At 69.9% G+C, this 54601-nt stretch carries 53 protein-coding genes and 8 pseudogenes (1 of these 61 cut by a window edge); 35 read left to right on the top strand and 26 right to left on the bottom strand.

What is annotated here, in order from left to right:
• Both ACFVXJ_RS00305 and ACFVXJ_RS00300 read left to right on the top strand, forming a co-directional pair.
• Positions 1-156, top strand: partial view of a peptidase inhibitor family I36 protein gene (locus tag ACFVXJ_RS00305; RefSeq protein WP_389656178.1) — the final stretch only. It extends 279 nt beyond the left edge of the window; 156 of the gene's 435 nt are visible here — the last part of the coding sequence; its start codon lies off the left edge, out of view; its stop codon occupies positions 154-156.
• Positions 157-343: 187 nt separating this feature from the next.
• Positions 344-721, top strand: a complete 378-nt coding sequence (locus ACFVXJ_RS00300) for a hypothetical protein (RefSeq protein ID WP_389656175.1) — start codon at positions 344-346, stop codon at positions 719-721.
• A 44-nt stretch (positions 722-765) separates the two neighbouring features.
• On the opposite strand, the gene ACFVXJ_RS00295 is transcribed toward ACFVXJ_RS00300, so the two are convergent.
• Entirely contained in the window at positions 766-1728 is a 963-nt protein-coding gene (locus tag ACFVXJ_RS00295) for a helix-turn-helix domain-containing protein (protein ID WP_389656173.1), read from the bottom strand.
• Between the two features lie 753 nt (positions 1729-2481).
• Here ACFVXJ_RS00295 and ACFVXJ_RS00290 point away from each other — a divergent pair.
• The 5 genes from ACFVXJ_RS00290 (at position 2482) to ACFVXJ_RS00270 (ending at position 7791) form a co-directional block, all read left to right on the top strand.
• Positions 2482-3273, top strand: coding sequence for an alpha/beta fold hydrolase (locus ACFVXJ_RS00290; protein ID WP_389656170.1), 792 nt, complete (start codon positions 2482-2484; stop codon positions 3271-3273).
• A 241-nt stretch (positions 3274-3514) separates the two neighbouring features.
• A complete protein-coding gene (locus ACFVXJ_RS00285; RefSeq protein WP_389656167.1) occupies positions 3515-4345 on the top strand; it encodes an alpha/beta fold hydrolase in 831 nt (276 codons plus the stop codon).
• Between the two features lie 284 nt (positions 4346-4629).
• Positions 4630-5484, top strand: coding sequence for a patatin-like phospholipase family protein (locus tag ACFVXJ_RS00280; RefSeq protein WP_389656164.1), 855 nt, complete (start codon positions 4630-4632; stop codon positions 5482-5484).
• A gap of 572 nt (positions 5485-6056) precedes the next feature.
• Positions 6057-6686 (top strand): HdeD family acid-resistance protein, encoded by a 630-nt coding sequence (locus ACFVXJ_RS00275; RefSeq protein ID WP_389656161.1) that lies wholly within the window; start codon positions 6057-6059, stop codon positions 6684-6686.
• A 379-nt stretch (positions 6687-7065) separates the two neighbouring features.
• A complete protein-coding gene (locus ACFVXJ_RS00270; protein ID WP_389656158.1) occupies positions 7066-7791 on the top strand; it encodes an SDR family NAD(P)-dependent oxidoreductase in 726 nt (241 codons plus the stop codon).
• Between the two features lie 421 nt (positions 7792-8212).
• On the opposite strand, the gene ACFVXJ_RS00265 is transcribed toward ACFVXJ_RS00270, so the two are convergent.
• Positions 8213-8653, bottom strand: coding sequence for a VOC family protein (locus ACFVXJ_RS00265; RefSeq protein WP_389656155.1), 441 nt, complete (start codon positions 8651-8653; stop codon positions 8213-8215).
• Positions 8654-9024: 371 nt separating this feature from the next.
• Between ACFVXJ_RS00265 and ACFVXJ_RS00260 the strand changes: the two genes are divergently transcribed.
• The 5 genes from ACFVXJ_RS00260 to ACFVXJ_RS00240 all read left to right on the top strand — a co-directional run bounded on the left by ACFVXJ_RS00260 (position 9025) and on the right by ACFVXJ_RS00240 (position 13474).
• The gene (locus tag ACFVXJ_RS00260; RefSeq protein ID WP_389656152.1) at positions 9025-9588 is read left to right on the top strand and encodes an SMI1/KNR4 family protein; all 564 of its coding nucleotides are present in this window, start codon (positions 9025-9027) and stop codon (positions 9586-9588) included.
• A gap of 381 nt (positions 9589-9969) precedes the next feature.
• Entirely contained in the window at positions 9970-10533 is a 564-nt protein-coding gene (locus tag ACFVXJ_RS00255) for a dihydrofolate reductase family protein (protein ID WP_389656149.1), read from the top strand.
• A 132-nt stretch (positions 10534-10665) separates the two neighbouring features.
• Positions 10666-11616, top strand: coding sequence for an SDR family NAD(P)-dependent oxidoreductase (locus tag ACFVXJ_RS00250; protein WP_389656145.1), 951 nt, complete (start codon positions 10666-10668; stop codon positions 11614-11616).
• Positions 11617-12213: 597 nt separating this feature from the next.
• The gene (locus ACFVXJ_RS00245) at positions 12214-12975 is read left to right on the top strand and encodes a MerR family transcriptional regulator (protein ID WP_389656142.1); all 762 of its coding nucleotides are present in this window, start codon (positions 12214-12216) and stop codon (positions 12973-12975) included.
• 304 nt (positions 12976-13279) lie between these two features.
• Complete coding sequence (locus ACFVXJ_RS00240) at positions 13280-13474, top strand: hypothetical protein (protein WP_389656139.1); 195 nt, start codon at positions 13280-13282, stop codon at positions 13472-13474.
• Between the two features lie 354 nt (positions 13475-13828).
• On the opposite strand, the gene ACFVXJ_RS00235 is transcribed toward ACFVXJ_RS00240, so the two are convergent.
• Positions 13829-14170, bottom strand: a complete 342-nt coding sequence (locus tag ACFVXJ_RS00235; RefSeq protein ID WP_389656136.1) for a HopJ type III effector protein — start codon at positions 14168-14170, stop codon at positions 13829-13831.
• A 355-nt stretch (positions 14171-14525) separates the two neighbouring features.
• On the opposite strand from ACFVXJ_RS00235, the gene ACFVXJ_RS00230 reads away from it, so the two are divergent.
• Both ACFVXJ_RS00230 and ACFVXJ_RS00225 read left to right on the top strand, forming a co-directional pair.
• Positions 14526-15020, top strand: a complete 495-nt coding sequence (locus ACFVXJ_RS00230; RefSeq protein ID WP_389656134.1) for a hypothetical protein — start codon at positions 14526-14528, stop codon at positions 15018-15020.
• A complete protein-coding gene (locus ACFVXJ_RS00225) occupies positions 14978-15322 on the top strand; it encodes a zinc ribbon domain-containing protein (RefSeq protein WP_389656131.1) in 345 nt (114 codons plus the stop codon). Before ACFVXJ_RS00230 ends, ACFVXJ_RS00225 begins: the two co-directional genes overlap by 43 nt.
• A 41-nt stretch (positions 15323-15363) precedes the next feature.
• Here the strand turns inward: ACFVXJ_RS00225 and ACFVXJ_RS00220 are convergent, their stop codons facing one another.
• The gene (locus tag ACFVXJ_RS00220; RefSeq protein ID WP_389656128.1) at positions 15364-16161 is read right to left on the bottom strand and encodes a maleylpyruvate isomerase family mycothiol-dependent enzyme; all 798 of its coding nucleotides are present in this window, start codon (positions 16159-16161) and stop codon (positions 15364-15366) included.
• A 71-nt stretch (positions 16162-16232) separates the two neighbouring features.
• Between ACFVXJ_RS00220 and ACFVXJ_RS00215 the strand changes: the two are divergent.
• Positions 16233-16569: pseudogene (locus ACFVXJ_RS00215) on the top strand (response regulator); the annotation flags it as partial.
• Positions 16570-16785: 216 nt separating this feature from the next.
• Here ACFVXJ_RS00215 and ACFVXJ_RS00210 read toward each other — a convergent pair.
• From ACFVXJ_RS00210 to ACFVXJ_RS00200, 3 genes are read right to left on the bottom strand one after another with little or no spacing between them, the layout of a single operon-like run.
• Positions 16786-19020: an FtsX-like permease family protein gene (locus ACFVXJ_RS00210; RefSeq protein WP_389656125.1), complete on the bottom strand. Its 2235-nt coding sequence runs from the start codon at positions 19018-19020 to the stop codon at positions 16786-16788.
• On the bottom strand, positions 19017-19709 hold the full coding sequence (locus tag ACFVXJ_RS00205; RefSeq protein ID WP_389656122.1) for an ABC transporter ATP-binding protein: 693 nt from the start codon (positions 19707-19709) through the stop codon (positions 19017-19019). Before ACFVXJ_RS00205 ends, ACFVXJ_RS00210 begins: the two co-directional genes overlap by 4 nt.
• Positions 19706-20230 carry a PadR family transcriptional regulator gene (locus tag ACFVXJ_RS00200; protein WP_389656119.1) on the bottom strand — a complete coding sequence of 175 codons (525 nt, stop codon included), beginning with the start codon at positions 20228-20230 and terminating at the stop codon, positions 19706-19708. Before ACFVXJ_RS00200 ends, ACFVXJ_RS00205 begins: the two co-directional genes overlap by 4 nt.
• A gap of 843 nt (positions 20231-21073) precedes the next feature.
• Between ACFVXJ_RS00200 and ACFVXJ_RS00195 the strand changes: the two genes are divergently transcribed.
• The 3 genes from ACFVXJ_RS00195 (at position 21074) to ACFVXJ_RS00185 (ending at position 23463) form a co-directional block, all read left to right on the top strand.
• On the top strand, positions 21074-22600 hold the full coding sequence (locus ACFVXJ_RS00195) for a serine/threonine-protein kinase (RefSeq protein WP_389656116.1): 1527 nt from the start codon (positions 21074-21076) through the stop codon (positions 22598-22600).
• Between the two features lie 238 nt (positions 22601-22838).
• Positions 22839-23087, top strand: a complete 249-nt coding sequence (locus ACFVXJ_RS00190) for a hypothetical protein (RefSeq protein WP_389656114.1) — start codon at positions 22839-22841, stop codon at positions 23085-23087.
• A 4-nt stretch (positions 23088-23091) separates the two neighbouring features.
• Positions 23092-23463, top strand: coding sequence for a toxin Doc (locus ACFVXJ_RS00185; RefSeq protein ID WP_389656111.1), 372 nt, complete (start codon positions 23092-23094; stop codon positions 23461-23463).
• A gap of 278 nt (positions 23464-23741) precedes the next feature.
• On the opposite strand, the gene ACFVXJ_RS00180 is transcribed toward ACFVXJ_RS00185, so the two are convergent.
• Both ACFVXJ_RS00180 and ACFVXJ_RS00175 read right to left on the bottom strand, forming a co-directional pair.
• Positions 23742-24137 carry a hypothetical protein gene (locus ACFVXJ_RS00180; protein ID WP_389656108.1) on the bottom strand — a complete coding sequence of 132 codons (396 nt, stop codon included), beginning with the start codon at positions 24135-24137 and terminating at the stop codon, positions 23742-23744.
• Between the two features lie 387 nt (positions 24138-24524).
• The gene (locus ACFVXJ_RS00175) at positions 24525-25157 is read right to left on the bottom strand and encodes a hypothetical protein (RefSeq protein ID WP_389658517.1); all 633 of its coding nucleotides are present in this window, start codon (positions 25155-25157) and stop codon (positions 24525-24527) included.
• A gap of 477 nt (positions 25158-25634) precedes the next feature.
• Here ACFVXJ_RS00175 and ACFVXJ_RS00170 point away from each other — a divergent pair.
• Together ACFVXJ_RS00170 and ACFVXJ_RS00165 are read left to right on the top strand one after the other, a co-directional pair.
• Positions 25635-25901 (top strand): annotated as a pseudogene (locus tag ACFVXJ_RS00170) (muconolactone Delta-isomerase family protein); the annotation flags it as partial.
• An 87-nt stretch (positions 25902-25988) separates the two neighbouring features.
• Positions 25989-26363 (top strand): YybH family protein, encoded by a 375-nt coding sequence (locus tag ACFVXJ_RS00165; protein ID WP_389658514.1) that lies wholly within the window; start codon positions 25989-25991, stop codon positions 26361-26363.
• Positions 26364-26775: 412 nt separating this feature from the next.
• Here ACFVXJ_RS00165 and ACFVXJ_RS00160 read toward each other — a convergent pair whose 3' ends face one another.
• A complete protein-coding gene (locus tag ACFVXJ_RS00160; protein ID WP_389656105.1) occupies positions 26776-27117 on the bottom strand; it encodes a transposase in 342 nt (113 codons plus the stop codon).
• A 492-nt stretch (positions 27118-27609) separates the two neighbouring features.
• On the opposite strand from ACFVXJ_RS00160, the gene ACFVXJ_RS00155 reads away from it, so the two are divergent.
• Complete coding sequence (locus ACFVXJ_RS00155) at positions 27610-27810, top strand: hypothetical protein (protein ID WP_389656102.1); 201 nt, start codon at positions 27610-27612, stop codon at positions 27808-27810.
• A 269-nt stretch (positions 27811-28079) separates the two neighbouring features.
• On the opposite strand, the gene ACFVXJ_RS00150 is transcribed toward ACFVXJ_RS00155, so the two are convergent.
• Positions 28080-28286, bottom strand: a complete 207-nt coding sequence (locus ACFVXJ_RS00150; protein ID WP_389656099.1) for a hypothetical protein — start codon at positions 28284-28286, stop codon at positions 28080-28082.
• 191 nt (positions 28287-28477) lie between these two features.
• Complete coding sequence (locus tag ACFVXJ_RS00145) at positions 28478-29005, bottom strand: 2'-5' RNA ligase family protein (RefSeq protein ID WP_389656096.1); 528 nt, start codon at positions 29003-29005, stop codon at positions 28478-28480.
• Positions 29006-30001: 996 nt separating this feature from the next.
• Here ACFVXJ_RS00145 and ACFVXJ_RS00140 point away from each other — a divergent pair.
• On the top strand, positions 30002-30736 hold the full coding sequence (locus ACFVXJ_RS00140) for an alpha/beta hydrolase (RefSeq protein ID WP_389656093.1): 735 nt from the start codon (positions 30002-30004) through the stop codon (positions 30734-30736).
• Between the two features lie 553 nt (positions 30737-31289).
• Here ACFVXJ_RS00140 and ACFVXJ_RS00135 read toward each other — a convergent pair.
• Together ACFVXJ_RS00135 and ACFVXJ_RS00130 are read right to left on the bottom strand one after the other, a co-directional pair.
• On the bottom strand, positions 31290-31424 hold the full coding sequence (locus ACFVXJ_RS00135) for a transposase (RefSeq protein WP_389658511.1): 135 nt from the start codon (positions 31422-31424) through the stop codon (positions 31290-31292).
• A 253-nt stretch (positions 31425-31677) separates the two neighbouring features.
• Positions 31678-32241: pseudogene (locus tag ACFVXJ_RS00130) on the bottom strand (zinc-binding dehydrogenase); the annotation flags it as partial.
• Between ACFVXJ_RS00130 and ACFVXJ_RS00125 the strand changes: the two are divergent.
• Positions 32242-32646 (top strand): annotated as a pseudogene (locus ACFVXJ_RS00125) (TetR/AcrR family transcriptional regulator); the annotation flags it as partial.
• A gap of 576 nt (positions 32647-33222) precedes the next feature.
• On the opposite strand, the gene ACFVXJ_RS00120 reads toward ACFVXJ_RS00125, so the two are convergent.
• Positions 33223-34182: a hypothetical protein gene (locus ACFVXJ_RS00120; protein WP_389656090.1), complete on the bottom strand. Its 960-nt coding sequence runs from the start codon at positions 34180-34182 to the stop codon at positions 33223-33225.
• Between the two features lie 318 nt (positions 34183-34500).
• Between ACFVXJ_RS00120 and ACFVXJ_RS00115 the strand changes: the two are divergent.
• Positions 34501-35476, top strand: a pseudogene (locus ACFVXJ_RS00115) (IS481 family transposase).
• Between the two features lie 243 nt (positions 35477-35719).
• Positions 35720-36001, top strand: a pseudogene (locus ACFVXJ_RS00110) (VOC family protein); the annotation flags it as partial.
• Positions 36002-36188: 187 nt separating this feature from the next.
• Here the strand turns inward: ACFVXJ_RS00110 and ACFVXJ_RS00105 are convergent.
• Both ACFVXJ_RS00105 and ACFVXJ_RS00100 read right to left on the bottom strand, forming a co-directional pair.
• Entirely contained in the window at positions 36189-36785 is a 597-nt protein-coding gene (locus tag ACFVXJ_RS00105) for a dihydrofolate reductase family protein (RefSeq protein ID WP_389656087.1), read from the bottom strand.
• 112 nt (positions 36786-36897) lie between these two features.
• Entirely contained in the window at positions 36898-37290 is a 393-nt protein-coding gene (locus ACFVXJ_RS00100; RefSeq protein WP_389656084.1) for a VOC family protein, read from the bottom strand.
• 141 nt (positions 37291-37431) lie between these two features.
• Between ACFVXJ_RS00100 and ACFVXJ_RS00095 the strand changes: the two genes are divergently transcribed.
• Positions 37432-38076, top strand: a complete 645-nt coding sequence (locus ACFVXJ_RS00095; RefSeq protein ID WP_389656082.1) for a TetR/AcrR family transcriptional regulator — start codon at positions 37432-37434, stop codon at positions 38074-38076.
• A 774-nt stretch (positions 38077-38850) separates the two neighbouring features.
• Here ACFVXJ_RS00095 and ACFVXJ_RS00090 read toward each other — a convergent pair.
• Positions 38851-39018 carry a hypothetical protein gene (locus tag ACFVXJ_RS00090; protein WP_389656079.1) on the bottom strand — a complete coding sequence of 56 codons (168 nt, stop codon included), beginning with the start codon at positions 39016-39018 and terminating at the stop codon, positions 38851-38853.
• A 418-nt stretch (positions 39019-39436) separates the two neighbouring features.
• Positions 39437-39943, bottom strand: coding sequence for an EF-hand domain-containing protein (locus ACFVXJ_RS00085; protein ID WP_389656076.1), 507 nt, complete (start codon positions 39941-39943; stop codon positions 39437-39439).
• A gap of 61 nt (positions 39944-40004) precedes the next feature.
• On the opposite strand from ACFVXJ_RS00085, the pseudogene ACFVXJ_RS00080 reads away from it, so the two are divergent.
• The 3 genes and pseudogenes from ACFVXJ_RS00080 to ACFVXJ_RS00070 form a co-directional block, all read left to right on the top strand.
• A pseudogene (locus ACFVXJ_RS00080) lies at positions 40005-40351 on the top strand (FtsX-like permease family protein); the annotation flags it as partial.
• A gap of 225 nt (positions 40352-40576) precedes the next feature.
• Positions 40577-40963: a hypothetical protein gene (locus ACFVXJ_RS00075; protein ID WP_389656073.1), complete on the top strand. Its 387-nt coding sequence runs from the start codon at positions 40577-40579 to the stop codon at positions 40961-40963.
• Positions 40950-42215, top strand: coding sequence for a hypothetical protein (locus tag ACFVXJ_RS00070; protein ID WP_389656070.1), 1266 nt, complete (start codon positions 40950-40952; stop codon positions 42213-42215). The genes ACFVXJ_RS00075 and ACFVXJ_RS00070 overlap by 14 nt, the downstream gene beginning before the upstream one ends.
• Positions 42216-42393: 178 nt before the next feature.
• On the opposite strand, the gene ACFVXJ_RS00065 is transcribed toward ACFVXJ_RS00070, so the two are convergent.
• Entirely contained in the window at positions 42394-43323 is a 930-nt protein-coding gene (locus ACFVXJ_RS00065) for a helix-turn-helix transcriptional regulator (RefSeq protein ID WP_389656067.1), read from the bottom strand.
• Positions 43324-43379: 56 nt separating this feature from the next.
• Here ACFVXJ_RS00065 and ACFVXJ_RS00060 point away from each other — a divergent pair, with 56 nt between their 5' ends.
• Together ACFVXJ_RS00060 and ACFVXJ_RS00055 are read left to right on the top strand one after the other, a co-directional pair.
• The gene (locus ACFVXJ_RS00060; RefSeq protein ID WP_389656064.1) at positions 43380-43847 is read left to right on the top strand and encodes a hypothetical protein; all 468 of its coding nucleotides are present in this window, start codon (positions 43380-43382) and stop codon (positions 43845-43847) included.
• Positions 43844-44392, top strand: a complete 549-nt coding sequence (locus tag ACFVXJ_RS00055) for an NIPSNAP family protein (RefSeq protein WP_389656061.1) — start codon at positions 43844-43846, stop codon at positions 44390-44392. The genes ACFVXJ_RS00060 and ACFVXJ_RS00055 overlap by 4 nt, the downstream gene beginning before the upstream one ends.
• A gap of 80 nt (positions 44393-44472) precedes the next feature.
• Here ACFVXJ_RS00055 and ACFVXJ_RS00050 read toward each other — a convergent pair whose 3' ends face one another.
• Positions 44473-45126 (bottom strand): DUF1326 domain-containing protein, encoded by a 654-nt coding sequence (locus ACFVXJ_RS00050; RefSeq protein ID WP_389656058.1) that lies wholly within the window; start codon positions 45124-45126, stop codon positions 44473-44475.
• Between the two features lie 200 nt (positions 45127-45326).
• Between ACFVXJ_RS00050 and ACFVXJ_RS00045 the strand changes: the two genes are divergently transcribed.
• Positions 45327-46154: a DUF2182 domain-containing protein gene (locus ACFVXJ_RS00045; protein ID WP_389656055.1), complete on the top strand. Its 828-nt coding sequence runs from the start codon at positions 45327-45329 to the stop codon at positions 46152-46154.
• Positions 46155-46350: 196 nt separating this feature from the next.
• Here the strand turns inward: ACFVXJ_RS00045 and dmpI are convergent, their stop codons facing one another.
• The 3 genes from dmpI to ACFVXJ_RS00030 all read right to left on the bottom strand — a co-directional run bounded on the left by dmpI (position 46351) and on the right by ACFVXJ_RS00030 (position 49946).
• A complete protein-coding gene (dmpI, locus tag ACFVXJ_RS00040; RefSeq protein WP_389656052.1) occupies positions 46351-46533 on the bottom strand; it encodes a 4-oxalocrotonate tautomerase DmpI in 183 nt (60 codons plus the stop codon).
• Positions 46534-46648: 115 nt separating this feature from the next.
• Positions 46649-47539 (bottom strand): LysR family transcriptional regulator, encoded by an 891-nt coding sequence (locus tag ACFVXJ_RS00035; RefSeq protein WP_389656049.1) that lies wholly within the window; start codon positions 47537-47539, stop codon positions 46649-46651.
• Positions 47540-47615: 76 nt separating this feature from the next.
• Complete coding sequence (locus ACFVXJ_RS00030; RefSeq protein WP_389656046.1) at positions 47616-49946, bottom strand: Orn/Lys/Arg decarboxylase N-terminal domain-containing protein; 2331 nt, start codon at positions 49944-49946, stop codon at positions 47616-47618.
• Positions 49947-50360: 414 nt separating this feature from the next.
• Between ACFVXJ_RS00030 and ACFVXJ_RS00025 the strand changes: the two genes are divergently transcribed.
• Positions 50361-50669 (top strand): hypothetical protein, encoded by a 309-nt coding sequence (locus ACFVXJ_RS00025; RefSeq protein ID WP_389656043.1) that lies wholly within the window; start codon positions 50361-50363, stop codon positions 50667-50669.
• Positions 50670-50825: 156 nt separating this feature from the next.
• Positions 50826-51002, top strand: coding sequence for a hypothetical protein (locus ACFVXJ_RS00020; protein WP_389094736.1), 177 nt, complete (start codon positions 50826-50828; stop codon positions 51000-51002).
• A 108-nt stretch (positions 51003-51110) separates the two neighbouring features.
• Here ACFVXJ_RS00020 and ACFVXJ_RS00015 read toward each other — a convergent pair whose 3' ends face one another.
• Both ACFVXJ_RS00015 and ACFVXJ_RS00010 read right to left on the bottom strand, forming a co-directional pair.
• The gene (locus tag ACFVXJ_RS00015; protein ID WP_389658508.1) at positions 51111-52529 is read right to left on the bottom strand and encodes an alpha/beta hydrolase family protein; all 1419 of its coding nucleotides are present in this window, start codon (positions 52527-52529) and stop codon (positions 51111-51113) included.
• 804 nt (positions 52530-53333) lie between these two features.
• Positions 53334-54239 (bottom strand): LysR family transcriptional regulator, encoded by a 906-nt coding sequence (locus ACFVXJ_RS00010; RefSeq protein WP_389656040.1) that lies wholly within the window; start codon positions 54237-54239, stop codon positions 53334-53336.
• A 138-nt stretch (positions 54240-54377) separates the two neighbouring features.
• Here ACFVXJ_RS00010 and ACFVXJ_RS00005 point away from each other — a divergent pair.
• Positions 54378-54601 (top strand): annotated as a pseudogene (locus ACFVXJ_RS00005) (3'(2'),5'-bisphosphate nucleotidase CysQ); the annotation flags it as partial.

Raw genomic sequence — 54601 nt, 5'->3', positions numbered from 1 at the left:
TACAACCGGGGCGCCAAGTACTGTGTCCGGCCGGGTTATTCGGTGTCGAAGCTGGGTGACTGGTTCGGCCTGCACGACCGGATCTCGGCGGTACAGAAGCTGGGCGGGGCGTCCTGCGGGACTACGACTCCGATCGGTTCCTACAAGGGCTCATAGGCGAAGCCGCCTCGCGACCGTGGCACGCCATCGCCGCCGACCAGGGCAAGCCGCCTCGCTCACAACCCCCCGGCTCCGTGGGCACCATCGTCGGCCACACCGGGGCACGACCCGCGCACAGGTGGCCTACGGCACCCGACCGCAGCGGGCAGCGTAGGAGTCCGTCCGGCCGCGTACGCTCGGACGCGTGCCCCGATCTTCGAAGAAGTCCCGTCGGCTCGTCGCGGACGGGCGTACCTACTTGTGGACGGTGCGCCACGGTCACTGCGTGCTGGAAGACGGCGGCTGCCGCAAGACTCTCACCCTGGTCTCTCGACCGTCGGGCAGCGGCGGTCTGCTGCGCTTCGTCTTCGATGAGGGCCCCGGTCGCTACGTCTCGGGTTTTACCACGGGGTCGGGAGAGGTGGGGGCCGTCGGCGTCGGCGCCCTGAACCTGCACGAGCCGGGCACCGTACGGTTCCTCCTCGATACGGCGCTGGCGCGCGGATGGGAACCGGGGGAGAGGCAGGAAGCGAAGGTCGATGGCTGGACCTTCCTCGAGGCGGCGGTCGCAGCTCGGGGCTGACGCCGCCATCGCGCGGCCATCGTCACCGTTCGGCGAAAGCAACGCTACGACGGGAGGGCCAACGGCACTGCTTGGGCGCGGAAGGTGCGGCGGTAGGTGTCGGGTGGGACCCCGACGCTGCGGTGGAAGTGGCGGCGCAGGGTGGTGGCAGTGCCCATACCGGTCGCCACGGCGATGGTGTCCACGGTGGCGTTGGTGGTCTCCAGCAGTTCCTGGGCATGGCGGATGCGCTGGGTGTGCAGCCACTGCAGCGGTGTGGTGCCGGTGAGGTGTTTGAAGTGCCGGGCGAGATGGCGTGAGCTCATGCGGGCCTGGCGGGCCAGGTCCTCGACGGTGAGCGGTTGGTCCAGCCGCTCCAACGCCCAAGGGAAGAGTTCACTCAGGGGGTGGTTGCCCGGGGTGGGGAGGGGGGTGGCTATGAACTGGGCTTGGCCGCCGTCGCGGTGGGGTGGAATGACCAGGCGTCGGGCGATCTTGTTGGCGTTGACCGAGCCGTGGTCGAGGCGGACCAGGTGCAGGCACAGGTCCATGGCGGCGGCCTTCCCGGCGGAGGTGAGGACGTCGCCGTTGTCGACGTAGAGGACGTCCGGATCGACGGTGGCCGCCGGGTTGCGACGCGCCAATTCCCGTGTGTGAGCCCAGTGCGTGGTGGCGCGCCTGCCGTCCAGCAGTCCTGCCGCGCCCAAGATGAAGGCGCCGGTGCACAGCGAGGCCACGCGGGCACCGGCCGCGTGCGCGGTGCGCACCGCCTCGACCAGTTCGGAGGGCGGTTCGCGATCCGTGTCGGCCCAGCCGGGGACGATCACCGTGTCCGCTCGCGCGAGGTGGGCGAGCCCGTGGTCGGGTTCAAGGCGGAAGCGGCCGACGTGCACCGGGCCGGTCCCGCAGAGGGAGAAGTCGTACCAGGGGTCCACGATGTGGGTCAGGTCGGACCCGAAGATCTCGAGCGCCACGGACAGTTCGTAGTGGAGCATGCCGTCGGTGACGGCCAGCGCGACAGTGGGCATGTCCGAAACTGTACGGGGCAGGTCGTTTCCGACGCTCGTGCGGGTACTGCCTCGAAGACAGGATGTGGGTGTCAGGCCGTAGCGGATCGACATCGCGGCGGACGTTCGTCGGATGCACGGGGGCGGCTCATGGGGTCAGGTCGGTTGGTGGCGTGTTCGGCGTGTTCGGCGCGTACGGTCACGCGGGGGCGGTTCGTGGTCGCAGAGCCGGCCAGGCGTGGGTGCGTCCCGGTGCCGTCCGGGCAGCTTCCCATGGAACTCCCGCAGTTGAGCGGGGACTCCACGATGGCGGACACGTCATCGCCGTTGCCCAGCACCTGTCCATCCCCGATGTGACGACCTCCATGACCACCGAGGCAGTCCGTGACGGCGCCGCCCACATCGCGGTCGACCTGGACCCGCAGAAGCAGATCGCCTGATCCGACCCATCCGCTCAGCCGTCGGAACGCTGCTGCCCTCGCTGTCGGCGCGCTGCTCGTGCCGCCCGTCCCCGCGGCGATTGCCGTCGGCCGGACGCCGGGGGGCCTCTACGGATGCCGCACGCTGCCCGCTTCTGCGCGGTGCTCGGTTCGTCTTCATGACGGGGTTGGTCTGCCTGCTACGCGCCAATGCACCGTCGCGGCCCCTGGCTCCAGCCCACCGAACTCGGCTATACGAACGTATTGAACAATTGAGTTATACGCTTGTATAGTCGATCTCGGTAAGAACACCCCCTGCCCGCACCGCACCTCGAACCAAGGGAGCATCACCGCGATGACCACCCAGCCCACCCGTGCCACCATGACCTTCGACGGTCGCGCCCTGTCCTACCTGGACTACGGCGGCGCCGGTCGCCCCCTCGTGGCACTGCACGGCCACCTCTCCGAAGGTGCCTCCTTCGCCGCCCTGGCCTCCGCCCTCGGCCCGGAGTGGCGGGTGATCGCCCCCGACCAACGCGGCCACGGCGACTCCGACCGGGCCCCCGATTACACGCGCACCGGCTACCTCGCCGACCTCCTTGCCCTCCTGGACCACCTCGACATCGACCGGGCGGCCTTCCTCGGCCACTCCCTCGGCGCGATCAACGCCTACCACCTGGCCGCCGAACGCCCGGAACTGGTCGAGGCCCTGATCAACGTCGACACCGCCGTCGACCTCCCCGACCACGGAACCAGCCCCCTCGCCTTCGTACTCGACTTCCCCTACACCGCTGCCACCCGCGAGGAACTGGCCGCCGCCTGCGGACCCCTCGCCGCCGTTCTCGGCCCCGTCCTGCGCCCGCTGCCCGGCGGCGCCGGTTGGCGGCTGCCTTTCCACCCGCAGGACACCGTCGACTCCGAGAACCTCGTCCACGGCGACCACTGGAAACAGTGGCTCGCCACCGACTGCCCCGCGCTCCTGATCCACGGGCTGCGCAGCCAGGTCCTGCCCGCCGAACAGGCCCAGGCCATGTGCTCCACACGCCCCGGCACGGTCTACCGACCGCTGGACACCGACCACTTCGTCCAGCAGACCGACCCCGAGGGCTTCGCCACCGCGGTCCGGGAGTTCCTCGCGGGCATCTGACCCACCCTCATGACCGGTCCGCCGGCCCCGGCCGCCGAGGCTACGTGGACGAGTCGGAAGAACCTACCCAATCCCTGCGTCATCGTCGTCCCGCACATCCCGGCCAACCCGCCTCCGCCGGCGGTGGTCCCTGCGGCCCGGGAGCCGCCTCAACCATGACCTCGCAGGTAATGGCCCGGCGTGTGGCGCCGGGCGAGGATGGTGCCGCACCCCCAAGCCGCGTCACGAAAGGACCCCCCTCATGCCGTACTTCGAGTCCACGACCGATCACACCCGCCTGCACTTCGTCGACTACGGCCCGGCGAGCGGCCCCGTCATCGTCTTCGTCAACAGCTCCTACTTCAGCACCGAGATGTGGGAGTACCAGATGCTGCCGCTGGCGGCCGAGGGGTTCCGGTGCGTGGGGTTCGACCGCAGGGGACACGGCAGGTCCGAGGACGTCTGGGGCGGCTTCGACCTCGATACGCTGGCCGGGGATCTGGGTGCCCTGCTCGACCACCTGGACCTGCTCGACGTCACGCTGGTCGGACACTCTCTCGGCACCGCCGAGGTCGTCCGCCACCTGACTCTCGGCGGTGGTGAGCGGGTGGCCCGGGTCGTTCTCGTCAGCGGAGTGGTGCCTGGGCCGGCCCGGTCTTCGGATCACGCCGAGGGACTGGACCCAGAGCTCATCCGCGCGTTCAACGAGACCTTCCGGCAGGATCGGGCGAAGTTCTTCGCCGACGGGGCGGACGCCTTCTTCGCCCGCCATCTTCCGGGCCCCGCAGTGTCCGACGCGTACGTGGCGCACATGGTGAACCTCTGCCACGGAGCGTCGGCACGGGCCGGGACGGCCCTCAACGACCTTCTGCCCTCACTGAATCTCGTTCCGGAGCTGACCAAGATCGACCGCCCGGTTCTCGTCGTACACGGGTCCGCCGACGCCTCCGCCCCGCTCGACCTCACGGGCCGCCGTACAGCCGCCCTGATCCCGGGCGCGACACTCCACATGTACGAGAACGCGGGCCACGGGCTGTTCGCGACCCACGCGGACCGCCTGAACGACGACCTGCGCGCCTTCGCCCGTACCTGAGCAGGATTTCCTGAGCACGATGTTCGGAGCAGCGGAACCGTTCACCTATCGCGCCCGCCGACACGCGGGCGCGAACCCTGAGCCGGCAGAGGCCCGTTCACCGCACCCTACAAGTTGCTCGCCCATCGCATACCGGGCGACCGCGGCTTGGCGGCAATCCTGGCGTCTTTCATGACCACCCTGGAAGACCATGGTGCGCAGTGCGCGACCGAAGACCTGAGCCGGCTCGGCACGGTCGCCGTGGACCTTGCGACAGCCAGTTTCAATAATGGGAGGGGGCAGTCGTGCACTCACTTGACCGGGCACTCGCACTGGGCGCCGGAGGACTCGTCGGCACGGCCTGGATGGCTGGGCTTGCCGGCGGACTGCGCCGCCGCGGGGTGAATCTCGGCGAGGCCGATCTGATCGTCGGCACCTCAGCAGGCGCGATCCTCGCCGCACTGCTGGCCACCGGCCAAGACCCCAGCCGGCTCGCCACCCCCGTACGTCCTGCCGACTCCGACAGCGCCCCGCCCCAAGTGGACGGGCGCCGGCTGGGCGAGGTGTTTGGCATACTCGGCAATGCCGCCTCGAACCCGGCCGAAGCGTGGCATCGAGTGGGCCGGCTCGCGCTCGCCGCCGAGACCGGCCCCGAGCAGGCACATGTCGCCCGGATGTGCGCCATGACCCGCGCAAGCCAGTGGCCGGACCGGAAACTGCTCATCACCGCTATGGACGCCGGGACCGGCAAACCGGAAGTTCTCGACCATGCCAGTGGCGCACCACTACCCTCAGCCGTGGCGGCAAGCACGGCCTTTCCGGGCATCTACCCACCGATCACCATCAACGGCCGTCGATACATGGACGGCTCCCTGCGATCGGCGACCAACGCAGACCTCGCAGCCGGAGCCCGTACGCTCGTCGTGATCGACCCACAGGCGCACCTGTTCCCCCGCGAACTGCTCCACCAGGAGCTCGCGGTCGCCGGCGCCCACACAGTAGTGACCATCGAACCCGACCCGGACTCAATACGCGCATTCGGCTCGGACCTCAACGACCGCACGGCCTGGGAACCGGCCTACCAAGCGGGTCTTCACCAAGCCGCCGACGCCGCAGAGCAACTCCGCCTCGCGTGGAAAGCCGGATCCGACACGGACTGAACGCGGCCCGATCTCCGAAGTGACGCTGCGACTCGTCGGCCCCCCTCAGCCCCCGGTCCTACCGGCAACCACACGAACCGGCGTGGTCGGCGGCGTCGTTCGTGCGAGAGGCGGTCGGTGCCGATCTACGATGCGGTGGAGTGGCAGTGGCTCGCCGACGGCCGTGAAGTGCCCCGTCGTCTCGGCTTGTCTTGGAGCGGTGTGCGGCCGACGTTGGAGGGCGGTGGTCTGTTCCGCCGTGCGTGCAGGCGGCCCCTCGCGGACTGCTGCGCGATCGTCGGATCCCGCGAGCGCCCGCGCCGTGAGGGCTGGTCCCGGTAAACCCCTCCTGAGAGTTCGTGGAAGGGCCCCGCAGGCGGAACCTGCACTCTGTGTGCGAGGTCGAATCGGCGCATGGCCGTGGACACCGGGACGTGGGGGTCCGCCCCGCCCCCGGCCTTGGCGCATGGGCCCACTTGCCGGAGCGGCGAAGTACACCACTGCGGAATAAAATGGGCTCAAGGTGGACGAGGTATGTCCGGCGGCTTCGAGGTCCTCTACGGGCCGGCCGTCCGACCGGCCCGGGAGGCGTGATGACCGTATCCCCCGACGCGACACCGCCGCACACGCAGAACGACCCCGAGGACTTCCTCGAACAGGTCGGAAGCTCATGGCACTGGGCGCTCGGCTTCGCCCTCGCGAACCTGGTCCCGGGCATTCTGGTGTTGGTCTGGCCCGATGAGACGCTGCACATCCTGGCCGTGATCATCGGTCTGCAGCTCTTGGTGGCGGGTGGCTTCCGTTTCGTCACGGCCTTCTCGCACAGCAGCGATCGGGGCGGCAGCCGACTGGCGGCCATACTGATCGCCATGCTGGCGTTCCTGGCGGGCGTCCTGGTGCTGCGGCATCCGATGCAGACCATCGCCGCGCTGTCCTTGATCGTCGGAATGTTCTGGTTGCTGACCGGAGTGCTCACGGCGTACGTCGCGATCGCCAACCGCGCGTTCGTGCATCGCGGCCTGCTCTTCGGCCTGGGCGCCCTCGGCGCCGTCGCCGGAATCGTGGTGCTCTGCTTCCCGGTGGACTCGGCGGTCGCCCTGACGCGGCTGTTGGGCCTGTGGCTCGTCCTGCTCGGCGTGTTCGAAGTGGTGCTGGCCTTCGCATTGCGCTCCGCTACCCGCCGGAATCACGCCCCCGTCCCAGGGGTGAGCGCCGGGCATTGACGGTCTGTGGAGAACGCTCTACGAGACCGCCTCTCGGACGAGGTGCACGCGGAGGCCGCTGGATCAGGTTGCCGACGGCTATTGCGCCATGGACGAGCTCCGCGCCATCACGGCACCGTCAAAAGGCGGCCCTGCCGCAGCGCCCGGATCGGCGGTGCCTTTCACCCTTGAGCAGGCGACCACGAACGAAGGGAGGCGTCCCCGTGCGAGGAGTCACGCAGGCTCACGGCGCTACCGGCCCCGGCCCCGGCGAGCAGAACACGACGACCGTCCGAGCGCCTGACGGCGTTGCCGGGCCGCGAGCCGCGGCACGGACCGCGCCGATGTCTGTCTCCGGGCGCCAAGCTCCGACGGTGCGGGCCTCAGGGGCGGTGCGCTCGTGAGTCGGATCCTGGTCACCGGTTCCACGGACGGTCTCGGACGTGCCGCCGCGGATAAGCTGCTGTCCCAGGGCCATGACATCGTCGTGCACGCCCGCGACCAAGAACGTGCAGCGGGCCTGGCAGCACTGGTGACGCGCGGGGCGCACCTCGTCACAGGGGACTTCACGGAGCGGGATGCCGTTCAGCGCATCGCCGCCGAGCTGAACGCCACCAGCCCGTTGGACGCGGTCATCCACAACGCCGGCGTGTGGAGCGGGCCGGCGGTCATGCCGGTCAATATCGTCGCCCCGTACCTGCTCACTTCCCTGCTGCGCGGACCGCGACGGCTGGTCTACTTGAGCAGTGGCTCGCACTTCGGTGGACACCCCCGGCTCGACGGAGTCGACTGGCGGGGCGACAGCGCGGGCTCGTACTCCGACAGCAAGCTGTACGTCACGGCGCTCGCGGCCGCCGTGGCACGCCTGCGCCCCGGTGTGCTCAGCAACGCGGTCGATCCGGGCTGGGTGCCCACCAAAATGGGCGGTCCGGCCGCACCGGACGACTTGGAGCTCGGGCATCGCACACAGGAGTGGCTCGTCTCCAGCGATGAACCCCAGGCCCTCACCACCGGCGGGTACTGGTATCACGGCGAGCGCATGCAGCCGCACCGGGCAGTGCACGACGAAGCGTTCCAGGACCGCCTCCTGCAAACGTTGGCCGAAGAAACGGGCATCGACCTGTGAAGCCGGACGCCGACCGGTCATCCCGTCCGCGATCCGTGTGCAGGGGTGACGGCACGAGGGGCACAGGTGCGAGCCGCAGACGCAGGCCGCCGACAGGCGGATGATCGGATCGGTCGGAGCGATGATCTTCGGTGCTTCGATGTGGCCCCGACCGCCCAGGCATACCTCAACCTGTACGCGCGCAGCGCGGCCTTGCCGACGGACAGCGACGTGTACTGCGGACAGGGAACAGCGCGAGGCCGCGGCCGGTGAACAGCAGGCTCCCGCAGCTGGGGCAGGAAGGCGTCGGCCGCAACCCTGGCGCCGAGGACTTCGGCACTCACGCCGTCCGGCGTGCGACCAACGGCACAAGGCGCGGAGCACCACCCGGGTTCGGCGGATGGACTCCACCTGGGAGACCTTCGGGACTCGGGGAACGACGTCAGCGCAGTTGCTCGGCCAGTCCGATGATGATGCCCTCCGGGCCGCGGATGTAGCAGAGCCGGTAGCTGTCCTCGAATCGGGCGATCTCGCCGAGGAGTTCGGCGCCGTGAGGGCGTAGGCGGGCAACCGTGTCCTCGATGTCGTCAACGGCGAACATGACGCGGTGCGTGCCCGGAATGTTGTGCGGCCGGTTGCGCGGCCCGGCACTGATCACCGCGGGGCTGTGGTATTTCGCCAGCTCGAGCCGGCTGTGACCGTCCGGGGTGCGGACCATCGCGATGTCACAGCGGACGCCGTCGAGGCCGGTGCACTGGTCGGCGAAGACACCCGCAACCTCCGCCCGGCCCTCCAGCTCCATGCCGAGCTCCAAGAAAAACGCGATGGCGGCATCCATGTCCTCGACGACGATGCCGACGTTGTCCATCCGCTGAATCGCCATGCCGGTTTCTCCTTCATCCTCGTGCGGCCGGTGGTGGTCGCTGATGTCCCCGGGAGGGAGCCGGTGGCACGCTCTCGACACGCAGACCGCCGAACTTCGAAAAAAGTGCGGAGCGCGCCTCAGCACCGCTACAGCAGACCCGCGAGCCAGGCGCCACCACCGAGGGTAAGTGTGGCGCAGGTGGGCACTCCCATGAAGACGATCAGCCGCCGACGTCGCCGCTTTTCAATGCGTCCATCGCGCACGCCTTGTCTCCTCCCGCCCGAACTGCTCCCGGGTGAGGCGCTTGTCGACAGGAGCCGATACGGATCTTTGCGTGCCCTGGCGACCCGCCCGCGGGCACCGGCTGGGGTTCCAGTAGCGTCCGTTGCGTGACCGACCTCGATGCCCTCGTCCGCCTTTGCCCGCCGCCCGCCGATCCGCCGCCCGCGGTGGACTGGGCGCAGATCGAGCGTGCCGTGGGTGTAGCTCTGCCCGCCGATTACAAGCGGCTGGTCGAGACGTACGGCGGCGGCGTCTTCGACGAGACGATCCGGCTGCTCGTCCCCGACTCCGCCGACGACGACTGCAACCTGCACGCGCAGACGATGGAACGGGACGAGATCCTGGCCGGCCTTTGGGAGTTCGAGGCGAAGCCCGCCGGCCTGATGGAGGCAGGGGCGCGGGTCCTGCCGTGGGCATTCGAGGAGGGGACGGGGGCCTTCCTGTACTGGCTGGCGCGGCCCGGTCGGCATCCCGATGAGTGGACCGTGCTCTACAACGAGGGGCGGGGCCCGCTATGGGAGCACCACGACATGGGGTGCTTGGAGTTCCTGCTGGCGGTACTCGCCGGAACGGCGGAGACGGACTACTTCGGCCACCTCTACGACGTACTGAAGCCAACGGAGCACCGCTTCGCGACGGCCGACCAGACACGTGGAGCGTCCCGGCACTGACATCGTCCGGCGGCTCTCGACGCTTCGGTTCGCCGCCGGCGCACTTGCCTGAGCGCCGTACTCGGCCGACTGGAAGTGGAGACCGCATCGATGCGGCTCAGGCCCGGGCGAACGGCTACCACATCAATGACATGGGACGCATCCATGCCTCCATGTGCGAGGCGTACGAAGCGTCACTGCGATCGCCAGGATGAGCCGTTGCGGCCACCGCGCATGGCTGTGCATCCCCGATGGTCGGACGGGGCCGATAGCTGAGGCCAGTGAGGATTTCTACGAGGTGATCTCGTGAGGTGACTCTGCCCGCGGGGTGCGGCGAGTCGCGACGAGTCCTGAGGCGTCCGGCAGTCGTACCGTCGAACCCGTCAGCAAGGAGGACTTCCGATGCACAGCGTGACCTATTCGATGAGTGTCTCACTTGACGGCTACATCGTCGGGCCGGACGGCGGCTTCGAATGGACGGAGCCCGACGAGGAGGTCTTTCGCCTCGCCACGGACGAGGTGCGGGAGGTCGGCGTCCATCTGTTGGGACGACGTCTGTACGAGACGATGCTGTACTGGGAGACCGCCGATCAGAATCCATCGCTCGACTTCTCAACGCTCGAATTCGCCGCGATCTGGAAGCGGCTCCCCAAAGTGGTGTTCTCCACCACGCTCTCGGCGGTCCAGGGCAATGCCCGCCTGGCCTCCGGCGGCCTGGCGGAGGAGATCGAGCGGTGGCGGGCCGAGCCGGTAGAGGGTGACATCGCGATCGGCGGCGCGGCTCTCGCCGCCGAGGCGGCCGCCTTGGGTCTGATCGACGAGTACCGGGCCAGGGTCTACCCGGTGCTGCTTGGCGGTGGCGTTCCGTTCTTCCCCCGGCACGAGCGGCGGGTGGATCTCGCACTCGTCGAGACCCGCACCTTCGGCTCAGGAGTCGTCTACCTCCGCTACCGCGTGGCGCGCTAGCCGGGTCATCCGCCGAGTGCCTCGCGGTGTCGGTGATCTGTAGACGATGTGTCGGTGGCTGTTGGAACCATGGGTGTCGGGTCGCCCAACAGGGCGGCCGTACCAGCCTCGCCAGCAGGGGAGCCCCTCGCCATGTGGTCCACGCCTTCCACTCCGCCCTGGGATGTCCAACGACTGCCGCGTGCCGACGGCAGCGTGTTCCTGGTCACCGGGGGCAACGCCGGCATCGGGTACTTCGTCGCGGAGCAGTTGTCGGCAACCGGGGCCGTCGTGATATTGGGCAGCCGGAGTACCACGAAGGCCGAGGCTGCGATGGCTTCCATCCACACGCGTGTCCCGGGCGCCCGAGTGCGGTCCGTGCAACTGGACCTTGCCGATCTGTCCTCGCTCGCAACGACGGTGGAAGCACTTGAGGTGGAACGCCTCGACGCGGTGGTGCACAACGCCGGCGTCGCGCTCGACGACCCGCCGCGACGGGCGACCGCGGACGGTCATGAGCTCATGTTCGGTACGAACCACCTGGGGCACTTCGCGTTGACCGAGCGGCTCATGCCGCTGCTGTCCGCCGCGCCGACAGCCCGCATTGTGACCATGGGCAGCTTCGCGGCCAAGTCCGAGCGGCTCGATCCGGACGACCTGCAGTCCCGGAAGGACTACCGGCCCAAGCGCACCTACGGACGCTCCAAGCTGGCGCAGATGTACTTCGGCGTGGAACTCGACCGTCGGCTGCGCGTCGCGGGCAGCACGGTGGCCAGCGTGGTGGTCCATCCGGGCGGCGCGCTGGACTCTCTCACCCCCTCACGGCCACCACTCCATGCGCGAACTCTCGGCGCACGGCTGAGCGCGGCACCCGCGGCCCTCGTCGTCCAAGGCAAGGACGCCGGCGCATGGCCCGCAGTGCGGGCCGTGCTCGACCCGATCGTGCGGGGAGGCCAGTTGTGGGGGCCGCGCCTCTTCGGTCTGCGCGGCGAGCCCCGAAGCGAACCGGTGTGGGACCACCTCGCCGACACCTCGATCGCGGCGCGGTTGTGGGCGGCGAGTTGTGATCTGACCGGCCTCGACCTCGATGCCGTTATTGCATAGCGCCCGGCACAACCGGGTTGGGATCAGCTTGAACGCGCCCTCGCTCTGCACAGCGGCCGATCCATCCATGTGCTCTATCGCGATGGTCCCTTGCTGCGCCATGTGGTCCCCCGAACGGTCAGAACGGTACGCATATCCGCTCGCCGCGCACTCGCGGACCGCTGAAAAACCAGGCGCCGAGTGGTCTTCAGCCCGGTGAAGTGCGCCCTGCGGGAATGGGGAACGGGGACTGTAGGTGTAGCTCCGCATCTCCGTCACGTGAGTGTCTCGTCTGTGTTGATGGCGTACCGGGCGACGACGGGAAGCCCGCTTCACCCCTGCATGCGAACGGGGCGAATTTCTGCCCCTCGGACTGTCCGCACTACGAGTGCGCCACGCGTGCCACCCGTAAGTCCACGTGCGAGGCGGACAAGTAGGCGCTGCGCCCGGGAATACGCGCGTGGGCTTCCGGCGACAAGGTGTGGTCGAGTGTTGCTTGTTGCTGCGGAGGGACGTCGGTGTGGTGTCCCCGCGCGTGGTGGGAAGGTTGACTTTGCCGTTGCGTCAACTTCTACGGTCGTGTGTGGCCGGACAGTCCGGTCGGGATGGGAGACGGTGATGGCTTGGTCGATCGCGGAGGTGGCCCGGATGTCGGGAGTGACGTCGCGGACGCTGCGCCATTACGACGAGGTGGGCCTGTTGCCTCCGGCTTGGGTCGGCAGCAATGGCTACCGCTATTACGAGGAGGGGGAGTTGCTGCGGTTGCAGCAGATCCTCGTGATGCGGGAGCTGGGCCTTGGACTGGTGGAGATCGGTGCGGTGCTGGCGGAGCAGGTCGACCAGGTGGAGGCCCTACGGGCGCACCACCTGCGGCTGGTTGCCGAGCGGGACCGCCTGGCCACGCTGGCCCGCACCGTCGCCCGCACCATCGCCGAACTCGAGGAAGCAAGGGTCAAGGACGACATGAAGAAGATCAACAGGCCGGAGAACCTGTTCGAGGGATTCGACGGCACACGCCAGTCGGACGAGGCGCGCGAGCGGTGGCCGCAGGCGTGGGAGCAGTCCCGGCAGGTCATCGAGACGCTCACCGCCGAGGACATGGAGCAGTGGCAGCGTGAGGTGACGGCACAGATGATCCGCATCGCCGAGTTCATGGCGGCCGGCACCCAGGTGGCGGATCCTGCGGTGCAGGCGGAGATCGATGCCCACTACCGGGGTGTCTGCCGGTTCTGGACTCCGAACGCGACCGCTTACAAGGGACTGGCCCAGACCTACGTCGATGACCCGCAGTTCCGCCAGAACTTCGACAAGATCGCCGAGGGCCTTGCCACCTACCAGCGCGACGCGATGGCCGTATACGCCGACGCCCGCCTGAGCTGATCCGCGGGCTCCGCCAGGAGGCCACAGGCTTCCGGTACTAACTGGCGGAGTTCCTTGGCCGGGCGTTCTGCGCGGGTTCTTGGTGTTCCAACGGGTGATGGCATGTCTTCGGTGACGACCACTCCCACGTTGCGTCGGCAGCGGGAGGTTGCGGCAGTGCAGGGGACCGCCGCAACCTCTCGCCGTCAGCGACGCATCTTGAACGTGATCCGCGTGCCGCCGCTACCGTCGATGGCCGCGCTCCACGCTACTTACACCGCCTGCCTGCCTGCCCTGGCCACCGCAGCGGTAAAGGGGGAAATGCATGACTAATCTAGTCGTGGCGCTTATGGCGCCCGGGGGCTTCGTGCTGGGCTGGTGCATCTTCACCGGTCGAATCCCTCATCGGGAGCGCCCTGACGACCAGTTTGTCAACGACGTCTTGCCGAAACTGGTCGGCGGCATCTTCATGGTCGGCGCGCTCACCATGATGGCGATGGCCCTGCACCACCTCCTGTGACCGTCGACGGGCACAGGCCCCCACCATCCGAGCGCACGCATGCAGGAGGTACTGGCGGAACGGTATCCACGGAGTGCGAGGTGGTGCACATCATGGAGAAGACCCTCGATCGCAGTGCCTCGCGCCCCGGAGTGGGAGGTGCCCTCGTCGTGTTGGAACTCAGGCGTCTCCTCGCCGGCCCGGACTGTCGTCGGGGTAGCGCCGCCTACCTGATCGCAGTGAGCTTCCCTCAGGCTGCTTCAGGCACTCTGCATCTCCGCGCGGGGTCCCGGCCTTGGACGGAGAGGGTGCTGGGCGGCGGCTTGAGGACGGGGTGGTGGGCGTGACCTTTGGTGCTCGACCGGACGTCGCCGCTCAGCTCTTGCGGGCCAACGGTTGCCCGGCGAAGCTCACCCCTGCCAGGCCATGGGCCATGAGGTTGCGAATGTTGCCGTGATCGGTGTCGTTCGGCGTCGCCAGCACGCTGCGGTAGTGCTCACCGAATGCCAGCAGCGCTTCTTGGTCGCTCAGCCCTTCCAGCAGGGCCAGTCCCAGCGTCTTGCAGGACCCCTCGTTCTCGCCGGCGGCATTCTCCAGGTCGCCGTTGCGGAACGCCTGGGGCTGGTACTCGTAATGCGCGGCGATGAAGGCCAAGGTGTCGGCGAACTCGTGCTCACCTGACGCAAGGCTTGCCCGCAGCGAGTTCAGATCAGTCATGTCGATTCCCCGGGGTTGAACAGACGTCCGATTGCCGCCCGTGACCGGACGACAATACCCCTGTAAGCCCGGACGCTATGAATTGCGCCACCCGTCGGAACGAGCGGCATCTCCGCAGGGCGCCATCTGCGGCGGCACCCGCCGAGAGCCGTTCCGTCCGGGCGATCGACCGCGAGGACGGTGCCGATCAGCCGGCCGTTGCCGTTCCCGCCGTCCCGCAGGGTGAGTCGCTCGCGTGCCGCGGCAAGTCCAGGTCGGACTGGGCGTTGCCAATGCGGGGCAGGATGATGACCTTCGTGGCCGAAATCAGTGCCCTGCTCTCTTCTGCCGCCTACGTGGAGGTCGTGACACCGCCGTGGCGGCGTCGGCCGCGTACTACGGCGACAGGCCCTCCCCGCTCGGTGACGACGAGTACGACGGGCTGCTGCGCGCCATCGCGGCCTATGAGGATGCCTATCCGGACGACGTACTTGCCGAGTCGCCGACCGGGAAGGTGGCGGGTGGGGCCGTGCAGGGCGACGTGCCGCACTCGGTGCCGATGCTCTTCCTCGACAACGTCTTCGACGCCGACGAGCTCGCCGAGTGGGCCTCAGGGCTGGAACGGCGTCTCCGGCACCCGGTGGCCGGGTGGTGCATGGAGCCGAAGCGCGACGGCCTCGCGGTGGCCGCCCGGTACCGGGTTCGGCTCGTTCAGCTCCTCACCGGCGGCGACGGCCTGGCCGGCGAGGACATCACCCACGCCGCCGACGCCGTCCTCGGCCTGCCGCCGGCACTCACCAAGCGGTCAGGGGACTCGCTCGCACGCGCATGGCCAAGACGATTCACGACGCCGGGTGGTCGTCGTTCGTGAGGATGCTGGAGTACAAGGCCGCCCGGTACGGGCGCACCCTCGTACGCGTCGAACGGTTCGAGCCGACCTCTCAGGTGTGCTCGCGGTGCGGTGTCAAGGACGGCCCCAAGCCCCTCCACGTCCCGCCTCTGGCAGTGCCAGGCATGCGGGACGTGGCTGGACCGGGACATCAACGCGGCGGTCAAACGCCGCCAAAGCCGCATGACTTGCGGTATCGGCCTGTCGAGCGGGGGCAAGACCGGGACCTGTCCCTGCACAGCGCGAAGAAGCGGAAACCCACCGAGACGGTCAGCCGACCGTAGTAGGAATCCCCTCCCTTTAGGGAGGGAGCGGAAGTCGAGTCCTACTCCTCCGGCTCCCAGGCGCGGAGCAGATCGAGCAGCCCTGCGTCTCCGTCAACGTGCAAGGAGTCGGCCGGGATACGGTCGTACAAGTAGATGACCAAGTCACTGGCCGTGCCGTGGATGGAGACGCCGGCTGTGTCCGAGTCCTCGCCGGTCGCGGCAGTGGGTGCGGGGATGCGGGTGGAGCGTGCGCCGTCGCCGTCGACCGTGAGGCGCCACGAGCGGCCCTCGGCGGTGTGGAAGTCGAAGGCCGCGGGCTTGTGCGGCCAGGCGCTGGGCGTCGCGACGCAGGTGAACAGGAACTCCTCGACACCGTCGAGGGCGACCTCGGCCGGCAGCGGCTGCGGGGCGCCCGCGGCAAGCTGGGCGTCGTAGGTGTGCACCGCGGTCTCCTGGGCCCGGTGCCGGGCGACTCCGCCGGCGGTCCGCGGCGTCTGCAGGGCACTCCACCACGCCCAGCAGCCGGCGTCCGGGCCCGCCTCCCGCAGGGCGCTCAGCAGAAGCTGCGTCGACGCGGCCAGCCAGGCCAGCAGGGCCTCACGTTCCCGCGGCACTTCCAGAGCGGCGCGCGCAGCGGCGGCCTCGGCCGGGGGAGCGTCGGCAGGCCCCGCGCCGACGATGGCGGCCCAGAAACGGTCTCCCCCACCCAGGTGCTTCACCAGATCGAACAGCGTCCAGTCGGGGCAGGTCGGCACCTGTGCGTCGAGACTGGGCGCGGCGGCGACCGCGGCGCGGAAGGCGATCGACCGTTCATCGATCAGTCGAAGCAACTCAGAGAACTCAAGATTCTGTTCCACGCCGAATGTCTATCACCGTGCTCCGGTGATCGGACAGGGATTTTCACAGTCGCCGCCGGTTGGCCATTGCGGACGTCGTCCTCGCCTCCCACCGCATCCGGATGCCGGGCCTGGACGGCCTCGAAGTCACCCGGCGCCTCGCGGGCCCCGGCGTTCCCGACCCGATGCGCGTCTCGTCGTCACCACCTTCGACCACGAGGACTACGTACGCACGGCACTGCACGACGGCGCCTGCGGGTTCCTGCTCAAGCGCTCGGGCTCCGGACTGCTCATCCAGGGCGTCAGGGCGGCGATGGTCGGGGACATCCTCATCAGCCCCGGGTCACGGTCCCGATGCTCCAGACCCTCGCTTGCCCCGCCTTGCCACCGGACCGCCCGGCCGGCCCGGCCTCCCCGTCGTCTGCGCGGTGCCGTTCCTCCTGGCCTCCGGCCCCGGCCTGCTGATCGGCAACGCCAACGCCTTGGCCGTCAGCCGCACGGCCCCGCGCCGCCGGAGCCGCCTCCGCCCTCTTGGGTGCCTCACCATCACCGGCGGGCAGAAGCGACCCCGGATCGGCGGTGATCGGCGCACCGCCGTGGCGTGCGGCCACGAGCCCGCGGTGACCGCGGCGAAGCAGAGGTGCGTCAGCCGTTGCGGGCGGCTTCGGGGCCGGTGATGCGTCTGAGCAGCGGGAGGGTGGAGGCGATGATGCCGAGCGCGGCGGCCAGTCCGCCCGCGACCAGCGCGTAGTAGGCCACGTCGGGCGACACCAGGCCGTAGTGCATCTGCGATGTCAGGAACATCCCAGCCGCGGCGAAGGCGGTGCCGATCGCGATCGCCGATACCGCCAGCAGCGGCAGCGCGCTCTCCAGGCCGACCACGGCTTGCAGCAGCCGCAGCGGTGCTCCGGTGAGCCGCAGGATGGCGAACGGGCGCCTGCGGTCCGACAGGCCCGCGACGACGCTCACCGCCAGGCTGCAGCCCGCGATCGGCAACGTGGTCAGCAGTACCACGTTGGCCAGCTGCCGCCAACTGGCCAGCTGCTGCTGGAGGTCGGTGCCGAAGTCGCCGACGGTGCGGACCTCCTGGTGCGGGTAGGCGGTGGAGAGCAGGGTCCGCACGCGTTCCATGCCCGCGGTCGAGCCGTCGGTGGCTACGTAGAGCATCCGTACGGGCAGCCCGGCGATGGCGTCCGCGGTGACTTCGGCGGCGGGCCACTGCCGGTTCGGGCGCGACTGCAGGCCGAAGAAGGCGAAGTCGTCGACGGCTGCGACGCTCGCCCCGGCCGGGCAGCGGCCCACCATCGGCGTCCGGGCCAGGTCGGAGCAGGTCACCAGCGCCGGCGCCTCCGGGCGCGGATCGGCCGGGTCCTTGCCGATGCCGTCGGGGTTGGCATGGACGAGCGCCAGGCCCCGGACGCCCGGGACCCCTTGGATCCCGGTGAGCAGCCGTACGGGGACGGTCCCGGGCAGCGGCGTCCCGTTGGGGGCGCTGGCCTCCACGACCGTGCGGGTCTGCGGGTCCCCGTCGAGCGTGCCGCGGTTGTGGTTGATGGTGCCGATGATGCTGACGGTCGCGGTGGTCACGAAGAGGGCCAGTACCAAGCCGCTGACCGCACGGAAGCCGGCCTTGGGATCGTCGGCGAGCCGGCGTACCGCGATCAGCGCGGCCGGGCGGCGGGTGCGCCGGGCGACCGCCCGGGCGACGGTCATGGTCAGCCACGGCCCCGCGATCACCAGGCCCAGCATCACCACCAGGAAGCCGGGAAGGTAGGCCGCCGTCTGCCCGTTCCCGGTCGCCGGGCGGCGGCCGACGAAGTACGCCAGCTCGGCCAGTCCCGCCACCAGCGGAACGAGCCGCCAGGCGCGCGGCGGGCGCGGCGTCACCCGACGGGCCACGCCGAGCGGGGAGATGGTGACCCGGCGCAGCGCCAGCCGGGCCGCGATCGCCGCCGCCACCGGCACGCCGACGGCGACTGCGAGGGCCTGCGGAACGTCGAGCGTCAGGTCGGAGAGGAAGAACCGCCGGCCCGTGAGCGGGATGGTGGCGACCAGTGGCCGCAGCGCGGCGTAGAGCGCGAAGCCGAACACCGTCCCCGCGGCCGTCGCCAACGTGGACTCCACCGCCGAGATCAGCGACACCTGCCGGGGAGTGGCGCCGACCAGCCGCATCGCGGCGTAGCGCTGCTCGCGGGTGGCGGCGGAGAGGCGGGTCGCGGTGCCGATGAAGATCAGTACGGGGAAGATCAGCGCGCCGGCCACCACGGCCAGGACGAGCGTCATGGCGTCACCGCGCACGCTCCGGTCAAAGCACGCGTTGTCGCAAGTGGACGGCCGTGCGGTGGCGATGGTGGTGACGGTTCGGGCCAGGGGCGCGCCCTTGATCTCGTCGGGCGTACGGCCGATGACGGCGATCAGCGAGTCCGGGGAGGGCAGCGCGGCGTCGCCGATCGTGCCGGCGAGCCGGCCCGGGAAGCGGTCGCCCAGCTGGTCGGCCGGGGTGCCGCTGATCAGCTTGGCGAGCGCCGGGGAGGCGTAGTACTCGCCGGGTGCCGGGAGCTGCGCGAGGCCGGGCGGCACGGGTGAGGCCGGGCCCGTCGCGGCGACGTCCACCTCGGTGAGGGACTTGCCGTCGTAGTAGTCGCCGTGCGGCCACCACCACAGCGGGTCCCCCGACGCCTGCTCGGTACGGGTCGCAGCGCCGGTGTCCAGCCACACCTGCCGTTGGTTCGACCGGTCGACGGCGTTGATGGCGGCGAACGTCGAGAGCAGCAGCCCGACCCCGATGGCGACCGCGGCGGCGATCATGACCAGTCGGCCGATCGCCTGCCGGCCGCCGCTGAGCGCGAGGCGTACGGCGAAGGCGAGCACGGCGATCACGAGGCGATCCTTCCGGTCGACAGCGGGCTCGGGCTCGCCTTGCCGTCCCGTACGACGACCTCGCGGTCGGCGTACGCGGCGACCCGCGGCTCGTGGGTGACGAGGATGACGGTGGTGCCCTGCTCACGGGCCGAGCCCACCATCAGCTCCATCACCTGCTCGCCGGTCAGCGAGTCCAGCGCGCCGGTCGGCTCGTCGGCGAACAGCACCCGGGGGCGGGCCACCAGGCCGCGGGCCAGCGCCACCCGCTGCGCCTGACCGCCGGACAACTCGCCGGAGCGGCGCCCCTCCAGCCCGTCCAGGCCGAGCCGGGCGAACCACGGCCGGGCCTCGGCCAGCGCGGCCGCCCGGCGGGTGCCGGACAGCAGCAGCGGCAGGGCGACGTTCTCCTCGGCGGTCAACTCGGGGACGAGCTGGCCGAACTGGAAGACGAAGCCGAAGGTGTCGCGGCGCAGCGCGCTGCGCTCGGCCTCGTTCATGGTGTCGATGCGCCGTCCGTCGAAGCGCACCTCGCCCGAGTCGGGGGTGAGGATGCCGGCCAGGCAGTGCAGCAGGGTGGACTTGCCCGAGCCGCTCGGCCCCATGACGGCGAGCACCTCGCCGGCCTCGACGGCCAGGCCGGCGCCGCGCAGGGCGGGGGTCTCGCCGAAGGCGAGAGCGAGGTCACGGGCCTCGATGAGGGCGGTCACGGGCGCACCTCGTCGGCGAGGGCGTCCAGCCGAGCGGTCGTCAGGTCGATCCAGCGCAGGTCGGCCTCCAGGTGGAACAGCCCGTGGTCGGCGAGGAGGGCGTCCACGAGCGGGCCGGTGCGCCGCAGTTCGGTCAGTTCACGCATCCGCCGCATGTGGGCGGCGCGTTGGGTGTCGAGGTACTGCTGGGCGTCCCGGCCCAGCATCAGGGCGAGTACGACCTTCGTGAACAGCATGGTCTGCAGGTTGGGTTCGGGCGCCACCGGTTCGGTGAGCCAGGTCTCGAACTCCGTCGCGCCCGCCTCGGTGATGACGTAGCGCTTGCGCTCGGGCCCGTCGCCGGGCTCTGCCTCACCGGCCACCACCTTGCCGTCTCGCGCCAACCGGCCGAGGGTGGCGTAGACCTGACCGTACGGCAGCGGTTTGCCGCGGCCGAAGAAGGCGTCGTAGTCGCGTTTGAGGTCGTAGCCGTGGCTCGGTTCGCGCTCAAGTAGCCCCAGCAGCGTCAAAGGAACACTCATGGGAGGGACCATACACCAGAGGTATACCCTGAGTGCATAGTCGCCGCGAGTCGCGTCGTCGGCCGCGACGACCGCCGCGCCAGCCGGTGGTCGGCGAGGTCGGTGAGCCGAGGGCCGTAGGCCTTCCGGTGGCTGGTTGGTCGACGGGCTGCCGCGGTTCGGCGGGTCTGGTGTCGGCCGAGGCGTTTGTGCCAGGCGGTGCGGAGGTCGATGGGTGCTGGAGTGCGGGGTCAAGCAGGTGGATCCCGTCGCCGAACTCCTGCAAGCCGATGGAATCCCTTACCTCGGCAATCTTGGCCCTCGGAGTGCGAGAGCGGGGTCAGGGCTTGAGCCGTCACCGTGTGGCGGTGAGTGCCTCAAGTGAGGAGCCCTCAGGACCGTCGGATGAACAGGTCGTCGAACGCGTCGCGCCGGTACGGCCGCGCGAGGGGGGCGTGCATGGTTTCCACAGCGTCCCGCGACGCGGAGCAGGACTGGCGGCACCAGCGTCTATTGGCTGAGGGCGCGTGGAAGTCGACCGATTGGCCGATGTGCCCGCGTCACGCCGAGGATCTGATCGCCCTTCGTCCAGAGAACCCGGCGCGCCGACCTCGCACGCCTGTCGGCAGGCAGCACGCCACGTCAGGACGGCAGGAGGGCCGGCTGCCCCGCCCTGAGGCGGTCGCGGTCATTGACGGGCCCATCGCACCGGCACCGGAACCGGAAACACACGCGGTCCCCAAATTCAGGCGACCGAAAGGGAACCACAGGCCGAGTCGAACCGAACGTGAACCGGCCGCCCGGCATCGCACATGGGCCGGGGGGCCGTTCTGCGACCAGGCGCTTTGGGTTAGGTTCCCGGGTGTGACTGACGATCGCGGACGACTGCTGGCCGGCCGGTACCGGTTGGCCGAACTGCTCGGCCAAGGCGGCATGGGGACCGTCTGGCGGGCCCACGACGAGCAACTCGACCGGGATGTAGCCCTCAAGGAGCTCCGCCTCCCCGACGACCTCGACGCCTCCCGGCGCAAGGCTTGGATCGGCCGCCTCGACCGTGAGGCGCGCGCGGCCGCCAGGCTGAAACACCCCGGGGTCATCACCGTCCACGACCGGATAGCCGGCGACGACGGCCGCCCGTGGATCGTGATGGAACTCGTCCACGGCCGTTCCCTGGACGACCTGATCAAGAAGGACGGCCCGCTTCCGCCGGCCCGGGTGGCCAGGATCGGCCGGCAAGTCCTGGACGCGCTGCGCGCCGTGCACGCCACGGGCGTCACCCACCGGGACATCAAGCCCGCCAACGTGCTGCTCGAAGGCGACCGGGTGGTGCTGACCGACTTCGGCATTGCCGCCGTGGAGGGCGAGCCCGGTCTGACCCGGTCGGGGGCCCTCATGGGGACCCCGGCCTATATGTCCCCTGAGCAGGTGCGCGGTTTACCGGCGACCGCAGAATCCGACTTGTGGTCCCTGGGCGCGACGCTGTTCACCGCCGTGGAGGGACACCCTCCGTTCAGCGGCTCCGGCTCCTGGGCCGTCTTCGTCGCCGTGGCCACCGAGGAACCTGCCACCGCCGTCCGCGCCGGGGAACTCGCGCCGGTGCTGACGGGCCTGCTCCGCAAGGACCCCGCGCAGCGCCTCACCGCCGAGGAGGCGTACGCCCTGCTCGCCGGACCGGCCGGTGAGGCGGAGCCGTCCCGGCCGGACCCCGCGCCGACATCCGCATCCACACTGCGGCTGGGTGCGGCGCCGGGCGCCGGTCCGGGAACCGGACGGCCGACCCCACCGGCGCCTGGCCCCGCCCGACCTCCTCGGCGGCGGCAGTATGTGCTGGGCGGCCTGGCGGCAGTCGTTGCGGCCGTCCTGCTCGCGATGCCCTGGTGGTTACCCGACTCCGGATCCCGCGACGCCGCCGCCGGCCGCACCCACGCGGCCGACACCACGGCGCCCACCCACCCCTCCCCGTCTCCTTCCCCTGCCGCACCCACCGCGGCCACCCCGTCCAGCCCCACTTTCAGCCCCACTTTCAGTCCCAGTACCGGCCCCACCCCCAAGCCCACACATTCCACCCTCGACCGCCAAGCCATCGAGCGCGTCTTCGCCCTCTACATGAACGGCCTGGCCGACCACGACATGACCTCCCTGCGCCGAGGCACCTGCCCGCGACTGCGCGCGGGCTTGCTCGGATTCGCCCTCAACGGCTACTTCGTGGACCGCTGGGAACTCCAGCCCTACGAGATCCCCCCGAACATGGACCAGCTCAGCGTCGAAGCGAAGATCACCCGGCGGGACCCCGAGACCGGGAAGCTTGCCGGCGACATCCTCAACCAATGGATCATCGAGCGGGACCCGGACCAGCAGTACTACGTATGCGGCTGGCTCAACGAGGAGTGACCCGGCGGCACCGCAGGGTGTGCCGGGGGATGCCAAACCATTCGGGAATGGGGTACGCACGCCATGCGGAACCCGCGCTGAGCTGCGTGCGCGAAGCAGTCGACCGGCGCCCCAGCTGATGGGCGTCGTGTGATGCGCGCCGGGTGTGCGTCATCCGAGCTGCCGGCCCCGCTTTCCGCCGGAAGCGGTTTTCCTGTTCCGCTGCGCTTGCTTTACGCGCTGCTGTACACTCGGAGGTATGTCGAAGACGGTGACGATCCGGGTCGAGGAGCGGCTGCACGCGCTGCTGAGGGAACGTGCGGAAGCCGAGGGCACCACGGTGACCGCGTTGATCACGCAGGCCGCGCAGGACGCGGTCCGTGACCCACGTCTGGCCCAGGCCGCGGACGTGTTCCGGTCCTTCCTCGCCGACCAGGCGGACGCGTTCGACGAAGCCTTCCCCGACGACGCCCCCTCCCGCCTGGACGCGCCCGGCCGGGCGGCCTGAACCTGTGGACCTGTACGTCGACATCCGCTGGCTCCTCGAGCGCCAGGCCGAGGTCCTGCCCAAGCAGCCCTCCATCCATGACTTCTCCGCCTTGGTCGCCGCCGTCGGCCGTCACCGCGTCAACACCCCCCAGATCGGCGCGACCGTCGACAACGCCTGGCGCGCCGCCGCCCTCATGCACACCGTCATCCGACTGCGCCCCCTCCCGGCCCGCAACGCCTTGTTCGGCGCGGGCCTGGCGGCGGCGTACATGCACGCCGCAGGTGAGGGCATCGACGCACCCTACGGGGCCTTGGTCGACCTGGCCCGCGACATCGACTCCGGACGCACGGACGCCTACGACGCGGCGGCCCGGATCCGGTCCTGGCGTATCTGAACCAGGGAAGCCGTTCGTCTACCAAGGCAGCCACCCGTGCCGTCATCGACCAGGCCCGTCGCGGCGTACTCCCCCAATACGGGGTGGCCTTGGTACGTCGATCAGGTCAGCCGGTGGCGGCGGTGGCGCTGGTGTCCGGTACCAAGTGCCGTGACCCTCGGCTTGTGGGGTCCGGCGATGGCGTCGTACGGCGCGCGGACCGAGAACTTGAGCTCCGCATTCGAGCTCCGCGGTGTCGTGTTCGCCTGTCTGGGCGGCGGCCAACGACTGATCCCTGGTCAGAGTTCGTACGGGTAGAGAGCGATCTTCTCGCGCTCGACGAAGAGTTCGACCCACGTGCCTGCAACACCTTCGGGCAGCGGATCGGCAAGGTCCAGCGGTATCTGCGTGCCGCCGAAGTCCAACACGGCTGCGCCGTCCACGGTGAGGTTCAGCCGTCCACGCAGGACAACGCAGTGCCCGCCGGGTCGGACTCCCGGTCCGACGCCGACAGCCGGTTTCGCGTTCCGCCCCCAGGCGATGTCCTCGTCGACGGTCCACTCAACGTGGAATTCGCTCGGCAGCGCGGTCTGGTCACCACACCAGCGGACCATGGTCTCTCCGAACGGGGTCCGGATGTGGGCCAGCCAGGGGCTCCAGGGAAACTTCGCGACCTTCTTCAGTTCGACCAGCATCGTTCGATCATGCGGCATCCGAGTTCCTGCCGGAAACCGTAAAGGCTCGGTGCTGCCTGGCACAGGTCCGCTCCCGGGCTCACTCTGGTGGACCCGTGGCTCACCGCCAGCCCGGGCAGTCGGTCGATCCTTCGCGCCGCCGGCGCGGGGTGGCGGTCCCGGTCCGCACGGGGAGATGCCATACAGGAAGGGAAGGCCGACGGCCACCGCCAGGCCCCGCCCCGGCCTCCTCGCGGCGGACGGTAGCGGGACGGGCCCGATGAGCGGTGCCGAGACGATCCCCTGTCCGGCTCGGACACCAGTCGTCGGCGTACACGTCGAAGTGCTCAGGCAGGTAGACACGAACATGCTCGCCGTGTCACACACGATGACAATCCAGTGGCCCGCCTACGGCTCCGGAGACATGGAGGGCGCGGGGAGGTCGAGCACGCGGGCGAGGGCGGCCGCTACGGGAGCGCAGTGATCAGGCAGGTGCCTGGAGGCCCAATCGGTCGCCAGCGTGAGGAAGTCCGCCAGGTCGCGCTCGGCACCGGCCAGCAGGTGGCGGAGCTCGGTGACGGACAGTTCGATCACCGGGCTGTCGCTCTGTTCGGCGGTGACAGTGAGACGGACGGTGTCGCCGAAGTGCTCCGCGACCGGTGACGCGGGGTCGTGGCCGAAGCCGAGCACGGCGTCGTCGTCGACGAACTGGTGCCAGTCGCGCCAGTCTTCCAGTCCATCGCAGCAGGCGGGCTGGAAGGTGACGCCTGTGGAGTTGTCGGTGACCCGCAGGCCGCCGGCCGCGAAGAGGTGGTCGAAGGTCAGCAGTCCGTGAAGGAACGAGGCGAGCGGTTCGGCCGGACGAGGCGGGCGGTCACCGTCGGGGTCGGTGTCATTGCAGCCGGCGATGCGCATCATCGCCGTCCCGACCTCAGCGGGTGAGAGGTCACCGCTGAGGGGCAGGAAGTCGAACGGCTCGGTCTCGGCGACAGGCCAGAGGTCGAAGCCGTCAGGTGCGTATATCTCCAGGACAGGCTGCATCACGATCACCCGACGAAGTGTTCCGCATCCCGCCCGTAGTGCCTCCCGATTACGCCGGGCACCCTCGTCTCTGCCAAGGGCTCTGAGCACCTGGCCCCACGCCGACGGGAAGGAGTTGGCTGTCATATCGGGCGGCATGTTCCGCTCCAGCCTTGCCCGCGACTGCGAAACCTTTCTGCGAACGCTCCGAAGCCGTGATCCATCTCGCCATGACCGACCTCAAGGCCCCTGCCCCACTGCCGAGAACGCTATCTCCCCGCGCAGTCCGACTCCCAGACCAAACGTCAGTTTCCCGGATGAAAACATGGGACGAAAACGACTTCCTAGACCCGTGGAGGCCGAGCTGGACGATGAGGGCCGTCTCCCTCCATCGAGTGAACCGACTTGTGCCTCCCGGGCTTCTCGGTGGTGCTCGCCGATCGTTGGGTGAACCGGCCGGCGTCTGCTTCGGGCGCGACGTGATGAGGAGTGGCAGCCATGGAGTTCCTCGTCGACATGGTGACCAGCGTTCCGGAGGGCGCGTCCGAGGAGGCGGTCGCGGAGATCCGGGTCCGGGAGGGGGCTCGGGCGGCCGAGTTGGTCGCCCAGGGGCACCTGTTGCGGTTGTGGCGGCCGCCCTTGGCACCTGGCGAGTGGCGCACGTGGGGGCTGTTTCGGGCGGAGGACGCCGAGCAGTTGGAGCAGCTGCTCGCCTCGATGCCGCTGCGGGTGTGGCGGCACGACAAGGTGACTTCGCTGTCCCCGCACCCGAGCGACCCGGGCCTTCAGGATCTGTCCGGCCGAGCGACACCGTCGACGAGCGGGCGCCCTCAGCCGTCAGAAGAGGCCTCGCTGAACAGCGCGGCACACAGGGAAGCGGTCCTGCGGGACGTGCTCGACCGCTGGAAAACGGCCGTAGACGCACACGACCCCCAACAGGCCGCGTCCCTCTTCACCGAGGACGCGATCTTCCAGGGACTGCACCCCTACGCGGTGGGACGGCAGGGCGTCGCCGAGTACTACGATTCCCAGCCCCTCGGGATGACGGCCGCCTATCGGATTCTCGAAACGAGGCGGATCGCCGACGGCGGCGCCGTGCTCGGCTACCTGTCCGTCGACTTCTCGTTCACCGACCGGCCCACTCTCAGCGTCCTTCTCAGCACACTGCTGAAGCAGGCGACCGACGGCTGGTACATCAGTCACTACCAGGTCTCCCGCCTGGACTGAGCCGCCGCAGTCATGGCCGAGGCCCAGTCGGCGAACGCATCTGACGGACGGACAGGTGGCGTTGCGGACTGTCGGCGCCATCCTGTCGCCCTTCCCGGGCACGGGATGGCTGGGAAGGGGGCGGCATGGTTCATGTGCTGGGGCACCGCCGAAGCCTTCGACGCCGAGTTCGACGCAAGAAGGCGCTCGGGGAGCACGTGCCGGGCAGCCTGTCCCTGGCGCTCGAGGTCGAGGCGGAAGTCCCCCATTTCCGGGTGGAACACATGGGCAGTGGACATGGTGTCGCGCTCCTTGGCAGCGGTGGTTCCTCCACCGGCCGGCTTGCGCGCCGGGACCGGCCGGTACCGGACGGGCGGGGTCCGCTCGGGCGACGGCCTCCGGAGTCGGCGCGGTCCCGCGTTCCGCGAGCGCCTCACCTGAGCCAGGGAGTGTTCCATTCGTCGACCGGTTCACCGGCCTTGCGATCACCGTGGGCGTCGTGGGTGTCGTGGGTGTCGTGGGGGACCGGGCGGCAGGCGGCGAGAACGGTGAGGATGTTCTGCCATGTGCCGTCGATGTTCCACAGGCGCAGTCGTTCGGCGCATCGGTGCCATGGACCGTAGCGGCTGGGCAAATCGTGCCAGCGCCCGCCCGTACTCTGCTGCCACAGCAAGCCGTTGATCATCATCCGGTAGTTCGGTCCTGCGGGTCCGCATCGCGGGAGAAGACGGCGGACAGCGGCCCATTCCCGGTCGTTCAGGTCGGTGTCGTCCATACCGATACCGCGCCCCTTCCTTCATCCGGGTACCTATCTTGCGGCCAGGTCTCGCCGTCCAACCGGCGGTGTGGCCGCCGAAGCCCGGGAGCAACACAGAGGTTCCGGTCACGGGCTTTGGTTCGGCGTCCGAAGCCGGAGTAGAGCCGGCCGTACTCTGCGGTCGAGCCTTGGCACGCCATGGGCGCCCCCAGTTGCCGGACACGTGGGTGGACAAAGCCTGGCTCCCGTCCTGGGCAGCGGGGGCCGACGCTGAGGACCTTGCCTCGGGGCGGGAGTACCGACACAAACGGTGCGTCGGGATCGTCACTTGATCGTGGTGCCCCGCCGGGCGGTCCGCGGCCTTCACTCGCACGAGTGGGTCAGTCGAACTGTGTGCGAGATCAGACGGCGAGGGTGCTCGTCAGGGGACGGGTCACGTTTAGGACTGCGGGGAGATGACGGAATAGTCACGTGCCGCTACGTACGTGAGCGGCCTTCGTTGCCCAGGGCATGAAGAGAACCGTTTCGCCTCCGGAGTGGGTCTTCGGCTCGCTCGCTGTGGAGTTGGGGCAGATGTCCGATGTGCCGATCTACGACGCGGTGGAGCGTCAGTGGCTCGCCGACGGCCGTGAGGTGCCCCGTCGTCCCGGCTTGTCGCGGAGCGGTGTCCGGCCGGCGGCGGAAGGCGGTGACCTGTTCCTCCGTGCGTGAACGCGACCCTTTCACAGGGGCTGGTACAACCCGCTCGCGCAGGTGGAGCAACGCGGTGGTGCCCGCAACGGCGGCCAGGTCGGGCGCCAGAGTGTGGAGGGCGGCTTTGTCGTCGTCCCGGGCTGTAGGCATGATGCGAGCGATCTCTTCAGAGCGCGGCCGTCGACGATCGCCGCACCGTCAGCGAGGTGGGTACGCCTTGGCCTGCTGCGACTGCCGGCTCCGGCCGGCGCCCGAAGGGTGCGCGGACGCCGGACAGTGCTGCCGGGTCAGTTCCCGCGGTTCGCCTTGTCGAGGACCGACTCGTAGGCGACCTCGCTGTACTCGGTCCCCTGGATTTCGACCGCGATCCCCACGAGCGAGCGCCTGAGCTCGTCCTTGGAGGAGGCGAAGAGCATCTTCTGCTTGACCTTGGCCGGTTCTGGTGCCCACGAGACGAAAGTGAGCTTGTCGCGCCCCTGGGTCGAAGTCGTCAATTCCGGGCGCTTGAGGTACTGAGTGCTGTGTCTAAGGGTGCTGGGCGCGGTGTGCGCCGATGCCCGGACTCCCGACCCGGATGATGTCATCGACTCCCGGGATCCCACCGTCCAGCTGTGCCGACTGGCCGACAGTCAGTGACGGTGGCCTCTTGCCGTGGGCACGGCCAGAGGGGACTGGCGGGCGGTGTTCACCGTCCGTCCGGGCCGCCGAGCGGCGCGGTGAGCCGCGGCCGCCAGCCTTCGTCCGTCAGCGCCACCAGCTGGACCGCAGCCGCACGGGTACGCAGCGGAAGCAGGCTACCGACCGCAGCGCGGACTCGGGCGGAGGCTGTCGGATGGTCTGTACCCATAGCGACCGTGAGATGGGCGGCGGGCCGCGCCCCGAAGCGGCCTCTGTACGGGCGCAACCCGGGCCACTGGGCGCGGAAGGCATCAACGATCGGTTGGAGTTCCGGAACGGTGACGGCGACGAAGCCGGACGCCGTCACGAGCTCCTCCAAGAGGAGATCAGACGCCGGGAAACTCGCCGCCAGGGAACGCACGCCGTTCTCGTCTTGACCTGTCAGCGCCGATTCCGGCACGAACGGGTAGAGGAGCGAGACGTGCGCCGGCACACCACGACGCACCAGAGCCGGGTCGATACGCCACGCCGCATCGAGGAGCGGGGTGGCATCGGGCAACGCGATGACGACGGCAGTGGTCCCGGGATCTGGCATGCCGTCATCATCGCAGGTCGGGTACGGGCCCGAGAGTGTCAGACTGGGGTCGCGGGGTGGTTGGGGTCCGGCCAAGCCGCGTGACGCGGCGTCACGGAACGTCGGGCCGGAATGGCGCGCGCCTTCCCGCCTGGCGCGCTTGCGCGACCAGACCGTGACCGGCCCGTCCGGTGTCGATCTTCCTGAGGCGGCCGAGGGCGTGGTGGAGGATACATCGGCGGTGGTCGCCCATGGCGACAACTCGCCGCCTCATCCGATGCGCAGGACGCCGAGAGGGCGGCGAAGCGCCCCATCGACAGCGACAAGGCACAACGCCACCTTGCCCGCGATGCCATGGGCTGTCCCCGCATTGACCGGCGGCCTCGTCATCCGCAACGCCTTCCACGGCGTGAACAACAACGCCCCACCGAACAACTCCGCGGCATCCGGCAGCGTGTCCGCTCCTTCTCCCCGCCCGTGCCCACCGTCCGGACTGGCATCTCTCTCACCGAATGCGCCCGCGACCGGCTGGTGTGCTCTGACGCGACGAACCGGCCGCTGATGTCCGGCCCTGACGCGGCCGGCTTTCTCCGGCCGCCACGCCGGGGTGGGTACGCCGGGCGGGCCCGCTCGGCCCTGTCCGTCCTGCCTGGTACGGATGGGGACGTCTCCGTCGCGGCTGGTGACCGCCTCTACGGTCGTGCATCGGGTCGGCGCCCTGGCCCACAACGGTCCGAGGCGTTCAGCGCCGTCCAGTCGGCGTCCGCGATGCGGCGCGCGAGCCGCCTGCCGGCCCGAGGTGTCGCCCGCACCGCCGGGCAGCACCCGTTGTAGGGGTCGACCCGAAATCGTTTTGCGGACCACCGAGCCCACTGCTACGTTGCCTGAGGCCGTGCAGAAAACGAGGAGGTGGTACCCGTGAACGCAGTATCGACATGGGTGCTCCCCTCCGGGGTCACGGTCGGGCGATAGGTCGTCCGGGAGCGCCGTTTCTGAGTGCTCCCGAAAGGCACGACCATGCATTTCACTTCTGAACAGCATCTCGACGGCGGTGTCCTCGAGCGCGAATTCCTCCTCGGCGACGTCCCCGGCATCCTTTGGACGCCCGCGTCCGCATCCGCACCGGCGCCGTTGATCCTTCTCGGCCATCCCCCGCTCGGACTGCGCAAGATGTATCCCCGGCTGGCGGACCGGGCCCGGCACGCCGCGGCGGATGGCTTCGCCGCGGCCACCATCGAGCTCCCCGGGAGTGGTGACCGGCCCCGTTTGGTCGCCGTCGAGCAGGCCCGCGCTGACCTGCGCCGGGCTATGGAGGCCGGCGAGCCGGTCGATGAGAAGATCATCGATGCCCTCGTCCTCCCGCTCGTCGAAGAGTCGGTGCCGGAATGGCGGGCCGCCTTGGACGCCCTCCTTCCGCTGCCCGAGATCGGCGGCCCGGTCGGGTACTCGGGGGGAGTGATCTCCATCGGCATCCGGCTCGCGGTGGTCGAGCCGCGCGTCTCGGCCGCCGTTCTGTTCGCCGGGAGTCTCGTGCCCGCAGCTATGTTCGAGGAGGCCCGCCACGTCACGATTCCGTTGCACGTCCTGCTGCAGTGGGACGACGAAGGGAACGACCGGCAGGCGGCCCTGGACCTGTTCGACGCCTTCGGGTCCAAGGAGAAGACGCTGCACGCCAACATGGGCGGGCACACCGGCGTCCCGCAGTTCGCAGGGGACGCCGCGGCCCGGTTCTTCGCCCGGCACCTGAAGTAAGGCCGGGCCGTCAGGCCGCCGGCAGACGGTAAACCGTGTCGGCCGGCAACCATGTGGGCGACGGTGACGAGGGTGACGTGCCGGTGCCAGCCGGTGAACGAGCGGCCCTCGAAGTGGTCCAGTCGGGAGAGCTGTTTACGGATCTTCTCCGGCACGGGCTCGAAGTACGTGTAGTCCGCCCGCTGCCCCGGGGTGACGACCAGGGACAGTGGGCGGCAGCGACCGTCCGCGCTCAGGTGGACTTTGGTGGTGAACCCGCCCCGCGAGCGGCCCAGGCCCTCGCTTCCCGCACCACCTCCACCAGGCGGGCGACGAGGCTCTGCCACGGCGTCTCGTCCTGGTGTCCCCCTTCCCAGCCGCCCTTTGAGACCAGCGCCGACGGCGGGTCGGTGCGGGCGCCGGCCGCATGCTGGTTGGCACGCACGATCGTGGAGTCGACCGACACGTCCCAGTCGATGTCGTCGGCCGCGTCCGCTTCGGCCTGGACTTGCTGGAGCAGACGCTCCCAGGTCCCGTCAGCCGACCACAGCCGGTGAAGCTCGTAAACGGTCTTCTACGGCCCGAACCGCTCGGGAAGATCACGCCGCTGAACACCCGTCCGAGCCCGGTGCGGAATCCCGTCGATCACCAGCCGATGGTCCCGCCACCTGCCACAACGCCTGTTCCTGACCGGCAGAAACGGCCTCAGCCGTTCTCACTCCTCATCCGTGAGATCACCCCGCCCCACGCCCGGACCAACGAGCGAGACAGGCGACTGTCCCAGCCGTCTCCGCACCAGACGGCGACCGGCCCGTCCGGGAACGCCGACGGCCTGAACCGGATCTCGGCGGAGGGCGCCGCGGTCGCCCTGGTGGGCGAGGCGTAACCGCCCCGGTTCCGACGCCGCTTCACCACCCGCTAGTGACCAGCCGTTCGGCGCGGGACGCCGGGCGGGCCGCGGCTCAGAGCACCAGGACCCGGCGCCCTCGGGTGTGGCCGGCGCGGCTGTCAGTGTGCGCCGCCGCTGCCTCGGTGAGCGAGTACGACTTCTCGACCGGGATGTGCAGCCTGCCCCGGGAGATGAGGTCGACGGCCTCGGCGAGCGCGTCCGGCACGCTTCCGGCCACGCCGGAGAACCGGACGCCCAGCTGCGGCGCACCGAGGTCGGCGATGGAGACGACCCGGCGCGGGTGCCCGGTCAGCTCGACGAGTTCGCGGATCACGCCCGAGCCGGCCAGGTCGAGGGCCGCGTCGACCCGGCCCAGGTGCCGCACCCGTTCGACCCAGCCCTCGTCGTAGGTCGTGGCGAGGGCGCCCAGGCCGCGCAGGTAGTCCTGGTTCGCAGCCCCGGCCGTGCCGATCACCGTGATGCCGCGCGCGCGGGCGATTTGCAACACCGCCGACCCGACGCCGCCGGACGCACCGCTGACCAGCAGCGTCTGCCCGGGCCGCACGCCGACCTCGCGAATGATGCGCAGCGCGGTCTCCACCACCGACGGGTACCCGGCCGCCTCCGCGAAGGCCAGGAGGAGGCCCTGGTGTTCGAACGCGACCAGGACTTCGAGCAGCGCCTCACGCGAGCGGTGACCGACCGGCCTGCGCACGAGCCGCTCATCCCGGCGCTGCACCGCGAGGTCCAGGCCCTGGTGCGGCACTGCACGGCAGAGGGCAGTGACCCCGTCCGACGCATGATCGAGGAATCACCCGCCCTGCGGGAATACGAGGAATCTATGAGCCTGCGTCACGCGCAGGCGCTGGCAGAGGTGTTGGCCGCAGATCCCCACCTGTCCCGAAGCGCGACGGCCTGCCGGGCGACCGCGCGGTTCGCCATCGACGCCTACGCGCTGGCCTGCCGGGCGGACGATCCCGAGGCCACGGTGGACGAGGTCTTCCGGATGATCAAGGCGGCTTGGGAAGCCACCGCACCCTGAGCCGGGGACGCCGGAGCGCTGCGGCCGACGCCGGGGCACGACACGTGCGGGTTGCCCTGGGCGGCCCGCACCGGACCTGTTCGCCCGACCATGTGACTACCGCCAGCCTGGGGCGTCGGCTCGGGCATCAAATGGACGGCACCCAGTTCGAGCTCGTGCTGGAGAAGACCCGCGTCCCACGTCCCGAGCCGGCCGACCCCGAAAGACGCCCGACAGCCTGGCCGCCGACAAGGCCAAAAGCAACGGACCGTGCCACGACCACCCGCGCAGGCACTCCATCCGGCACCGATCCCGGAGAAGACCGGCAGTCAGGCCGCCCGCCCGTCCGCGGGAGGGCTCCCCGCGGCAGCCCTCGTCATCCGGCCCCCCACATGATCGGCCGGACAGCTCGTAGGTGACGTGATCACGAGCGTTGTTGACACTCGGCGGGTCTTGAACATGGCGAAGACCTCCGGTGTGGTGGGAGCTGTCCAGGAACCCATTGCACGACGGATGTCGGCGTACCCGTGAACGTGCCCAGTCAGGTACGGATGAACGTGCTCAGGGTTTGGGTATTCGTGACCGCGGGCGGCGCCGCTACAAGGCCCAGATGTGGAGTGCGTTGTCGGGGTCGGACGCGGTGTACCAGGTGCCGTCTCCGAGAGCTTTGGGCAGACCTGACACCTCGAAGGGGTAGGTGATCTGGTCGATCAGTCGCATGCGGGCCGTGTCGACGAGCCAGTGCCGGCCCGTGCCAAACTCCTCGTCGCTCTCGACGGTCCCGACGACAAGGGTGTTCTCGTCGAGGAAGCCTCCCTCGTAGTCGAAGAACGCCTGTGCTTCGTCGTCTTCGGCTTCCTCTTCGATCGCGGGATGCCGAGGGACCGCGTCCGCGCCCAGCTCGGCTACCGCCGAGCCGTCAGTGACCTCATGAACGGCGAGAATGTCCTGGTCATGGGTCACGGTGAGCAGGCGGTCCCCGGTGGGGCTCACCGCCAGCAGGACACGGTCCTCGTCGCCGAAGTCGTCGACCACGAGGGCGTGACCGTCCCAGCGTCCCCATCTCAAGGGGGAGCCATCCTGACCTTCGCCGATGGTCAGACCCATCTGGCCGGGATCCGGGTGCGGAACGTGGACAGAACCCGCCGCCGCCGTCCCCGTCTCGGCACGTGCCAGCAGCGTGCCGTCCGCGGCGTTGATCACCAGCCATGCTTCCCCGCGGCCACCGTCCGGGGCCTCATGTGCCAGGGGGCCGCGGACATGGGCCCACACAATCCTCCCGTCCGCGGAGAAGCCGGCCGAGCCACTGCCGGCGTACTGGTGATCCCGATCGTCTGCGTACTCGGAGAAGTCCATGTGCCCCACGCAGCCTGCCCAGCAGCGGTGCCGGAGTTCCCACTGCACGCTCCCCGACCGGTCAACGGCCCGGAGCGCGTGCGGCCCTGCGAAGACAGCCAGATCAGCGGCAGGCGACACCGCACATGAGCCGAACCGGCGCGGCCAGGGCGCCGGGAAGCGGACGGTCAAAGCCGCGGCCGACGGCTTGAGTTCCTGCACGATCAGCTCTGTCTCCCCTCGCTGAACAAGGAGCCGCGACGTGGGCCAAGACTCCAGATAGGGGGCGGCGTCAGGTCCGGAGAATGCCCAAGGGGCCGCGTGAGTGGTCACGTGGCGAGCAGGGTGCGGCACAGGGACTCCAAAGGGCCAGGGACTCTTGCCAAGACCCTACGACGAGCCGCTGACACCATCCGATTGAGCCGACGCTCCCCGCAGCGCTGATCATGGCGTACGGGCCTCGGACACATGCGTAAGGTGTGCACGTTTCGCCGTACCTGTCTGGGCACAGTGAGGTGTACGCCGACAACGGAGGTCTTCGTGTCCCACCGGAATGCCCGGCTGACCGTCTTCGGTAGGCGCCTACTGGTCGAACGGGTGGCATCGGGCCGCCCGGTCGCCCACGTGGCCGCCGAGTTGGGCATATCGCGGGCCACCGCCCACAAATGGGTCCGCCGGTGGCCGGCCGAGGGTGACGCGGGCCTCCACGACCGCTCCAGCCGGCCGCGCACGCCACCCACCGCGCCCCGGCCCACATCGAGGCGAGAGTCTGCGACCTGCGCCGAACCCGCAAGCTCGGCCCCGCCCGAATCGGCCCGATCCTGGGGCTGCCCGCCTCGACCGTCCACCGGATCCTGACCCGCCGCAGCCTCAACCGGCTGGCCTGGATGGACCGGCCGACCGGCATCGTGATCCGCCGCTACGAACGCGAGCGTCCCGGCGAACTCGTCCACGTCGACGTCAAGAAACTCGGCCGGATCCCCGACGGCGGCGGCCACAAGATCCTCGGCCGTCCGGCCGGACGGAAGACGAAGGTCGCCGTCGGCTTCTCCTGTGGCCACTCCGCCGTCGACGATCACTTCCGCCTGGTCTACAGCGAGATCCACCCCGACGAGGAGGTCGCCACCTGCGCTGGCTTCCTCGCCTGCGCCGCCGCGTTCTTCCACTCCCAGGGCATCACCCGCATCGAGCGGGTCCTGACTGACAACGCCTGGGCCTCCGCAAGGGGCTGACCTGGAAAGCCGTCCTGGCCGACCTGGGCGTGAGCGGCAAACTCACCCGCGCCTACCGGCCGCAGACCATCGGCAAAGTCGAACGCTTCAACCGCACCCCGCTGGACGAGTGAGCCTACCTGCGGCCCTACACCAGCGACAGCGCCCGGACCGAAGCCCTGGCAGACTTCCTCCACACCTTCAACCACCACCGCTGCCACACCGCTTTGGACGGCAACCCACCCATCAGCCGCGTAAACAACCCCGCGGGTCAATACACCTGTCAGGGGGCCGCACTGCCCTGAGCCATGCACCGTTCGCTTTCCGCCGTGCTTGGGATCCGCCGGATCTCGTGTCCGGGTGCTGTCGTTTCTCGGGTTTCGGCTCAACTTCGGTGGAGTAGCTGACTGAACCTCCGCCTCTTCGAAGCGGCTGGTCAGCGCGGTGGCGTGGGCCTCGTCTCGGGGTGCTCGTGCCGGGCGTGGGCGGGACTCCGCGGCGGCGCCTGGTGCTGGCCCGCAAGCCCGCGTGAACCGCGCCCGCCGCGCTTCCGGGTGCCGAAGGAAGGCCCGGTCTTCTACCTCGGCTTGCGCATCGGCGACACCGACCTCGGGCTGGTGACCAAGGTGGGCCTGGGGACGGGGGCGGCGTCGCGGATCCTGCTCAGCACCGGAGTCGACGACGTCGACGAGACGCTCGGCCGGGTGGTGGCGCTGGGCGGCTCGGTCCGCGGCGGCCCCAACGACATGCCATGGGGACAGTGTGTTGCCCACATCCAAGACCCCGATGGCAACCCGGTGAACCTCACCCAGTCGATCCCGGACCGGTGACGTGGTTCCGGGGCATGTACCGACCGTGGGCTACCCGTGGGCCTGGCGGAGATTCCCACCGCTGCGCGGGCTTGACGCCCCCCAGCATCGAACCCCTCGCGAGGACCTCGCAGGGTGTCTGCCCGGTCCTGTTCGTCCGGGGTGTGCCGACGGGCGGCCCCGGACAGGTGCCGCCCACCAAGAGCGCTCAGCCGTTGCTGCGCGTGTAGGTGAGGAAGATCGCGCCGCTTTCGAGGACGGTGTGGTCGGCGAGCGTCCAGGTGCGTGGGTCGAAGGCGGCGTGGCGGGAGAACAGCGGGATTCCGTCGCCGATGGTCAGCGGGGCGAGCTTGAGGATCAGTGTGTCGATCTCGGCGTAGAGGGAGCCCGCCAGTTCGGCGCCGCCGAGCAGCCAGATGTCCTTGCCCTCCTGCTGCTTGAGCTTGCGCACGATCGCCACCGGGTCGTCTGCGACCAGCTCGACGGCCGGGTCCGGGCTCTCGGTCAGGGTCCGGGAGAACACCAGGTGGCGCAGATGGGGATAGGCGTCGGTGATTCCGGCCGCGAGCCCGATCTCGTAGCTGCGCCGTCCCTCGAGCACCGTGTCGAAGTGCGTGCCTTCCGCGGTGACGGACAGGGCCTGGCGGGCCTGTACGGGCAGTGTCTCCGGATACTCGGCCACGAGATGTTGGATGTAGTCCTGCGGTATGGGCCAAAAGCCGTTGGGGCCGGTGGGGTCCGCGCCGTCGGGGCCTGCGATGAAGCCGTCGAGAGTGGTGGCGATGTAGTGGACGAGTCTGCGCACGTGGGTTCCTTTCCTTCGCTCCGCTGTCCGGTGCGTCACGCGGTCGTGGGCGGCGGGCGGGTGAACGGTGGTCGGATGGGGGGCAAGCTTGGCATTCCGCGTCGGGGTGTGGTCAGTGGTGTTCGGCGGCGGTGGCCCATTCGACGAACTGCACGATCACGTTGTTGGGATCGGTGACCTGGAACAGGCGCTCGCCCCACGGCTCTTGGCGTAGCGGCATGGTGATGGGGACCCCGGCGTCGCGCAGCAGCTTCTCCTGCTCCTCCAGGCCGGAGGTGAGGGTGTAAGCCAGGATCAGGCCGGCAGCGCGCTGGTCACGCTGCTCGGGTGGCAGCACCTCGGTGCCGCGGGCGAGTAGGACGATGTCGACGGCGTCCTCGCGTGACAGGGACGCGAAGCCGTCGACGGCCTGCCGCGTGTTGTATCCGAGATGGGTCGTGAAGAACTTCTGCGAGGCGGTGACGTCGTCGACGGTCAGCGAGACGGTGGAGGCGGTGAACTGCACAGGTCTCCCTCGGTGGGGTGAGGCGGGGCAGTGGCCCGGCGTCGAATAAATGTGCTTCGGTGGCAAACTTGCGACGGTAGTAACTTAACCTGGACTGGAGAGGGGGTCAACGTAAAAATGCTACGAGGGTAAGATTGGGCCATGTCCACTCCGCTCCCGGCCGCCCCCGGACTCCGTGAGACGAAGAAGCAGGAGACCCGGCGACTCATCTCCGACCACGCGACCAGACTGTTCATCGCCCGAGGCTTCGAGCAGACGACGATCGCCGAGATCGCCGCCGCGGCCCGGGTCGCGAAGAAGACGGTCACCAACTACTTTCCCCGGAAAGAAGAGTTGGCTCTGGACCGCCAAGAGCAGTTCGCCACCTCCTTGGCCGACGCCGTCGCGGCTCGACACCCGGGGGAGTCGGCATTGGCCGCACTGCGCCGCGCGTTCGCCGGCGCCGTCGCCACCCGGGACCCGATCGCGGGGTTCTCGGGCCAGGACTTCGCCCGCATGGTCGCCGACAGCCCCACCCTGAGCACCTGCCTACGCGGCCTCCACGACCAGCGCGAACACCACCTCGCCCAGGCGCTCGGCACAGCCACCGGCGCCCAGAGTGACGACATCACCGTCCGAACCGCCGCCGCACTGCTCGGCGCCGTCCACCGCGTGCTGTTCCACCGCATCCAGGACCTCACCCTCGCCGGCCACCCCAACGAGCGGATCGCTCAGACCATCACCCTCGAAGCCACCCGATCCTTCGACCTCCTGGAGCCCGCCCTGTCCGACTACGCCACCACGTGACGCGAGGGCGGTGAGGACGGTGAGGGCGGCGTACGTTCGCAGGTGGCGGTGAGGATGCCGTCCGGCTATTGGGTGCTCAGCAGGGGCAGGCGCAGGCGCGCGGTGCGCTTCGCGGGAGAGAGGCGGTCGGCGAATTCCCCGTTCCTGGCGGCAGGAAGGGTGTGCGCGCCGTTCGCACCAGGTCGGATGGCGGGCCGCCCTTGAGGAGGGCGGCCCCTGGCACACCCCGGCGAGGATCGCGAGCGCAGGCCGGGCGAAGCGGACGCCGGGCAACGCCGCGGCGTTCGCCGCGCATCTGTTCGGTTCCGGGGGGCTCCTCGCCGCGAACGCGCCGCCTGTCGCCGTCCGGCAGGGCGTCGCGCTTCCACCGGGCCCAGTAGGCACACCGCCACACAGCCGGGACCCGGTTTCACCGATGACAGCCGGCGGATGACCGGGACCTGGCGGGCAGGCACCCGGCATGCCCTCAGCCCTGGCCGAAGGGGAGACCTCGGCCTGGCCCCTGCCTTGGCGGTCCTACGCCGGTCTGTTCAGTGATTGCGGTGTCGGCCCTGGCGCGGGGGTTCGGTGGTCATGAGCAGCACGAGGGCCAAGCCGAGCGGCAGCAGGAACAGCAGGAGCAGAGTCATGCCTTCGCTCGTGCCCGCCGACAGGCTCGCAACACGGGGCTGTGCTCACCTGGAACCGAGACCCGAGCGAGGGGCGTGCCGCGCAACGGCCGGTACGCCATCACTGCTGCTGGTGAGGAATCTGCCCGGGTGTCGGCTACGGACCTCAGCGGCCGATGCCCGCGAGGTACTGGAACCGGGCGCAGGCCATGGCCGTGACGCACTGTGCTTTGCCCGCGAAGGCTCCGTCTTGGCCACCGACTTCAACCCGGCCGGTCTGGGCCGGCTGCGCGACGCCGCCGCGCCCCAAGGCGTGGCCGGGAGGGTCACCCACGGCGGTTCCCGCTGTCCGGGAGCCCATCCCGTTCCCGGACGCCTCAGTGGACGCCCGCGATCCAGAGCTGCCTGTGATCGTTGCCGAGACTCGTGCAAGCAGGGCCGCACTGAACCACTTCGGCGACTCCCCGTCGGCTTGACGACGTTCGTCGACACTGCATGGGCGCACCGAGCGGTACGCCGACACGCCTGGCCCCGGTGGTGGCCACGTGCTTTCTGGCCGGCGCGGTGTGGTGACGAGTCGCTGTCCGTGTTGTGGTGCCGGCGGCGGCTGCACCGTGAGGGGTGGCTGCCTGTTCTCCCGCCGCCCCGGCGCGGCGGGAGGGTGCGTGGGGTGGGTCTGCGGTACCGGCTTGTTCACCCCGCCGCTGCGAGGATTCCGGTCGAGCCCGCAGAGCCGCTGCCCGTGTTGGAGATCAGCGAGTGGTGACCAGGGCGTCGTACATGGGCGAGGTGCCGTCCGTGACGAAGGCGCGGATCGCGGTGAGGTACTCGTCGCGGTCGATGCGCCCGTCGCCGTCGCTGTCCAGGGCGTCGAACGCCTCCGCGGCGTTGTCGGCGCTGTTGCCCAGTACCTCGCGCAGCCGGGCGAATTCCGTGCGGTCAAGGGTGCCGTCGCCGTCGGTGTCGGCGAGATCGAACAAGGACCCCAGCGCCTCCCGGCACACGTCCTCGAATGCCTCGGCGCCTGCCCAGGCCGCGTACTCCTCGAAGGTCACCATCCCGTCCCCGTTCGCGTCCATCGACGCGAAGACACGCTCGTGCAGCGAGAGGGCTTTGGAGACGAGAGGATCTCCCGCGTCGCGTCCCAGCTGCTTCGCTGCCCGCCGCGGGCGGGCAAGGTACTCCTGGCGTGAGATCACGCCGTCGCCATCCACGTCCAGCATGCGGAAGATGCGGTCCAAGGCGGTCCTGAGGTCCATGCGGCTTCCCTTCATCGCGACTTGCGTAGTAACGGTTTGTACCTTACTGAACCCGGAGAGTGATCAGCACCGGACGGCCCGGATGGGCTTCTTCCTCGTCCTCGGGACCGCCCTCCTCTACACCGGCATCTCACTGCCGAACACGATGGTCATGGCGACCTCCGACCGGGTCCGCGAACTGGCCGTGCTGCGTCTCACCGGCGCCACCAGGTGCAGGTACTGCGGCTGGTGGGCGCCGAGGCGCTGATGGTGGACTTCGTCGGCGGACTGCCGGGAGCGATGGTCGCCGGGGTCAACCTGGTCGGCATGGCGGCGCTGTCGGTGACGCATATTCACCGCCCGCGATGCGCCCGGTTAGGGCGACTTCCGGGTGGCCTTCCGGCGCCTGCCAGGCCTTGGACGAGGTGAACGCCGTGGTCGAGGCGGACGCCGAACCGCACCCGAGCGGGCGGACCACCCATCCGCCCGGCGCACGCGTTCGAGGCCGGGTAGGAGTCGTGTCCCCAGCCGCAAATGAGTGCGCCCGCGCCGGCAGTGGAGGCGGTCGGAGGGAGGCGGCGGTTTCGCCGAATCGTCCCCGCCCGGCTGCCTGTGAACGGCACACTGGGGGAAACGCGCACCTCTGGGGGGAACATGCCGAACGGGCTGGCGGAGCTTCTGGAACTGCCCGAACACGAGATCGACCTTTTGATCGCCCGGCACTTGATCGGCGAGGATTTCGGCAGCCGGGAGGACGACGACGAGGAGCGCCTCTTCATCGCACGTCGGTGGTTCACCTCCCTTCAGGGACGGCTGCGCGACGCCGTCTGCGCGAATCCCGCCGTGTTGCGGGCCGCGGAGAACCCCGGCGAGGGAAACCGGCTGCTGGCCGCCGCCGTCGTCGACGCCATCCTGCACGCGCGGCTCGGGCTGGACGTGCCGGCCACCGTCTTGGCCGTGAAGGTCGTGCATGCGGGACTCCACCGGCTGTGCGGAACCGGGACGCGGGGGCAAGGACACGGGCAGAGTGGAAGCCGCTGACTTCCTCGACGCCATGGGCGGGCCGGTGAGCCCGGCCGGCTTCCCCTCGTTCATGTCCGAGGACGCCGTGGAGGCGTGCCGACTCTCGCTCATGGTCATGCGTACACAACTGTCGGCCTTCGACACCGCCATCGGTGTCCGGACCACCGTGGAACTGGTCGACTCCCCGTTCTTCACCTGCCGGGCCAAGGAGATCACCCCGGACCACCACGTGATCACGATTCCCCTCGGGCTCGTCTGCCGGTTCTACGTCCTCGCAGACCTCCTGTGCGGATACCTGCTGGGGAGCAAGGTCATGCTGGTCCTCGGTGATGTGGACGCCGAGTGGGAGTCCCTGTGGCGACTGCCCCGGGGACTGCATCCGCTGTTCGGGACAGCGGGGGCGCGTACGGACTGGCGGAAGGAACTGGAGGCGCTGCATTCCGTTATCCGCACACCGGATGCCGCATACGACGTCGCCTCCATGACGTCCCTGGCCCTGATGTACGTCATCGGCCACGAAGCCGCACACGTCTACCGCCAACACGGCCCGCAGTTGCGCGCCATGAAGGATCTCGACGTGGTGCGCACGCCCGAGGACGAGCGGTACTTCAGACGGTTCGCCGAGACGGACGCGGACGTCATGGCGACGCACTGGACGATGCTCGCCCAGGACATCGGACGGCTCACGGCGCGCGAGAAGGGCTGGGAATTCAGTCCGGCCACGGCCTACTTCAGGTTGTCCTACGCCGTGACCGCGTTGTACGCCCTGTTCGACGCCCACCGCAAGCACATGGGGTCGTACGTCGAGGGCATCTACGCGCACCCCATGGTCCGACGCCAGGTGTTCTCCGTCGCCGGCGCGATGACCTCCGCCGTCGAGCCGGAGACGTACAGCATGTGGCCACGCCTGGAGGAACAGGGCTGGCTGCATTGCGCCTTCGGCCTGAACGGGTTGAACATCGACGCCGCCGGGGGAAAGTTCGGGCAGGTGCCCAAGGGGTACAACGCCGTGCCCGTGTCATCCCTCCACTACGACCCGCGGAGCATGCCCGCCCTGCAGGCCGCGTACGACCGCGAGATGCGCTTCTACGCCGTGATGGCGGCGTGCCATGAGGGCCTCGGGGTCCTGCGCATGGGGACCGCCCCGGAAGCAGTCAGGTTCAAGGTCCCCGACGGCCGGATCATGGCCGAGCTGCTGGAGGCCGGTGACCCGGCGGTGCGTGCGGCGCATGCCATGTCCCTGCGCGCCGAAGCCGTACGGGGGCGGTGACGACCGGCTCGGCACCGCCGATTACCGTGCCGTCGGCGGCCTGTGGCAGCAGCGCAGGAGGTGGTTCGGCGGTTCGTCGTGCCTGATCGGCGATACTTTGGGTTGGGCGGAGGTCTTCTGCGGCTGAACCCGGTCGAGTGCTCTGTGTTCGTGTGGGATCTGGCTCAGGCTGCCGGGGTCACCCCGCGTAGCGGGTGGCCAAGGTCCGTACCGTCTCGGCGATGCGGTCGCGGAGTTCGGCCGGTGCCATGACCTCGATGTCGCTACCCAGCCGCAGGAACTCTCCGTGGGCGTGGTCGATCGATTCGATGGGCACTCGGGTCTCCGTCCATCCGCGACCTTCGGGTGTCACACCGAGACGGCGGGCGCCCTCCGGGGTGAGCCGTACCAGTGCCTCCCCTGTGTGGCGCCGGACTTGGAAGTCGATCAGATAGCTGTTCCAGTGCGCGGCCAGGTCGAACCCGTCCGGAATAGCGAACTCTTCGTCCAGCGACCGCAATTCGCTGATCTGGTCGACACGGTAGGTCCGGATGCCGGACGGCCCGCCGGCGACCACGTACCAGCGGCCGGCCTTGAGTACGAGCCCGTACGGCTCCACCCGCCGCTCGATCTCCTCCGGCGCCCGCCAACGCCGGTACCGCAGGACCACCGCCCGCCGCGCCCACACCGCGGCGGCGACCGCGGCCAGGTGGGGCGCACGGTCCGCGTCGCCGTACCAGCCGGGGGCGTCGAGCAGGAAACGTTCCTGAATCCGCCCGGCGTGCTCGCGCAGCTCCGCCGGGAGGGCGGCCCGCAGCTTGAGTTGGGCGGTGGCGAGCGCTTCGCCGAGTCCGAGCTGGGCGGCGGTGCCGGGGAGCGCGGCGAGGAACGCGGCCTGCGCCTCGGCTGCGGTCAGTCCGGTCAGACGGGTCCGGTAGCCCTCGAGCAGTCGGTAGCCGCCCTGGTGGCCGGCGTCGCCGTACAGCGGGATACCCGCCGCGCCGAGCGCCGCGATGTCCCGGTAGACCGTACGAACGGAGACCTCCAGTTCCTCGGCCAGCTGCTGGGCTGTCATCCGGCCCCGGTTCTGGAGCAGCAGAAGCAGGGTGACCAGTCGGCTCGCGCGCATGCCGCCCAGTATCCCCTGACACCGGATGTCAGGGGAGTGCCCCTAGCCTGCGGCGCATGGACGACTTCGACTTCCTGCACGGCTGCTGGGACGTGGCCAATCGCCGTCTCACCGCACCGCTCGGCTCGGGCCCGGCCCACTGGGTGGAATTTCCGGGCCATGCGGTGGTACGGCCGTTGTTCGGGGGAGCCGGCAACATCGAGGAACTCGGCTTTCCCACCCTGGGCCGCCAGGGCGTGACCCTACGACTGTTCGACCGCGAGACGCAGCGCTGGTCGATCCACTGGTCCGACAGCCGGACCGGCCGACTGGATCCCCCGGTGATCGGTGGCTTCACGGGTGACCGAGGCGACTTCCACGGCGAGGACACCCACGACGGCCGCCCGATCCGAGTGCACTTCACCTGGTACCGCCTCGGCCCGGACGCCGCCCGCTGGGAGCAGGAGTTCTCCGCCGACGGCGGCCTCACCTGGGAGCTCAACTGGATCATGGACTTCACCCGTGCCGGGGCGGCCACCGCATGAGCATCGTCGAACTCCGGCAGTACCCGCTGCATCCCGGCACCCGAGAAACGCTGATCGAGCTGTTCGAGCGCGAGTTCGTGACCGGTCAGGAAGCGGTCGGCATCGCGGTCGGCGGCCGATTCCGCGACCTCGACGACCCGGACCGCTTCGTCTGGCTGCGCGCCTTCCCCGACATGAGGCACCGTCGGCGTTCGCTGGAGGCGTTCTACACCGGCTCGGTCTGGCAGCAGAACCGCGACGCGGCCAATGCCACCATGATCGACAGCGACGACGTTCGGTTCCTGCGCGGCCCGGGCTTTACCGCGAAGTCGGGTACCCGCGAGGTGGTCGCTAGCGTCTGCCGGCCGTCCGACGCGGTTGCGTTCGACGCCTACGCCGCCCGGCACCTGGGTGCGCGCCATGCGCTGCACCGCACCGAGCGCGCCGAAAACGACTACCCCCTGCTGCCCGTCCGTACGGGGGAGGACGTTCGGATCTGGTTCGGCCCGGCCGAGCCACCACCCTGGCCGACCCGGCAGCTGCGTCTGGAACCCGTGACGACGTAGCCCCGCACTGCCACTGCCACGAGACCTGCCCGCCACAGGGTGGACCGCGCCGCGCGACGTGTCCGAAAGAGCCGACCTGGCTAGTCGGGCCCGGTCCAGTCGAAGGTGATGTGCTTGCTGGACAGGCCTTCGCGGCTCCAAAGGAAGCCGTGGGCATCGGCGCGGTCCGCCGTCGAGCGGCCCCAGGTCGCGACCTGGCCCGGTCCGGTCTCCGCACCCGGCAGATTGGTCGACTGGACGCGCGCACCCTCCGGGGTGTTGGGTCCCGTGAGCGCGACCGCACTCGCCTCGACCCGGCCCGGTACCACGGCCCGCCAGCTCGCGAGGTCATCGGCGACCTCGATTTCGATGGGGGCGAACTCCATGCCGCGCATTTCGGGGCCCAACATGCCCACCAGCTCGGCGGGCCAACTGCCCGCCTGTCCACCGAAGATCATCTGCAGCGCCTCGCGCTGCGGTTCGTCGGCGCGCTCGTCGACGAAGACCGCGGCGTACGCGTCCGTGTGCTCGGCCCAGAGGTTGCCGACGAACGAGCCCAGCATCAGCACGTTCAGGCCGTCCAGCCGTACGTCACCGTAACGGCCCTCGCGGATGTGCCAGGCCAGGATGCCGTCGCAATCGCCGTAGGTGGGAAGCTGTGCGAACGAGCAGGGGCAGGGCACGCTGCACTTGCAGGTGTCGAACCAGTCGCCCGCCGCGTGCCACCGGGGAACGCTCGCCGTCGTCTCGGACATCTCCCTGCCTCCTCGTGACCGTGCCGGGACGTCGGTCTCGGGAGGACGGCAGGGCCCCCGGGAACCATCGCCGGCCCACGCCCGGGTCGTACGGGGTATCCATCCCGATTGTCCCACTCCAGAAGTCGCCCGGAGGAGGTGTTTTCCGCATACACGCGTTCCCGCGCGCACACGCGGCTCCGCCGTGATGTGCTGGAGGTGTGCGCCTCGACCGGAAGGCCCTGTCACCCCCTCTGCGTCCGGCGAATCTGCTGTCCGTCCGGCAGCTTGCCTTCGCCTGGTCCGTGATGGCGTCGATCGCCCTCCTCGCCTGGGTGCTGGTGGTCGACCAGGCACGTGGCATGGGGGTCGAGCCGGGAACCATGGGTATGGGCGTCGCGCTGTTCCTGCTGCTGTGGCTGGTCATGATGATCGCCATGATGTTCCCGTCGGTGGCCCCGGTGGCCCTCACCTGGGCGCGGGCCATCGGGCGCCAGTCGCCCACGGCAGTCGTGCGGGTGGCTCGTACCGCCCAGTTCGTCGGCGGGTACCTGCTGGCCTGGACGGCCTTCGGCCTGATCGCCTACGGGCTCCTCGCCGGGACCGGGGCCCTGGTGGACGAGCACCCGGGCGCCGGGCGCTGGATCGGCGCCGGGGCCTTCCTGGTCGCCGGGCTGTACCAGTTCGGCCCGTGGAAGGAACTCTGCCTGCGGCACTGCCGGAGCCCGATGGGTCAACTCGCGCGCTACGCGGGCTTCCGCCCCCGGGCCCGCGATCTGCGGGTCGGGGCGCACCACGGGGCGTACTGCGTGGGCTGCTGCTGGGGGCTGATGGTCGTGCTCGTCCCGCTGGGCGTCATGAACGTCTTGGCGATGGCCGCGGTGGCCGTGGTGATCTTCGTGGAGAAGCTCTGGCGGCTGGGGCCCCTTTTCTCGCACGTCGTCGGGGTCGCCTTCCTCGTACTCGCGGTCCTGAGCCTCTTCCAGCCCTGGCTGCTGCCGGGCCTGATCCCGCCGCAGTCACCCATGACGGAGATGCTCCGCCCCTGAAGGCGCGCGGAAACCGTGACGCCGGTCCACTGAAAAGCCCGTCCGCGTGCGGGCTTCTCGGCGCCTCAGGCCTTGTCGGCGGTCCGAAGACGCCCTCGGGCCTGGTGGCACTCCCCGCGGACGGTGCGGTGGACTCGATGGTCACGGCGCCCATCGATGCCCACCGCATCTTCCGACGCCCCGTACGGGCGGCGTGCTACTTGTCGGCGGTGAGTGTGCCGGCGGCGCCCCAGCTGTCCGCCGGGACCTCGTGAATCCACACCTGGACCGCCTCGGCCGGGATCTTGTACGCGTCGACGAACGCGTCCGTGATCTGCTTGACGAGCTCTCGCTTCAGCCGGACGTCGCGGGGACCCTGCTGAACGGTGACGATGGGCATGGCGGAACTCCTCTTCCAGCGGCGGCTTCCCGGCCTTTCCGGGTCGCTCACCGGCGTGACCCCAGTCCATCCGATCGGTGTCGTCCGACCAAGGAGCAGACTGCGACCGCAACGATCAGGATTCGTGATCGTTGCTGGTGGGGAGGGTCGTGAGCGTCTTCAGGAGCGCCTGTAGACCGGCCGAGGGGGTGTCGCGGCGGACGGCGAGGCCGATGGGCAGGGCCGGCTCGGGGGCCCGGAACGGGCGGAAGGCGACCCGAGGGCTGAGCAGTACGCGCGCGTGAGCCGCGTACACCACGGTCCACATCGGTATGGAGCCGGTTCCGATGGTGGCGAGGATGTCCTGTAGGGATCCGCTGACCGGACCGGGCACCGGCTCGAAGCCGGCCGCGTGGCAGGCTCCGACGACCAGGTCGACCAAGGCCGGGTTGTTGCGCCGGGCCGTCATACACAGCTGTAGGCCGGCCAGGTCGGTGATGGACACGTCCGTCTCGCGGGCCAGTGGATGGACTGCCGGCAGGGCTGCCACCAGGGGGTCGTTCCCCAGGTGCAGGATGCGCATCCCCGGGGCGGGCGCCAGGGAACGCACGAAGGCGGCGTCAAGGCGGCCGTCCGCGACCTGCTCCAAGCGGTCGCGGGACGCGGTCGAAACCAGCTGTACCGCTGTGTCGGGGGCCTGAACGGCCAACTGCCCGAGCACCCGGTCCAGGTGGTCACCGAGGCCGGTGCTGGTGCCGAGGCGCAGGCTGGTCCGTTCGCGCACGGCGGCCCTGGCGCGTTCGGCGGCGGCGAGCACGGCCCGCGCCTCGGGCAGAAGCCGCTCTCCGGCGCCGGTGAGCCGCACGTGGCGCGGCGAGCGGTCGAAGAGGGTGGCTCCCAACGCCCGTTCCAGTCGTTGCACTTGCTGGCTGACCGCTGACTGGACGATGTGCAGTCGGTCGGCGGCCCGGCCGAAGTGCAGTTCCTCGGCGACGGTGACGAAGTAGCTCAGTTGCCGCAGTTCCATCGCCTGACTGTATCCGTCGGCCGCCGCCGACGCGCCGCCGCCGAACTGCGGAGGACTTCCCCGGCGTCGTCCGCTCCTATCGCGCGTTCGGCCGGACGCATTCGATGAGGTAGTCGCCGGATTCCGGATCGATGGTGACGCCGTGCGCTTCGCTGTGGAATCCGGGGAAGAGCCGGTCGAACGCCTCAAGGGCGCCCAAGTAGCGCAGGAGCGGCCCCTCCTGGGTGCCGATGGCTTCGCCCGGCATGAGGACCGGGATGCCGGGGGGCGTGACGGTGACCATCGCGGCCGCGACGTGGCCCGCGGCGTCCGCGAGCCGCACCCGCCGAGTGCCTTCGCGAATGAGCTGCTGGTAGCAGTGCTGTGGTGGCGCGACGGGTCGCGGCAGTTGCCGGAAGGCGGTGTCCAAGGCGCTGATGAGATCTGCCCGGGTGAGGTGTTCGTGCATCTCTTGGCACAGGGCGCGCAAGGTCGTCTTGGCGTAGCGGCGAGGGAACTGCGCGCTCAGCTCCGGCAGGACGCGGTGCAGCGGCACGTCGCGGTCGTAGAGGGCTTTGAAGTCCATGAGCGCGTCCATCAGGGTTCCCCACTTGCCCTTGGTGATACCCATGGAGAACAGGACCAGCGTGCTGTAGGTGTCGGTCTTCTCCACGACGATCCCGCGGGTGGCGAGGTAGGCGGTCAGGATTCGAGCGGGGATGCCCCACTCACCCGTCACGCCGGTCGCGGTGACGCCGGGGCAGGTGAGGGTCACCTTGACCGGGTCGAGCAGGCAGTAGCCCTCGCTCAGGTCGGAGAACCCGTGCCAGGCCGCGCCGGGTTCGAGCTGCCAGCAGCCGGGATCGCGGGTCAGCAGAGCGGGTGGCGCGTCGGCGAACGCGATGCGTTCGCCCGTGGCGGGATCGGTGACGGTCTCCGGCTGCCAGACCCCGAAGAACCAGTCCGGCCGGTCACCGGCCGCGGCGATACGGCGACCGGTACGCACGACGGCCTGGCGGAAGCGGACCGCCTCGGTGATGGCCTCCTCGATCAGCCACTCGCCCTGCGGCCCGTCCATCATGGCGGTCGCCACGTCCAGCGAAGCGATCGCCGGATACAGCGGCGAGGTCGTGCCGTGCATCATGAACGCCTCGTTGAACCGCTCGTGCGCGACCGGTGCGCGGGGCGCGGACTTCACGTGCACCATCGCCGTCTGGGAGAGCGCCGCCAGCAGCTTGTGCGTCGACTGCGTGGCGAAGACCGTGGGGCGCAGCGGCCCCGCGAAGGTGTCGGGCCCCACGGCCATCCCGTAACGGCCGGCGTAGAGGGGGTGGAAGCGTGCGTAGGCGAACCACGCTTCGTCGAAGTGCAGCCGGGGCGTGCTGGGGGCCAGGGTGTGGGCGACCTGCACGGCGTCGTAGCACAGGCCGTCGTACGTCGAGTTGGTCAGTACGGCGTACGTCGCCTCGGGCGAAACCGCCTGCTCGGTCAGCGGGTTCGCCGCGATTCGGGCTCGTACCGCCGAGGGGCTGATCTCGGTCGGTGGCAGCGGGCCGGCCAAGCCGTAGCCGTTGCGGGTCGGAACCAGGTACACCGGCCGGGCGCCGGAGATGACGAGCCCGTGCAGCACCGACTTGTGGCAGTTGCGGTCCACCAGGGCGATCTCGTCGCGGGTCACGCTGTAGTGGCCCACCATGCGGTCGGCGGTGGAATCGCCGTGCAGGACGAAGTACGTACGGTCCGCGCCGAAGACCCGGGCCGCATTGCGCTCGGCCTCCCCGATGGGGCCACTGTGCTCGAACAGCGAACCGAGCTCACCAACGGAGATCGACAGGTCGCTGCGGAAGAGCCGCTCGCCGTAGTAGTCGAAGAAGGCCCGCCCGGCCGCGGACTTCAAGAAGGCCACGCCGCCCGCGTGGGCGGGCGTGTGCCAGGAGTACTCGTGCGCGTCGTCGAACTTGCGCAGCGCCTTGAAGAACGGCGGCAGCACGTCCCTGCGGTAACCGCGTGCCGCGGCGGTGACGCGCCCGGCGATGAAGGCGGGAGTGTCCTCCAGGGCCCAGATGTAACCGATGACCGCCTCCGACACCCAAAGAGGCAGCCGTTCGAGATCGTGCTCCGATTCGTCCGACATCACGAGGAACACGGGCAGGTTCCTGAAGCGCCGCTCGATCTGCCGCAGCACCGCGCCGCCCCCGCCCTCCGCCGCCGGGGCGTCCGTATGGGTCTGGAGATCCCAGGCGACCAGCGCCGCCGAAAGCCCCGTCTCGGTGTGCATCACGGCACGGGCTTCCCGTACGTCGCGGGCCCACCGCACGGTGAGACCCCGGTTCTCCAGTTCCTTCCCGATCCGTCGCAACTGCTCACCGTCGGCGCCGCCGCCCAGCGGGTTCTCCCGCAGTGCCAACAGGACCACACCGTCCGTCATGTCATCCGCCTTTGTACGCAGTCGCCCGAAGTGCTCGCCGAACAGTCTTCGGCCAGTCCGCCGCCGTCGTACGGTTGTCGGCCTTCGTTCACCCTCACGAGGGGCGGCAGGCGGCGACCGGTGGCCAGGGTGGATGACGGCGTCCCCGCATCCCGCCGGCTGTTGCGGACTCGATCGCCGCGGAGGCACTCCAGGGACTCGGACGATGAACGCACCGCACGCCTGATCGTCACCCTGGTCGAGGCCGAGAGCACCACGCTCCTCCCCGTCTGACACGTGACCAGTACGCGCCGGCCTGATCCGCGCTTTCACGGCAGAGTGCCGGGGGCGTAGCCGAGTGCCGTGGTGTGGCATCAGGGGGATCGGGTGGAGTGTGAGAGCGGCGGTCAGGGCCTGAGCTGTCAGCCTACGAGGATGAGTGAATCAGGCGAGGAGTCCTCCGCGCTGTCGGACGAACAGGTCGTCGAACGGCTCGTGCCGGTATGGCTGCGGGAGGCTGGGGTGCACGGTTCCCCCACGGCCGACGAAGCCGGGAAGGACTGGGAGCACCGGCGTCTGTCGGCCGAGGCCGCGCGCGAGTTGGCCGATTGGGTGACGGCTCGTGTCACTGACACGGCCTTCAACGAGGAGGACGGTCCGACGCGGACGGGACCCACCCGCATCAGCGTCTCCGACAAGTCGGCTGTCCACCGCTGGCTCGCCGCCCAGGGGCATCGCCTCTGAATCGGGGCCGCCGCCCGCGAGGCCGTACACGGGGCTCCGTCATGCGCGTTCCCGCGGGCGCGCCCGTACGGGCCGGATCGCTCCGCGGATGCCGCGACGCCCGCATGAGGCCGCGATGTGCGGGAAGACGCGCCCCACCTTCTGGAAGGAGCAGTGATGCTTGGTATCGCGGCCGCGGTCTTGTTCTTCATCAGCTTCCTGATCAACGCGGCGGAGATCTCGACGAACCACGTGTTCTCGTCCGGCAATTTCATGATCCTCGGCCTGATGCTGCTCGCTCTCCACGTGGCCGGAGTGGGCAGCGCTTGGACCACCCGCGGCCGACGCCGCTGAACCTCGGGACGGCCATCGAATGGGGTGACTTGGCTTCATAACCGTCCGTGCCGAAGAGCGGGAGACAAGCGGGATCGGCCGTGCCCTCGGTTGCGGCGGCACGGCCGGTCAGCGGTCGTGGTAGACGCTGAGGTCGCCGTAGGTCGACAGGACGCCGGCCAGGTCACCGGGTTCCTGCCGCAGGGTCGTGTTCAGGAAGGCGAGGGTCGTTGCGGCGACGACGCGCGGGCTCTGCGTGCGGCCCAGAGAGCCGACCACCGACGGCACCGGCGGCAGGTACAGGGGGGCGTCCGTGAACGTGAGGTGTGCGGCGCCCGGGATGGTGAGCCGGTAGCTCGTCGCGGTGCTGAGCTTGAGGACCTCGGTGAGGCGGGGTATGTAACGCGAGTCGGTTTGCGGGCCGATGGCTTGGGTGAGCGCGAGCGCAGGCTGGTGGAAGGGACGCGGATCGGGGTCGCGGGGGTAGCCGTCCATGTCGATGACGGCGGCGAACCGGCTGTCCTGGCGGGCTGCCTGGAGTGCTGCGCCGCCACCAAGTGAGTGGCCGGTCACCGCGGCCCGGCCGGTGTCCAGACGTCCGGTCAGCGGGCCCGGGATCTCACCTCGGTCCAGACGGTCCAGCTGAGTGAGGACGAAGCTCAGGTCGGCGGCCCGTATGCGCGTTGTTTCAGCGGCCCGTTTGTCGTCCTCGTCGTCGTCTCCGGTGGAGGCGACCTCGGTGTTGATCGTTCGTCCGTCGGTCAGGACGACGGCGGCGGAGTCGTAGGGGTGGTCGAGGGCGGCGACCACATAGCCGTTGCCGGCCAGTTCCTCTGCCCAGGCGGTGTTCTGCGTGCGGACTCCGCCCAGCCCGGGGGAGAACAACACGAGGGGGAACCGTCCGGCCCCGTCGGCCACCGGGGCGTCGAAGACCGAATGCGTGTGGGCCCGCGGAACACCGTCGACCAGGAAGCCGGGCAGGCCGGCGTAGCGCGCGAGGGCGTCCGAGACGGTGCGCGCCTCCTGCCGCGTGCGGCCGAGGTACTGGGCCGGCTGCGTGGCTGTGGGGCTCGTCCGCGCGGGGTACCAGAGCTGGACCACGACGGTGCGCCGGTCGTCGGGTGCGGCGGTGGCGGTCTCCGGGCGGTTCGGGTCGGTCCACTGCATTACGCGGGTGCCGACCGCGAAGCTGCCTGTCGGCTGGGGGAACACGGGTACGGGACAGGCCCAGGCGGCCACGGGCCCCGTCGCGATCAGGCCGATGCAGACCCCCGATCCCGGCAACGCCAGCCACCACCGGGCGCGCCCCACCGGCCGACCGAGACGGCGTCGCAGCACAGGAAGGACTGAGAACGGCAACACGAGGGCGGCGCCTGCCAGTACCGGCCACATCTGCCACCGGAGCCCCACCACACTCAGCACGAGCACGGACAGCACGAGACCCGAGCAGGCCGCGATCGTGACGGATGGGCGGGCGGCGGGAGGGAGCCAGCGCGCCAGCACCAACGCGACTGCACCCAGCAACACCAGGATTTCCAGGGGGGACATGTGCAGTCCCGTGATGATTTCGGTCACCCGACCATCCTTGGTGCGGAGCAGCCCCACCACATCGCTCCCGGGTCGCCGTCGCGTGCAACCGAAGTCGCAGTCCGGGGCACGTCCCCTGCGACCAGAGTCGCATCCACCCACCGCCTCGGTCTCGGGAAGACTCCCGTGCCCGCCCCGGCCGAGCGCGCATCGCCCTCGACCGCGCAAGGGGATGGTCGGACTCAGGCTCGTGACCGAATTGGCTCTCGCAGGCCAGGACCGCGGGCTCAAGCCGGTCCTTCCCGCTTTGCCGAGCGGAGGGCCGACAATTCGGGGAGCCGGTACAGCCGTGCCGCGTATGTCGTGCGGCGGAGACCGGCGGGGAGGGGCGGTGTAACCTCCCCAGGCGTTCACGGCCCTTCCCCGATCGGTAGCGTCACGGCTACCCAGACAGACCGGTCCTATGCCCACTCCCGACGCGACGCGGTTCGCTGCGCCGGAGCAGGCAGTCCACGCGGACCACGGCGGGCGGCCGCGACCATCTCCCCGAAGCCGGCGTCAAGGCGGTCGAACGCGGCTGACGACAAGTCACCCTGACGGCGGTGGGCGGGCGCTGCGCCCGCCGTGGAAGTGCAGGTACCCCAGTTGACCATGGACGTGACGTCACCGGCGTCGCCCGCGCGCCGCAGCCACGGCTCGGCTTCGCGCAGCCTGGCAGCCAGGGTTCGGCCTCGTCCATCCGGTCCGCGCGAGGAAGCAGGAACCCACCGAGACGGTCAGCCGACCGTGGTGGGCATCCCCTCCCTTTAGGGAGGGGAACGGAAGTCAAGATGCTCCGTCCACGGCCAGGGCGGTCCGTGCCAGCCCGCGCAGCCAGGCGTGGGCGTGGTCGGTGTCGTAGCGCTGATGCCACGACAGGTACATGCGCGCCGGCGGGAGTTCAAGGGGGAGGGTGAGTACGACCAGGCCGAGGTCGGCGACCGCCGAGCGCGTGGTGGCTTCGGGGACGGTGACCAGGAGATCGGAGTCTCGTGCGAACTCCAGCGCGGCCGCTTCGGTCGGCGCGGTCGCCACCACGCGGCGGGTGAGGCCGAGGGGTGCGAGGACGTCGTCGAGGACATTGCCGAGGTTCCCGCGTCTCGAGACGGTGACGTGCTCGGCGGCGGCGTACCGCTTCGCGGTGACGGTCCTGACGCGGGTGAGAGGGTGCCCCTTCCGCACGACGATGACGAGGCGGGTCTCGCCCACGTTCTCGGTACGGATGTCCGGCGCGTTCGGGGGGTTGGCGTTCGCCTCCAGGTCGACCTCGCCGCGCCGCAACCCGGGGGTGTCGACGTTCGATTCCGCGACGAAGCGCAAGCGCACCCCCGGCGCCTGGGCGCGTACGGCCGAGAGCAGCGCGGGACCGCTCGAAGCGACCAGGGAGTCGTGCCAGCGGAGCGTGAAAGTGCGCTCCAACGTCGCCAGATCGAGTTCACGGCTCGGTGCCAGCACCCCCTGGACCTGGTGCAGCAGCTCGTGCACCTGTTCCCGGACGGCGATCGCATAGGGCGTCGGGGTCATCGTGCGGCCCGTGCGCACCAGGATCTGGTCGCCGGTCGTGCGCCGGATCCGGCCCAGACTCCGGCTCATCGCGGGGGCGGTGACGTGCAGGCGCGCGGCTGCCCCGGCCACGCTGCCCTCCTCCAGCAGCGCGTCCAGCGCGGTGAGCAGGTTCAAATCCAATTGCATGGGAGTAATCCTAGTCGTGCTTTACATGCAGTTGTTGTTAACCGTAGAGGTGGATACCTTCGAGGAAGAGCGCAAGACGGAACGCACAACGCGGCCGCGACCGGCTCCATCACCCCCTCGTCAGACAGGAGCACCACCATGTCCGAAACGCTTGGGACCACCCACCGCGTCTCCACCGCCGACCTGCTCGACCGCACCGCGGACGCCGTGCGGGCGGCCGGTTCGGCGCTGCGCGAGCGCTTCGGAGAGGTGGTCGGCTACCGGACCCGTGACGAGCTGATGCGTGCGCTCGCCGTCAACGACGACACTGCCCTGGACATCCTGCGCCCCCGCCTTACGAGCCTGCGCCCGGAGGCCGCCTG

Source organism: Streptomyces sp. NPDC058279 (genome assembly GCF_042881255.1).
Lineage (GTDB): Bacteria > Actinomycetota > Actinomycetes > Streptomycetales > Streptomycetaceae > Streptomyces.
The sequence above is the reverse complement of the archived record's forward strand: the minus strand, read 5'-3'. Positions and strand labels throughout refer to the sequence as shown.

Excerpts from the sequence above, each read along its gene's own strand:
- ACFVXJ_RS00295 (WP_389656173.1), bottom strand. The coding sequence starts at position 1,728 with ATGCCCACTGTCGCGCTGGCCGTCACCGACGGCATGCTCCACTACGAA.
- ACFVXJ_RS00290 (WP_389656170.1), top strand. The coding sequence starts at position 2,482 with ATGACCACCCAGCCCACCCGTGCCACCATGACCTTCGACGGTCGCGCC.
- ACFVXJ_RS00285 (WP_389656167.1), top strand. The coding sequence starts at position 3,515 with ATGCCGTACTTCGAGTCCACGACCGATCACACCCGCCTGCACTTCGTC.
- ACFVXJ_RS00275 (WP_389656161.1), top strand. The coding sequence starts at position 6,057 with ATGACCGTATCCCCCGACGCGACACCGCCGCACACGCAGAACGACCCC.
- ACFVXJ_RS00265 (WP_389656155.1), bottom strand. The coding sequence starts at position 8,653 with ATGGCGATTCAGCGGATGGACAACGTCGGCATCGTCGTCGAGGACATG.
- ACFVXJ_RS00255 (WP_389656149.1), top strand. The coding sequence starts at position 9,970 with ATGCACAGCGTGACCTATTCGATGAGTGTCTCACTTGACGGCTACATC.
- ACFVXJ_RS00250 (WP_389656145.1), top strand. The coding sequence starts at position 10,666 with ATGTGGTCCACGCCTTCCACTCCGCCCTGGGATGTCCAACGACTGCCG.
- ACFVXJ_RS00245 (WP_389656142.1), top strand. The coding sequence starts at position 12,214 with ATGGCTTGGTCGATCGCGGAGGTGGCCCGGATGTCGGGAGTGACGTCG.
- ACFVXJ_RS00240 (WP_389656139.1), top strand. The coding sequence starts at position 13,280 with ATGACTAATCTAGTCGTGGCGCTTATGGCGCCCGGGGGCTTCGTGCTG.
- ACFVXJ_RS00235 (WP_389656136.1), bottom strand. The coding sequence starts at position 14,170 with ATGACTGATCTGAACTCGCTGCGGGCAAGCCTTGCGTCAGGTGAGCAC.
- ACFVXJ_RS00225 (WP_389656131.1), top strand. The coding sequence starts at position 14,978 with ATGGCCAAGACGATTCACGACGCCGGGTGGTCGTCGTTCGTGAGGATG.
- ACFVXJ_RS00200 (WP_389656119.1), bottom strand. The coding sequence starts at position 20,230 with ATGAGTGTTCCTTTGACGCTGCTGGGGCTACTTGAGCGCGAACCGAGC.
- ACFVXJ_RS00190 (WP_389656114.1), top strand. The coding sequence starts at position 22,839 with ATGTCGAAGACGGTGACGATCCGGGTCGAGGAGCGGCTGCACGCGCTG.
- ACFVXJ_RS00180 (WP_389656108.1), bottom strand. The coding sequence starts at position 24,137 with ATGCTGGTCGAACTGAAGAAGGTCGCGAAGTTTCCCTGGAGCCCCTGG.
- ACFVXJ_RS00175 (WP_389658517.1), bottom strand. The coding sequence starts at position 25,157 with ATGCAGCCTGTCCTGGAGATATACGCACCTGACGGCTTCGACCTCTGG.
- ACFVXJ_RS00160 (WP_389656105.1), bottom strand. The coding sequence starts at position 27,117 with ATGGACGACACCGACCTGAACGACCGGGAATGGGCCGCTGTCCGCCGT.
- ACFVXJ_RS00155 (WP_389656102.1), top strand. The coding sequence starts at position 27,610 with ATGAAGAGAACCGTTTCGCCTCCGGAGTGGGTCTTCGGCTCGCTCGCT.
- ACFVXJ_RS00145 (WP_389656096.1), bottom strand. The coding sequence starts at position 29,005 with ATGCCAGATCCCGGGACCACTGCCGTCGTCATCGCGTTGCCCGATGCC.
- ACFVXJ_RS00140 (WP_389656093.1), top strand. The coding sequence starts at position 30,002 with ATGCATTTCACTTCTGAACAGCATCTCGACGGCGGTGTCCTCGAGCGC.
- ACFVXJ_RS00095 (WP_389656082.1), top strand. The coding sequence starts at position 37,432 with ATGTCCACTCCGCTCCCGGCCGCCCCCGGACTCCGTGAGACGAAGAAG.
- ACFVXJ_RS00085 (WP_389656076.1), bottom strand. The coding sequence starts at position 39,943 with ATGGACCTCAGGACCGCCTTGGACCGCATCTTCCGCATGCTGGACGTG.
- ACFVXJ_RS00075 (WP_389656073.1), top strand. The coding sequence starts at position 40,577 with ATGCCGAACGGGCTGGCGGAGCTTCTGGAACTGCCCGAACACGAGATC.
- ACFVXJ_RS00065 (WP_389656067.1), bottom strand. The coding sequence starts at position 43,323 with ATGCGCGCGAGCCGACTGGTCACCCTGCTTCTGCTGCTCCAGAACCGG.
- ACFVXJ_RS00060 (WP_389656064.1), top strand. The coding sequence starts at position 43,380 with ATGGACGACTTCGACTTCCTGCACGGCTGCTGGGACGTGGCCAATCGC.
- ACFVXJ_RS00055 (WP_389656061.1), top strand. The coding sequence starts at position 43,844 with ATGAGCATCGTCGAACTCCGGCAGTACCCGCTGCATCCCGGCACCCGA.
- ACFVXJ_RS00050 (WP_389656058.1), bottom strand. The coding sequence starts at position 45,126 with ATGTCCGAGACGACGGCGAGCGTTCCCCGGTGGCACGCGGCGGGCGAC.
- dmpI (WP_389656052.1), bottom strand. The coding sequence starts at position 46,533 with ATGCCCATCGTCACCGTTCAGCAGGGTCCCCGCGACGTCCGGCTGAAG.
- ACFVXJ_RS00035 (WP_389656049.1), bottom strand. The coding sequence starts at position 47,539 with ATGGAACTGCGGCAACTGAGCTACTTCGTCACCGTCGCCGAGGAACTG.
- ACFVXJ_RS00030 (WP_389656046.1), bottom strand. The coding sequence starts at position 49,946 with ATGACGGACGGTGTGGTCCTGTTGGCACTGCGGGAGAACCCGCTGGGC.
- ACFVXJ_RS00025 (WP_389656043.1), top strand. The coding sequence starts at position 50,361 with ATGAGTGAATCAGGCGAGGAGTCCTCCGCGCTGTCGGACGAACAGGTC.
- ACFVXJ_RS00020 (WP_389094736.1), top strand. The coding sequence starts at position 50,826 with ATGCTTGGTATCGCGGCCGCGGTCTTGTTCTTCATCAGCTTCCTGATC.
- ACFVXJ_RS00015 (WP_389658508.1), bottom strand. The coding sequence starts at position 52,529 with ATGTCCCCCCTGGAAATCCTGGTGTTGCTGGGTGCAGTCGCGTTGGTG.
- ACFVXJ_RS00010 (WP_389656040.1), bottom strand. The coding sequence starts at position 54,239 with ATGCAATTGGATTTGAACCTGCTCACCGCGCTGGACGCGCTGCTGGAG.